A 55,982-nucleotide genomic window follows, 5' to 3' on the forward strand; every position below is an offset into this window, starting at 1 on the left:
GTCGGCGTAGGGCACCATCACGTACTCCGCCTGGCCGCCGACCCAGCCACCCATGTCCACGTAGCCGTACGCCGACCCCGGCCGGTCCGGGTTGACGTTCAGGCAGATGCCGGTCTTGCCCTCCTTGCAGTTCCGGCACCGCCCGCAGGCGATGTTGAACGGCACCGAAACCAGGTCGCCCTCCTTGATGAACTCCACGTCCCGGCCCGTCTCGACCACCTCCCCGGTGATCTCGTGCCCCAGCACGAGCCCTTCCGGTGCGGTGGTGCGGCCGCGGACCATGTGCTGGTCGCTGCCGCAGATGTTCGTCGCGACACTCTTCAGGATGACGCCGTGGTTGACCTCGCGTCCCACGTTGGCCTGGTGCACGCCCGGGCCGTCCTTGAGCGAGAAGGTCGGGTAGTCGATCGTCTCGACCTCGACCTTGCCCGGCCCCATGTAGGTGACCGCCTTGTTGCCCGCCATGACTTCTGCCGCCTCGATTCCTCGTTCGCCGTTGAACGTCTGGACCCGATGCTAGGAACCCCCGCACGGGCGGGCCTAGGGCCGGAAGACCATTTCGGAGCGGGATTTCCGGACGCGGGCCGGGTGACCGGGACGAATGCGGCACCGGTGAGCGGGGAACAGCCCGCCGGCTGCTGTGCGAGGCGGTCAGGGCAGCAGCACGACCTGCAGGGCGGTGAGCACGCCCGCGGCCGCGACGGCGATCGAGGCCGCGGCGAGAACGCGCCGGGAACTGCCGGTCCGGGGTGGGCGCCGCACGGCGACGAACCACAGCACCACGACGACGGCTGCGCACCCGGCGGCGGCGAAGTCGAGTGGAGCGCCCCGGGTGAGCCCGCTGCGCAGCAGCAGCACGGCCGCCACGGCGGCGGCGAGCGCGGTGCGCTGCCAGGCCAGCTCGGTGCGCTCCGGCTGGAGCCCCGGATCGCTCATCGCACGCTGGCCAGCACGACCACGAGGACGACGGCCCCGGTGGCCGCCGCCGCCCATCCGACGATGAACGGCAGCCACGTCATCGGCAGGGGCCGCTTGTGCCGCATCGCCCGCTGCACCCGCGCCCAGCGGCGGTAGCCGAACCCGGCGAGGAGGGTGCCCGTGACGGCGAGCAGCGCGGCGAGGGCGGCCCGCAGCCCGGCGACGGAGAACTGCGGTACGAACTGCATGAGCGCCACGGACCCGGCGACGAGCGCGAGCGCGGTCCGCAACCAGGCGAGGAACGTGCGCTCGTTGGCCAGCGTGAACCGGTAGTCGGGCTCCTCCCCCTCTTCGTACCACCGTGGGCTCATGCGGCTCACGTTACTGTTCGGCCAGGTCGGGGCCGCCGGTGGTGTCCCGGCGCCCTGCGGCCGGGAGCATCTCGACGGCCGGCGCCGGGAGAGCGGGTCAGCGGGCGCGGGGCAGCTGGACCGGGTCGTCGTGGAGGGTGGCGAACAGGTCGCCCAGTTCCGCGGTGCGGTCCAGGACGTCGTCGCTGCGGAACGTGAGCTGGGCGGGCCGGCGACAGGCCTCGACCTCGTCCCAGGTGAGCGGTGTCGAGACCGTCGGCTCCGCGCGGCCGCGCAGCGAGTACGGCGCGACCGTCGTCTTGTGCGGGTTGTTCTGGCTCCAGTCGATGAACACCTTTCCCGGTCGCAGGCTCCTCGTCATCGCGGCGGTGACCGTGTCCGGGGTCTCGGCGGCGAGTTTCCTCGCCGCTTCCCTCGCGTAGGCCGACGTGTCCTCCGGCGTCGCGGTGCGCACCGCCGCGTACAGCTGCATGCCCTTCGACCCGCTGGTCTTCGGGTACAGCCGCAACCCGTCGGCGGCCAGCAGGTCACGCAGCCGCTCGGCGACCCGGCAGCACTCGACGATCGTCGCCGGCTCCCCCGGGTCGAGATCGAACACCAGCAGGTCCGGGTTGCGGCGCGCGCCCCGCGGGCCCACCGTCCACTGCGGCACGTGCAGCTCCAGCGCGGCGAGGTTCGCCGCCCAGATCAACGTCGGCACATCATTGACGAGGGGGTAGGCGTTGACGTCCGAACTCTGCCCGCGGCCGCCGCCGGCGATCTTCGCGGTGCGCACCCAGCTGGGCGCGTGCCGTCCGGCGTCCTTTTCGTAGAACGGGTTCGCCTGGACACCGTTGGGCCAGCGGCGGAAGGTCAGCGCGCGGTCCCGCAGGTGCGGCAGGATCACCGGAGCGATCCGCGCGTAGTAGTCGATCACCTGACCCTTCGTGAAACCGGCCTCCGGATAGAGGACCTTGTCCAGATTGGACAACGCCAGCCGGCGCCCGTCGACCTGCACCGTCACCCTGTCCTCGGCCATGCCCCCAGCGTGCCCCAGCACCACCCGCCGTGCACGGCGGCTCGGAGCGGCAGCCGGCGTCCCCCGGACACGCGCCGCCCGGCGGCTCAGGGCACCAGGACCAGGCGGATCGGGTTGCCCTCCTTCCGTTCCAGGTGTTCCACCGCCGTCACGGCCTCGGCGAGCGGGAACGTGCCACTGATCGAGCGGCTCCATTCGACGCGGTGGTAGCGGGCCAGCTCGATGAGCTGCTCCACCGCGCCGGGCGGCGACCCGTAGTGGCCGAGCAGGCGCTGCCCGCGGTAGCTGAACCCGATGCCGTCGGTGACGGTCAGCGGTTTCGGGGTCAGCCCGACGAGCACGAGACGCCCGCCGAGACCCAGGCAGCTCACCGCCTGCTCGCGCACGGACGGCACCCCGGCCATGTCGAAGGCCACGTCCAGCCCGGCTCCCCCGGTGACGGCGAGGATCTGCTCACGCAGGGTCGGCTCCTCCGGATCCAGGACCAGGTCGGCACCGAACTCCAGCGCCCGCTTCCGCGCCGCCTCCAGCGGATCGACCGCCACGATCGGCGCCGCGCCGACCAGCCGGAGCAGCTGAACCGCGTGCGCACCGAGGCCGCCCGCGCCCCAGACGCCCGCCGGCCGCGCGGGCTGGGCCTGCCCGGTGCCGGTGATCGCGCCCCACGGCGTGGACACCGCGTCCGGCACGATCGCCGCCTGCACGAACGGCAGGTCGTCCGGGATCGGGATCAGGGTGTGCTGGCTCGCCAGGGCGTATTCGGCCCACCCGCCGTCGTAGTCCACGCCCCGTGTCCGCACCTGGAGGCAGGGGTCGCGGAACCGGACGCAGTTCGGGCACTGGCCGCACCGCTCACCCGCCTCGAGCGCCACGCGCTGCCCCTCCTGCCACCGGCCCGGCACGTCCGGCCCGATCGCGTCGATCTCGCCCGCCACCTCGTGGCCGAGGGTCACCGCGGGAGCGTCGAGGAAGAGCGGGGTGAGGCTGCCGTCGATCAGGTGCACGTCCGACAGGCACACCCCGGCCGCACGGACCTTGATCCGCACCTGTCCGGGGCCGGGTTCGGGTACCGGCACCTCCGTCACGCCGAACGTGCGCGAACCGATCTCCAGCCGGCCGGCCAGCATGGTGGCCATCGGTGTCCTCCCGTCGTCGCGGCCCGTGTCCTCCACATGGTGACCCGGCCGCGCGGACTTCACACGTGAGCGGGGGGACCACGATCGATGACGGATGCCCGCTCTCGACACCGGCCGACCGTCGTCGGGTTCGCCCGATCGGGGAAGAACAGGACAGCGCTGGCCGGCGCTCGCCAATCCCGCGGTGACGAGGACAGGGCCGGCTACCTGTGGTGGAGGCGCGGACCGCTCAGCGGTTGCGGCACGGGCGGGACGTCGCCGCGGCGGGCGGTGACCTCGCCGTCGATCCGTGGCGCGTCCCGGTCCGCGACGTCGAAGCTGCCCGACATCCGCGGTGACCCCTGGCGGCGGTGGTTGTGGTTGAGGCTGCTCACGACGAGGGCGACGAGCAGGAGGACTGTCAGCAGTGCGATCATGGCAGAAATTATTCGCTCCTGGAAAAACTGCCAGAAGTGGCAGAACCGACCATGTTCGTCAAAATCCCGCCAGTTGTCAGCTATGCTGAGGCATGCTCCGCACCGTGGCCAGTGTGCTGGTGGACCGCTCCGCCGTGTTCGAGTTCGGCGTCGTCTGCGAGGTGTTCGGCCTCGACCGGACCGAGGACGGCGTCCCGCCCATCGAGTTCCGCGTGTGCGGCGAACGCGCCGGTGAGCCGATCCAGGCCAGCGTCGGCGTTCAGCTGGTCCCCGAACACGGCCTGGACGCGCTCGACGGCGCCGACCTGGTCACGATCCCGGCGGCCACCGTCCGCGACGAGTACCCGGAGGCGGTGCTCGACGCGATCCGGAAGGCGCACGCGAACGGCGCCACCATCCTGACCGTGTGCAGCGGCGCGTTCCTGCTCGGCGCCACCGGCCTGCTCAACGGCCGGCCGTGCACGACGCACTGGAAACACATCGACGACTTCAAGCAACGCTTCCCCGAGGCCTACCTCGACCCGGACGTGCTGTTCGTCGACGACGGCGACATCATCACCAGCGCCGGCACCGCCGCGGGCATCGACGCCTGCCTGCACCTCGTCCGCCGGGAACTGGGCTCCGCGCCCGCCACGGCGATCGCCCGCCGCATGGTGGTGCCGCCGCAGCGCGACGGCGGCCAGCGCCAGTTCATCGACCTGCCGATCCCGGAGTCCACAGCGGACAACCTGGAACCGGTGCTGTCGTGGATGGTCGAGCACCTCGCCGACGAGCACACCGTCCCGGAGCTGGCCCGGCGCGCGCAGATGTCCGAGCGCACCTTCGCGCGCCGGTTCGCGGCGGCGACCGGCACCACACCGGTCAAATGGCTGACCACGCAGCGCGTCCTGCACGCCCGCACCCTGCTGGAAACCAGCCGGCTGGGCATCGAGGAGATCGCCCGCGAGTGCGGGTTCGGCACGGGAGCCCTGCTGCGGCACCACTTCCGCCGGGTGGTCGGGGTGTCCCCGCACGATTACCGCCGCACCTTCGCCGCTTCGTGAGGCATGCTGGGCCACGTGACCTACGACGTGACCACCGTCCGCGCACACTTCCCCGCGCTCGCCGAGGGCGCCGCGCACTTCGACGGTCCGGGCGGATCCCAGGTGCCCGATGTGGTCGGCGAAGCGGTCGCGGCGACCCTGTGCGCGGCGATCGCCAACCGCGGCTCGGTCACCGCCGCCGAACGCCGCGCCGACCGCATCGTCGCCGACGCGCGCCAGGCCGCCGCCGACCTGCTCGGCGCCCAGCCGGGCGGCATCGTGTTCGGGCGCAGCATGACGCAGCTGACCTACGACTTCTCCCGCACGCTGGCGAAGACGTGGCAGGCCGGCGACGAGGTGGTGGTGACCCGCCTCGACCACGACGCGAACATCCGGCCGTGGGTCCAGGCCGCCCAGAGCCGTGGGGTGACCGTGCGGTGGGCGGACTTCGACCCGGCGTCCGGTGAACTCGCCGTCGAGGCGGTCCGCGGCCTGCTGTCGGACCGCACGCGGCTGGTCGCGGTCACCGCCGCGTCGAACCTGCTCGGTACCCGCCCGGACATCCCGGCGATCGCCGCCGCGGTGCACGAGGCGGACGCGCTGCTCTACGTCGACGGTGTGCACCTGACCCCGCACGCGCCGGTGGACGTCACCGCCCTCGGCGCGGACTTCTACGGCTGCTCCCCGTACAAGTTTTGCGGCCCGCACCTCGGCCTGGTCGCCGCCGCGCCCGAGCTGCTGGCGACCCTGCACCCGGACAAGCTGGCGCCGTCGACGAACGCGGTGCCCGAGCGGTTCGAGCTGGGCACCCTGCCCTATGAACTGCTCGCCGGAACCACCGCCGCGATCGAGTTCCTGGCGAACCTCGTCCCGGGCGAAGGCACCCGCCGGGAGCGGCTGCTGCGGTCGCTGACCGAGCTGGAGAAGCACGAACAGGCCCTGCTCGACCGGCTCGACACCGGGCTCGCGCAGATCCCGGGCGTGACCCGGTACGGCTCTCCCAGCAGGCACCGCACCCCGACCGTGCTGTTCTCGGTCGCGGGCGTGCCCTCGCAGGTGGTGTACGAGCGGCTCGCCGCGCGCGGGGTGAACGCGCCCGCGAGCAGCTTCTACGCCCTGGAATGCTCCCGCCACCTGGGGCTGGGTGACGCGGGTGCGGTGCGCGCCGGAATCGCGCCGTACACCACGGCCGGCGAGGTCGACCGACTTCTGGACGCGGTCCGCGAGCTCTGACCGGCCGAGGTGCACAGGCGAGCGGGCGAACCTGTGCACCTCGCACAGTGACCGGGGCGTTGGCGCTGTTTACGGTGCTGTGAACCGCATCTTCTCCGGATAAAGGAGGTCGCATGGCCTCGTCAGTCGGTGTCGACGACTACGCCCTGACCAGAGTCCCGGACAGCGCCCGCTACGCCTGGTGGTCGGTCGCGGTCCAACGGTTCGGTCAGGTCTCCGCGCTGTCCCAGTTCCTGCTCGGCGCCACCATCGGCTTCGGCATGGGGTTCTGGCAGGCGTTCCTCGCGTTCACGCTGGGCGCGGTCATCCTCGAACTGATCACGATCCTGGTCGGCGTGATCGGCATGCGCGAGGGCCTGTCCACGTCGATGATCGCCCGCTGGACCGGTTTCGGCCGCGGCGGCTCGGCGCTGATCGGGCTCGCGATCGGGATCAGCCTCATCGGCTGGTTCGGCATCCAGTCCGCCGTGTCGGCGCAGGGTCTCGTCTCGCTCATCGGCGGCCTGCCGGAATGGGGCTGGGCGCTGGTGTTCGGCCTGGCCGTGACCGCGATCGTGGTGCGCGGCTTCCACTCGATGACGTGGACGGCCTACCTCACCGTGCCGGCGTTCCTCATCCTGGTCGGCTGGTCGATCATCTCCGAGCTGTCCAGGCACGACATCGGCGCACTGGTGGCGTCGGCACCGCCCGGGCCGCAGCTGAGCCTGCTGCAGGGCACCACCCTGGTCGCCGGCGGGTTCATCGTGGGCGCGGTGATCACGCCGGACATGACCCGGTTCAACCGCACCACCGGTGACGTGGTCAAGCAGACCCTCGTCGGCGTCACGCTCGGCGAGTACGTCATCGGCATGGCCGGTGTCCTGCTGGCCCACGCGGTGTCCTCCGCCGAGATCACCACGATCGTCACGTCGTCGGTCGGCTGGGTCGGGCTGCTCATCGTGATCGCCGGCACCATCAAGATCAACGACTGGAACCTGTACTCGTCCGGGCTCGGGGTCGTGAACTTCATCGGCACCGTCTCCGGGCGCAAGGCCCACCGCGGCCTGGCCACCGCACTCCTCGGCCTGGCCGGCAGCGTGCTCGCGGCGGCCGGGATCCTGAGCAAGTTCACCGACTTCCTCACCGTGCTCGGCGTCGCGTTCCCGCCGATCGCCGGGATCATGGTCGCCGAGTACTTCGTGGTCAAGAAGTGGCGCGGCGACCTGGAAGCGGCGCGCGCCAACGGCACCGTGCCCGAGGACGCACCGCTGTGGGTGCCCGCCACGATCGTGGTCTGGGTCGCCGCCGCGCTCATCGGCGAGTTCGTCGACTGGGGCCTGCCCAGCATCAACTCGCTGGTCGTGGCGTTCGTGCTGTACGTGGTCGCCGGCAAGCTCGGGCTGATCCGCGGTGTCGGCCGCAGCCGCACCGCCGACGCCGACCCCATCCCCGCTCACTGACACATCCAGGAAAGGAAATCTCGTGCGCATCGGCATCGACGTCGGCGGCACCAACACCGACGCGGTCCTGCTCGACGGGCGCAAGGTGCTCGCCTCGATCAAGACCAGCACCACCGAGGACGTCACCTCCGGCATCGTCGCCGCGATCAACGGCCTGCAGCAGCAGCGGGCGTTCGATCCGGCCGCGGTGCAGGCCGTGATGATCGGCACCACGCACTTCATCAACGCGCTGGTGGAGGCGCACCGCCTGGCGCCGACCGCCGCGGTGCGGCTCAGCCTGCCCGCCGGGGCGTCGCTGCCGCCGATGGTGGACTGGCCGCAGCGGCTGGTCGGCGCGGTGTCCGGGCGCAGCTACCTGGTGCACGGCGGGCACGAGTTCGACGGCCGCCACATCGCCGAGCTCGACGAGGGCGAGCTGCGCAAGGCGGCCGAGGACATGGGGCAGGCCGGGGTGCGCAGCGTGGCGATCACCTCGGTCTTCTCCCCGGTCAACGCCGAGTTCGAGGCCCGCGCGGCGGAGATCATCGCGGCCGAGCTGCCGGACGTGGCCATCTCGCTGTCCCACGAGATCGGGCGGATCGGTCTGCTGGAGCGGGAGAACGCGACGGTCATCAACGCGGCGCTGCGTGAGCTGGCCGCGCACATCGTGGACGGCCTCGCGGCGTCGGTGTCCGGCGCCGGCATCACCGCTCCGCTGTATCTGAGCCAGAACGACGGCACGCTGATGGACGTCGACTTCGCCCGCCGCTACCCGGTGGCGACCTTCGCCTCCGGTCCGACCAACTCGATGCGCGGCGCCGCCGTGTTGTCCGGTTTGGACACGTGCGCGGTGGTCGACGTCGGCGGCACCACCAGCGACGTCGGCGTGCTGCGGCAGGGCTTCCCCCGCGAGGCGACCACGGACGTCAGTGTCGCCGGGATCCGCACCAACTTCCGCATGCCGGACGTGCTGTCCATCGGCATCGGCGGTGGCAGCCGGGTACGCGGCGGCGCGGGTGACGTCACGGTCGGCCCGGACTCGGTCGGCTACGAGCTGACCTCGAAGGCACTGGTCTTCGGCGGTGACACGCTCACCGCGACCGACATCGCGGTGGCCGCGGGCCGCGCCGGGATCGGGGACCCGAGCCTGGTCGCCCACCTCGATCGTGACCTGGTGCGCGCCGCGCTGGACAAGATCGCCGCGGACGTGGCCGACGTGGTCGAGCGGATGCGCACCTCGGCCGAGCCGCTGCCGGTGGTGGCGGTGGGCGGTGGTTCGGTGTTGCTGCCGGACGAGCTGGCAGACGCCGGGACGGTGCACCGGCCGGAGAACTACGCGGTGGCCAACGCGATCGGCGCCGCCATCGCGCAGATCGGCGGCGAGGTCGACCGGGTGTACGCGATCGAGCCGGGGCGCCGCGAAGCGGTGGTCGAGGAGGCCAAGCAGGAGGCCGTGGACCGCGCGGTCGCCGCCGGGGCCAGCCCGGCCTCGGTCGGGATCGTGGACTTCGACGAGGTGCCCATCCCCTACCTGCCCGGCAACGCCACCCGCATCCGGGTCAAGGCCGTCGGCGACCTGCAGCTGGGAGCGTGACGATGCACGAGATCACGATCGACCACCTGGACGACATCGCGCGCGGCGCGGCCATCCTCGGCACCGGCGGCGGGGGCGACCCCTACATCGGCCGGCTGCTGGCCTCCGCCGCGGTGCGCGACCACGGCCCGGTGCCGCTGGTGCCGCTGGACGAGATCGGCGACGACGCGGTGGTCCTGCCCGTCGCGATGATGGGCGCGCCCACCGTGATGGTGGAGAAGCTGCCCTCGGCCGAGCAGGTCGGGCTCGCCGCCCGGACCCTGGCCACCTACCTGGGCAAGGAACTGACGCACATCGCGTGCGCCGAGGCCGGCGGGGTCAACTCGCTCATCCCGGTGGTCGCGGCGGCGCAGCTGGGCCTGCCCCTGGTGGACGCCGACGGGATGGGCCGCGCGTTCCCCGAGCTGCAGATGGTGCTGCCCACGCTGTACGGCGTCCGCGCGACCCCGATGTCCATCGCCGACGAGAAGGGCAACCGCGGCGTCCTGGACACCGTGGACAACCACTGGGCCGAGCGGCTCGCCCGCTCCGCGACGGTCGACATGGGCTGCTCGGCGATGATCAGCAACTACGCGATGTCCGGCGCGCAAGCCCGCGAGTCGCTGGTGCCGGGCACCCTGACCCTGTGCGCCGAGCTGGGCGCGCGGGTTCGGCAGGCGCGGGCCGAGCACGCCGACCCGGTCGCCAGCGTGGTCGAGCGGCTGGGCGGCCGGACGCTGTTCAGCGGCAAGGTCGTCGACGTCGCCCGGCGCACGGTGACCGGGTTCGCCCGCGGCGAGGCGAAGCTGTCCGGAATGGACGGTGACATGGGCAGCGAAATGGTGCTGAAGTTCCAGAACGAGCACCTGGTGGCCGAACGCGACGGCGTCCCGGAGGCGTCGGTGCCGGACCTGATCTGCTGCCTGGACCACGAATCCGGGGAGGCCGTCACCACCGAGGGCCTGCGCTACGGCCAGCGCGTCACCGTGATCGCCGCGCCCGCCGACCCGCGCTGGCACACGCCGGGCGGGATCGAACTGGCCGGGCCGCGCTACTTCGGCTACGACATCGACCCCGTCGGGGTGTTCGCGTGAGCTGGACGCTGACCGAGGAACACCTCGAAGACCTCGCGCGCGGTGCGGCCGTGCTCGGCACCGGAGGCGGCGGCGACCCGTACGTCGGGCGGCTGCTGGTGCGGCAGGCGATCCGCGAGCACGGGCCGGTCACCGTCCTCGACCCGTCCGAGGTCGGCGACGAGGACCTGGTGGTGCCGACCGCGCAGATGGGCGCGCCGACCGTGGTGCACGAGAAGCTGCCCAGCGGCGCGGAACCGGTGCTGGCGCTGCGCACGCTGGAGAAGCACCTCGGCAGGCGGGCGAGCGCGACCATGCCGATCGAGTGCGGCGGGATCAACTCGATGATCCCGCTGGTCGTCGGCGCGCGGCTGGGCCTGCCGGTGGTCGACGCGGACGGGATGGGCCGCGCGTTCCCGGAACTCCAGATGGAGACGTTCGGCGTCTACGGCGTGCCCGGGTCGCCGATGGCCATCGGCGGGGAGCGCGGTGAGACCACGGTGATCGACACCGGGACCGACAACCGGCGGATGGAGTGGCTGGCCCGCGGCATCACGATCCGGCTCGGCGGGGTGGCGCACATCGCCGAGTACGCGATGAGCGGCGCCGAGGTCAAGCGCACCGCGGTGCCGCGCACGTTGTCGCTGGCGCTGACCGTGGGACGCACGATCCGGGAGGCGCGGGAACGCAACCTCGACCCGGTGGCGGAACTGGGCACGGCGCTGGGCGAGACGCTGTACGGCCACCTGCGCGTCCTCTTCCGCGGCAAGGTGTCCGATGTGGAACGCCGGACCGAGGCGGGCTTCGCGCGCGGCCGCGCGCAGGCGACGTCGTTCGACGGTGACCACAAGCTGGAGCTGCTGTTCCAGAACGAGAACCTGCTGGCACTGGTCGACGGCGAGGTGCGCTGCCTGGTACCGGACCTGATCTGCGTGCTGGAGTCGGAGTCGGGCGAGCCGATCACCACGGAGACGCTGCGCTACGGCCAGCGGATCGTGGTGGCCGGGATTTCCACCCCGCAGCTGATGCGCACCCCCGAGGCGCTGGCCACCTTCGGACCGGCCGCGTTCGGCCTGCCCTACGAATTCACCCCCGTGGAGGAACTGCAATGAATCTGACCGAGCGCACCGTGGTGATCATCGGCGGCGGATCGGGGATCGGGTTCGAGGTGGCGCGCCGCGCGGCGGACGCCGGCGCCCACGTGTTCCTCGGGGGCCGAACCGAGTCGACCCTGGCGGCCGCGGCCGAGAAGATCGGTGCGCAGTGGCACGTCGTCGACAACACCGACCAGGACTCGCTGGCCGAGTTCTTCGGCGCCGTGCCGCGCGTGGACCACCTGTTCACCCCCGGCGCTTCCTACCGCACCGGGCCGATGCGCGAGCTGTCCGACGAGGACGCGGCGAGCCCGTTCGTCACGAAGTTCTGGGGCCAGTACCACGCCGTGAAGCACGCCGCCCCGAAGCTGTCCCCGGACGGGTCGGTGGTGCTGATGTCCGGTGCGGCGAGCGTCCGGCCGCCCGGGCCGGCACCCGCGTACATCGCGTGCAACGCGGCGATCGAAGGGCTCGGCCGCGGGCTCGCGGTGGAGCTGGCACCGGTGCGCGTCAACGTCGTCGCGCCCGGCACGATCGACGGGAACCTGTGGTCGCAGCGGCCCGCCGAGGTGCGTGAGGCGAGCTTCGCGCAGTACCGGTCGGACACCGTGCTGCACCGCGTCGGCCTGGAGTCCGAAGTGGCCGACGCGGTGCTCTACCTGTTCGGCGCCACCTTCACCACGGGTTCGACGCTCTACCCGGACGGCGGCTACTCGTTCCGCTGAACCGGCACGCGGTACTCGCTGTCGGCGCGGTCGGTGATGAACATGTGGCCGGGCGAGTGGGTGATCGCGAACGGTGGTTTCGACGCCATCAGCGCCGCCTGCGGCGTGACCCCGCACGCCCAGAACACCGGTACGTCACCGGGGTCCGCCTCGACCGGTTCACCGAAGTCGGGGCGGCCCAGGTCGGCGATCCCGAGCTCCCCGGGGTCGCCGACGTGCACCGGTGCGCCGTGCACCGCCGGCATCGCCCCGCTGATCGCGACGGCCTCGCCGACCAGGCCGGCCGGGATCGGGCGCATCGACACGACCAGCGGGCCGTGCAGCCGCCCGGCCGGGCGGCACCGCCGGTTCGTCACGTACATCGGCACGTTGCGGCCCTGCTCCAGGTGCCGCAGCGGGACGCCGGCGGCACGCAGTCCGGCCTCGAACGTGAAGCTGCATCCGATCGAGAACGCGACCAGGTTCTCCTGCCACAGGCCGCTCACGTCCTCGACCTCCTCGGCCAGCTCGCCGTGCCGCCACACCCGGTACCGGGGCAGGTCCCGGCTCAGGTCGGCGCCCGGCGCGAGCACCGTCGAGGTGTCACCCGGGTCGGTCACGTCGAGCACCGGGCACGGCCGTGGGTTGCGCTGGCAGAACAGCAGCACGTCGTAGGCCCAGTCGCGCGGGACGGCGATCAGGTTGGTCTGCGTGAAGCCGGGAGCCCATCCCGACGTCGGCGCCACGGTCCCGGCGCGGAACGCCGCGCGCGCCTGCTCCGGTGAGGTGGTCGCCGGATCGTCTACCCTGGTCATGCCCTCCAGCTCAGCACACGAAGGCCGGCATGCGCATCACCGCGGCGGACGTTCCCGCACTCGAACGGGGTGTCGCGCTGCTCGGCTCCGGCGGGGGCGGTGACACGATGACGGCGGCGGCGCTGCTGCGCCAGCACGTGATCCACGGGCGCGAACCCGAGGTTCCCGCCGCACTGGACCCGGCGACCCCGGTCATGCCGGTCGGCATCGCCGGCTCGACCGCGGCCTTCACCGAAAAACTGCCGAGCGGGTCGGAGTTCGCGACCGCGGTGTCCGCCCTCGAACGCTGGACCGGCGCCCGCGCCGGCGCCCTGATGTCGATCGAGATCGGCGGCCTCAACGGGCTGGTGCCGCTGGTGGCCGCCGTCGAGCTGGGCCTGCCGTGCGCCGACGCCGACCTGTCCGGACGCGGCCTGCCGCGGCTGGACCAGCTCGCCATCGCCGCGGCCGGCCGCGGTCTCGCCCCGGCCGCGCTCGCCGAGCCCGGCGGGCAGGTGCTGCTGCTGGCGGCCGGACCGGACGAGGCGATCGAACGCAGCGCCCGCACGTTCGTGGCCGGTTCCGGTGGCTGGGCGGCGATGGCGTTCGCCCCGGTGCCCGCCGGTGAACTGCCCGGGTGCGCCGTCATGGGCAGTGTGCGCGCGGCGCTGGAGCTCGGTAGGCGCGTGCTCGCGGCCGGGGAGAGCCCGGACCCGGACCGGCTCGCCGCGGCCTCCGGCGGGCAGGTGCTGGCGATGGGCCGGGTGCTGGAGGTGTCCAGGCACGTCGGCCCCGGGCGGCACGGCAGCGCCGGGTTCGGCCGCGGCAGCGCCACCCTGACCGACCACCGCACCGGCGCGCTGCTGCGGCTGGAGATGGAGAACGAGTACCTCCTCGCGCTGCGCGACGGGCAGCCGGTGGCCTCCACGCCGGACGTGCTCGCCGTCGTCGACCACCGCACCGGGGTCCCGGTGTCCTGCGACACGATCCGCGCCGGGATCGAGGTCGACGTGCTGCGCCTCGCCGCGGCGCCGTTCTGGACCGATCCGCGGCGGCTGCCGGTGCTGGAGCCGCGCGCCTACGGCATCGACTGCGATCCGGTGCTCGCACCATGATCCTGCGCCGACTGCTGGCCCTGCCGTCGTGGGCCGCCGACGTCCGGGTCGTCGCCGGGCGGTCCGGGCTGGACGGTCCACTCAAGACGGTCCGGGCGACCCTGGACGCCGCGGACAGCCCGGGCCCCGGCGAGCTGCTGGTGCTGGCCCGCGAACTGCGCGGCACGGACTGGCAGATCGACGCCCTGCTGCGGCGCGGCGCCGACAGCGGCGCGGCCGGCCTGCTCCTGCCGGAGGTCGACCCGCAGACCGCGACCCGGCTGCTGGCCGACCGGCTGGCGATGCCGCTGCTGGTGACCTCCGCCCGGCCACTGGACCTGCTGGTGGACGCCCGGCTCATGCTCGCCGCGCCGGACCTGGACCGGGCGAACCTGGTGCTGGCGACGCACCGCGCGCTCGGCGAGCGGCCCCGGTCGCCGGAGGAGGTCGTGGCGGCGCTGCGCGGGCTGCTGCGGTCGCCGGTGGCGCTGCTGGACGACCGGGGCGAGCCGGTGGCCGGGGAGCTGCCGTCGGCCGGACGACTCCGGGTGGCCGAGCCGGTGCCGCAGCGCGTCGAGCTCGACGACGGTGTCCTGCTCGCGCATCCCGCGCTGCTGGCCGGTCCGGTGCTGTGGGTGGCGGCCGAGCTGACCGGGGTGCACGCGGCGCGCGCGGACGTCGTGCCGCCCGCGCTGGCGGTCGCCGCCGGCGCGGTGCAGCGGTGGCTGCTGGCGAACCGGCTGGAGCTGGAGCGGGACGCGCGGTCGCGGACGGCGCTGCTCGGTGATCTGCTCCGGCTGGACGCCGAGCCCGGCGCGGACCTGCGGCGGCGCGCGGCCGACGCCGGGTGGCGGCTGGGCGGCTGGCACGTGGGACTGCGCATCGGCGTACCGTCCGGTGTGGACACCGTGGCGCGGACGACCGAGGTGGTGCGCGCGCTGCGGGCGGAACAGATCGAGGCCGTGGTCGTCGAGCACGGCGACGGGTGGACCGGGTGGGTGACGTTCGACCAGGAGCCGACGGCCCAGCGCGTGCGCACGCTGGCGACCCGGCTGCGCGCGGCGCACAAGGCGTTGCGCCGCACCCTCGGCTCACACCTCGGGGTCGGCCGGCCGCACCCGCAGCCGGACGGCCTCGCGGCGACGGTCGCCGAGGCCACCGACGCCGCCCGGCTGGCCGCGACCCGACCCGAGTCGGGGCACTTCCTGCACGTGGACCAGCTCGGGATGGCGCAGCTGCTGCTGGAGTGGACGCGCACCGACACGTTCGAGCCGGCGGCACGGGCACTGGTCGCACCGTTGCGCGGTGCGCCCGGTGACCTGGTGCGCACCCTGGCCACCTACCTGGACGCGGAATCGTCGATCGCCGAGACCGCCGCCGTGCTCGGCGTGCACCGCAACACGGTCGCGGCGCGGATCGCCCGCATCGAACAGCTCCTCGGGGTGGACCTCTCCCGCCCGGACGACCGTCTCGCCCTGCACCTCGCCTCCCGCGCCATCACCCTCGGCGACTGAGCCCGGGGGCGCCGCCGCCCGGCCCGGCCAACACGCCGAACACCGGCGTGTTCGCCACTCCCGCGCACGTACCCGGGTTGGCCGCTTCCGACGCTTCGTGAGCAGCCAACACGGCACCCCGAGCGGCGAACACGCCGCGGCGGCCGGCCAACACGCTGCGAGGTCATCCGCCGGGCGGCGCGCTGCGTCGGCCCGACCGCCCCTCAGCCCTTGAGCTGGGGCAGCACCTTCGACGACCAGGCGTCGAAGAACTTGTCCTGCTCCGGCCCGATCTGCGACACGTACACCTCGTCGAACCCGGCGTCGGCGAACTGGCGCACCGCCTGCGCGTGCGCGTCGGCGTCCGGGCCGCACGGGATCTGGCCCGCGACCTGCTCCTCGGTGACCACCGGCACGGCCTGCTCGAAGTCGCGCGGGGTCGGCAGGATCCGGCCGAGGCTGCCGGGCAGCAGGTCGCTCGCCCACAGCCGGTGCGCCGTCTCGCGGGCCTGGTCGGCCGAGTCGGCCCAGCACACCTTGAACCCGCCCTGGACCGGCCCGCGGCCACCGGCCTCCCGGTAGGAGTGCACCAGCTCACCGTCGGGCATCACCGTGGCGAAGCCGTCCGCGATCTTCGCGATCCGGCGCGCGATCCTGGGCCCGAACGCGGACACGTAGATCGGCACCGGCTGCTCCGGCAGGGTGTAGATGCGGGCCTGCTCCACCGTGTAGTGCTTGCCGTAGTGGGTGATCTCCTCGCCGGTGTGCAGCTTGCGGATCACCTCCACGGCCTCCTCCAGCATCTCCAGCCGCCGCGACCCGGGCGGCCACCGGTCGCCGAGGATGTGCTCGTTGAGCGCCTCCCCGGAACCGACACCGAGGACGAACCGGCCCTCGCACTGCACGGCCGCCGTCGCCGCGGCCTGCGCGATGATCGCCGGGTGGATCCGCACCGTCGGGCACGTGACCGCTGTCGTGATGGGCAGCGACACGGCCTGGGACAGAGCACCGATCACCGACCAGACGAACGGGCTGTTGCCCTGCTCGCCGGTCCACGGGTGGAAGTGGTCGGAGATCCACAACCGCTCGAACCCGGCCTGCTCCGCCTTCTTCGCCTGTTCCACCAGCTCACGGGGCCCGTGCTCCTCGCTGGACAGGAAATAGCCGACACTCACCATGTGCCGGGACTACCCACACCGCTCACCGCTCACGCACCGTCGCCAACGGCTCGAAGCCGGACATCATCAGGACCCGGCGCACGGGTGAGGCGGGTGCCACGATCAGGTCCAGACCCATCTGCAGCACCTTCAGCCTCCCGGCGAGCGTGAACAGCACCCGCAGACCGGAACTGTCCAGATAGGTCACGTCGGTGAGGTCGATCGAGACGTGTGACGCGTCGTTGCCGATGGCGGAGAAAACCTGTTCCTGGACGAGGTCGGCGTTGGCCAGGTCGATCTCGCCGCTGACCGTCAGCACCACGTGCCCGCCGTCGTGCTCCGCGTCGATGGTCGCCGTGGTCATTGCGCTTGCCCGTCCACGATCGTCCGGCGAATCATGACCTCCGTCCCCTGGGGCCGATGGTCGATGCGGACCTCGTCCCCACAGCGGTGCATCAACAGTGTCCCGCGGCCGCGGTTCTCGCCGCGCGGGGGACGCCAGCGGCCCTCGTCGCACACCCTGGCGATTACGTCGGACCCGTGCCGGTCAAGCTGGACGCGGACCACGCCGCCGGCCGGCCCGTAGGCGTGCTCGACCGCGTTCGAGGTGGCCTCACCGACCGCGACCAGCAGGTCGGACGTGGCGTCCGGGCTCGCCCCGACGAGGTTCAGCCACCGCCGCATCGCGGAGCGGACCTCCTTCAGCGACTCGGGCACCGCGGGCACGGCGAGGTCCAGCGGGCCGACCTCGCTGCCGTCCTGGCGGCGCACGGCGAGCAGCGCGACGTCGTCGTCCGGGTTGTCCTCGCCGATCATCGCGCCCATCACGTCGGCGCAGACATCGGTGACCGGCACCGGGCGCACGGCCGCGCACAGGCGGTCCAGCCCCTCGTCGAGCGGGACACCGCGTCGTTCGACGAGGCCGTCGGTGTAGAAACAGACGACCGAGCCGGGCGGGATGTCCACCACGCTCACCCGGCGCCGCACGTCCCGCAGCGCCCCGATCGGCGGGTCGACGGCGACGTCCAGCAGCCGGGCCGGTTCCCCGACGCGGCCCTGGACCGGCACCAGGTGGCCGGCCGAGGACACGTGCAGCCGCTCGAAGTTCGGCTCCACCACCGCGTAGAGCACGGTCGCCATCATGCCCGGCTCGAAGTGCTGCATCTTGCGGTCGAGGTTGACGAGCACCTCGGCCGGGTCGCCGCCCTCCAGAGCGAACGCCCGCAGGGCACTGCGCATCCGGCCCATGACGATCGCGGCCGGCAGGCCGTGCCCGACGACGTCACCGATCACCACGCCGAGCCAGTTGTTCGGCAACAGGAACACGTCGTACCAGTCGCCGGCGATCGCACCCTGGTCCCCGGGGACGTAGCGGGCGGCGAGCTCGAGCCCCGGGACGACCGGCAGCTTGCTCGGCAGCAGGCTGCGCTGCAGCTCGGCCGCCGCGGCCCGCTCGGCCTGCGACCGCTGGGCGTGCGCGGCCAGCGCGATCCGGTCGGCGGCCAGCTGGAGCAGCTCGACGTCCTCCGGGGTGAACTCGCGCTTGCTCAGCGTGCCGACGTGCAGCACACCCAGCGGTTCACCACCGACCAGCAGCGGAACCCCCAGCAGGGTCTGGATGCCCTTCTCCCACAGCAACCGGTTGACCACCGTCGTGGAGTCGACCCGCTGCAGCTGCACCGGTTCACGGCGCGCGACCACCTGCCCCGCGAAACCCTTGCCGACCGGGACCCGCACGCCCTGCGCCACCTCGGTTTCGATGCCGCGCGCGGCGACGGCGAGGAGCTCGCGGCCGCCCGGTTCGAGCAACAGCACGGCCGCGGTGTCGGTGTGCAGGACCTGGCGCACCCGGTCCAGCAGCTCGGTCAGCAGGTCCTCGGCGGCCAGGTGGGCCAGCGCGCTGTCGCTCACGAGACCGATGCGCTGCAACTTCTGCTCGGCTTGCAGGCGCGTGCTGGCCGATGTGGACATGATGCGAGACTAGCCCCTGCCCCGGGCGGAGAAACCTGTGGTTTCCAGCTGGTCGGAGCGGTTCCGCCACGGTTGTGCACCGGTAGGCCGCACGAGCGGTACGACAACCCCGCAGGCCAGGCCGTTCCGGCCGGGATGTGCACCACGATCCGCGCCGGGACCACGGCGTCCGCCACGCGGACCGAGATGACCTTCCCGGGTGATCATCGGCCGCCGCTCAGCCACGCTCGATGAGGTGCCCGACGACCTCCGGACCCGGATGCGGCGCACCGGACGCGTCGCGGCGGATGGTCGGTTCCGGCAGCTCCACCGGGTCGCCGTTCTTCGCGGCACCAGCGGGCCGCGGGCCCACCCAGCCGACCGTCAGCCGCGCCTCGCCCTTCAGGAACCGGTGCGCGCGCACCCCGCCCGTCGCCCGGCCCTTCGCCGGGTACTCCGCGAACGGCGTCGTCTTCACGCTCTGCCCGGTGGCCGTCACCACCATCGGCTCGCCGTGCGCGGCGTCGTCGGTGCGGACGGCGCCGAAGAACACCACCTCGGCATCCCCGGCCAGCTTGATGCCCGCCATGCCGCCGCCCTTGAGACCCTGCGGCCGCACCAGCGACGCCGGGAACCGCAACAGCGACGCATCCGAGGACAGGAACGCCAGCGTCTCCTCGCCGCCGGTGAGCCACGCCGCGCCGACCACCTCGTCACCGTCCTTGAGGCCGATGACGTCGAACTCGTCGGAGCGCACCGGCCAGTCCGGTGCCACCACCTTCACCACCCCCTGCCGGGTGCCGAGCGCGAGTCCCGGCGACCCGGCGGCCTGCTCGCCCAGCGGCGCGATGCCGACGACCTTCTCGCCCTTGTCCAGCGGCACCAGCTCGCGCGCCGCCATCCCGCCGCGCAGCGACACCGTGCCGGCCCGCTCGGGCAGCACCGGCAGGGGCAGCACATCCGTTTTGAACGCGCGTCCGCGGCTGGTGAGGAGCAGGATCTGCCCACGCGCGGTGGAGTGCACCATCGCCGCGACGGTGTCGTGCTTCACGCGCCCGTTGCGGCGGCGGCCCTCCGGCGCCTCCTCCGACTCCGCCGCGGTGCGCGCGACCAGGCCGGTGGCCGACAGGATCACCTGGCACGGGTCGTCGGCGACCTCCAGCGGCCCGGCCGGCTTGGACGCGGCCAGCACCTCCTTGAGGTCACCGTCGATGAGCGCGGTGCGCCGCTCGGTCGGGAAGTCCTTCGCGATCTTCGCCAGCTCGGCGGAGACGACCTTCTTCAGTTCCCGGTCGTCGTCGAGGATCTTGGTCAGCTCGGCGATCTCGGCACGCAGCCGCTCCTGCTCGTCCTCGAGCTCGAGCTTGTCGTACCTGGTGAGCCGCCGCAACGGCGTGTCGAGGATGTAGGTCGCCTGGATCTCGGACAGCTTGAACCGCTTCATCAGGCCGTCCTTGGCCTCCGCGGCGTTGTCGCTGTTGCGGATCAGCCGGATCACCTTGTCGATGTCCAGCAGCGCGACGAGCAGGCCCTCGACCAGGTGCAGCCGTTCCTCGCGCTTGCGGCGCCGGTACCGGGTGCGCCGCGTCACCACCTCGTAGCGGTGGTTCAGGAACACCTCGAGCAGCTGCTTGAGCCCGAGCGTCTGCGGCTGCCCGTCGACCAGCACGAGGTTGTTGATGCCGAACGACTGCTCCAGCGGCGTGAGCCGGTAGAGGTCGGCCAGCAGCGGCTGCGGGTTGACGCCGACCTTGCACTCGATGACCAGGCGGGTGCCGTTCTCCCGGTCGGTGAGGTCCTTGACGTCGGCGATCCCGGTCAGCCGCTTGGACTTGTTGACCTCCTCGGTGATCTTCTCGATCACCTTCTCCGGCCCGACGCCGTAGGGCAGCTCGGTGACGGTGATGGCCTGGCGGCCGCGGCTGCCGGGCAGCGGGCCGATCTCGACCTTGGCCCGCATGCGGACCACGCCTCGGCCGGTCTCGTACGCCTTGCGCACCTCGTCCAGGCCGAGCAGCATGCCGCCGGTCGGCAGGTCGGGGCCCGGGACGAACTCCATCAGCTTGTCCAGCGTGGCGCCCGGGTGGTTGATCAGCCACCGGGCGGCCGCGATGACCTCGCCCATGTTGTGCGGGATCATGTTGGTGGCCATACCGACCGCGATGCCCGAGGTGCCGTTGACCAGCAGGTTCGGGTAGGCGGCCGGCAGCACCGACGGCTCCAGCAGGGAGCCGTCGTAGTTGGGCCGGAACTCGACCGTCTCCTCGCCCAGCTCGCCCACGAGCAGCATCGCCTCGGGCGACATGCGTGCCTCGGTGTACCGGCTCGCCGCCGGGCCGTCGTCCGGGCTGCCGAAGTTGCCGTGCCCGTCGATGAGCGGCGCGTTCATCGAGAAGTCCTGCGCGAGGCGCACCATCGCGTCGTAGATCGCCGTGTCGCCGTGCGGGTGGTAGCGGCCCATCACGTCGCCGACCACGCGCGAGGACTTCACGTACGCGTGGCTGGGCCGGTAGCCCGCCTCGTTCATCGAGAACAGGATCCGGCGGTGCACCGGCTTGAGACCGTCGCGCGCGTCGGGCAGGGCGCGGGAGTGGATGACCGAGTAGGCGTACTCCAGGTAGGAGTCCTCGATCTCGGTCTTGACCGGGTTCTCGAAGACCTGCGCGCCCGCCTGGTCGAACGCGGCCGGATCGACGCGGGTGACGGTGGTCTTGGATCGGCGTGCCATTGCTGTTGTCTCCTAGGAAAGCTCAGACGTCGATCGCTTCGCGGTCCACCCGGGCGGCGGATTCGACGAGCCAGTTGCGCCGGGGTTCGACCTTCTCCCCCATCAGCAGCTCCAGCGCGGCTTCGGCCGCCTCGGCGTCGTCCAGGGTGATGCGGCGGACCGACCGGGTGGCCGGGTTCATCGTGGTCTCCCACAGCTCGTCGGCGTCCATCTCGCCCAGGCCCTTGAACCGCGGGACCGGCTTGACGATCTGCTTGCCGGCGGCCTCCAGCTCGGCGACCTTCTGCTCCATCTCGCGCTGGGTGAAGGTGAAGATCGTCTCCGGGTTGCGGCCCTTCGTCACGATCTTGTGCAGCGGCGGCATCGCGGCGAACAGCCGGCCGTCCTCGATCACCGGCCGCATGTACTTGGCGAACAGCGTGATCAGCAGCGTCCGGATGTGCGACCCGTCCACGTCCGCGTCGGCCATCAGGATGACGCGGCCGTACCGCATCGCGGACAGGTCGAACGTGCGCCCGGTCCCCGCGCCGAGCACCTGCACGATCGAGGCGATCTCGGCGTTCTTCAGCGTGTCGCCCAGCGAGGCCTTCTGCACGTTGAGGATCTTGCCGCGCAGCGGCAGCAGCGCCTGGTACTCCGACACCCGCGCCATGCGGGCCGAGCCGAGCGCGCTGTCACCCTCGACGAGGAACAGCTCGCTGCGCGAGATGCCGGTGGTGCGGCAGTCGACGAGCTTCGGTGGCATCGCCGCGCCCTCCAGCGCGGTCTTGCGGCGCGCGGCGTCCTTCTGCTGCTTCTGCGTCAGCCGCACGCGCGCGGCGTCGACGACCTTCTGCAGCACGACCTTGGCCTCGGCCTTGGTCCGGCGGTGCTCCGTCCACTCCTTGAGCTGCCGCTCGACGACGCCCTGCACCACGCGGGTGATGCCGGTGGTGGACAGCTCGTCCTTGGTCTGCGAGGTGAACTGCGGCTCCGGGATGCGCACGTGGATGACCGCCGTCATGCCCTCCAGCACGTCGTCGAGCGTGGGCAGGTCCTCCTTGGCCTTGAGCAGGCCGCGGGTGCGGGAAATCGCTTCCTGCACCGCCTTGGTGACCCCCCGGTCGAAGCCGCGGCGGTGCGTGCCGCCGTGCACGTTGCGGATCGTGTTGGTGAAGGACTCGACGGTGCGCTCGTAGCCGGTGCCCCAGCGCAGCGCGATCTCCACCTCGGCCTGACGCTCCACATTGGACCGCATGACCCCGTTGGCGTCGGCCGCGTTCTCCTTGTACGTGCCCTCCCCGCGGATGATCAGCGTGCCGGACACCGGCTTCTCGTCCGACGGCGCGAGGTACTCCACCATGTCGGACAGGCCGTGCGGGAAGTGGAACGTCTCCTCGCTGATCGACCCCTCGGTGGCGGTGCGCAGCACGTACTCCACGCCGGGCACGAGGAACGCGGTGTTGCGCAGCTTGGTGCGCACCTGCTCGACGTCGAGCTCCGCGCCCTTTTCGAAGTAGCGCGCGTCGTGCCAGTAGCGGATCGAGGTGCCGGTGCGCTCGCCGCGCTTCATCTTCCCGGCGACGCGCAGACCCGGCTGCGGCGTGAACTTCGCCCTCGGGCCGGGGCCGTCGAACACGCCGGGCGTGCCGTGCGCGAACGACATCTCGTGCACCTTGCCGCCCTGCTTGACCGTGACGTCGAACCGGTGGGACAACGCGTTCACCGCCGAGGCGCCCACACCGTGCAGGCCACCGGAGGTCTTGTAACCGGACCCACCGAACTTGCCACCCGCGTGCAGCCGGGTCAGCACCAGCTCGACACCGGACAGACCGGACTTGGCGTGCACGCCGGTCGGGATGCCGCGCCCGTCGTCGTCGACCTGGACGCTGCCGTCCGCGTGCAGGGTCACCACGACCCGGGTCGCGTGACCACCCACACCCTCGTCCGTCGAGTTGTCGACGATCTCGCTGAACAGGTGGTTGACGCCACGGCTGTCGGTCGACCCGATGTACATGCCGGGGCGCTTGCGGACCGCTTCCAGGCCTTCCAGGTGGGTAAGGTCGTCGGCCCCGTAGAGAGGCTCAGCAGAAGCAGTCACAGGTTCTTCTCTCCCAGTAGTGATTGGGGTGATGTGGCGCCCGTGGCCCCACGAGAGTGCAGGGTAACCGAGGGCACCGACAACCCCGGTGATCGCGGCCCGCCGCCTCGCTGTGCGGCCCGGCCGGCCACCAGGGGCGGAGGGAGCACCTCCAGTGTAGGCGCCCCCGTCCCCGGCCGTCCGGCTCCGGTCTGAGCTGCGCGGACGTGACGGCTACAGTGCTCGTCGATGAGACGCAAGCCGCCCCCGTCCCCGTTGCCGCCACGCGACGGGGTGAACGCGGCGCGCATCCGGACCCCGCCCGAGGGCCCGTGGGCCACGATCCGCGACTACCTGGTGCGGAAGCTGACCCGGCTGCCGCCGGAGACGATCGACGCCATGCTCGCCCAGGGCGCCGTCGTCGGGCTGGACGGGCCGGTCGGCATCGACACCCCGTTCACGCCCGGCACGTTCCTGTGGTTCCACCGCGACCGGCGGGACGAGGTGCCGGTGCCGTTCGAGCTCACCGTCCTGCACGAGGACGACGCGCTGCTGGTGGCCGACAAGCCGCACTTCCTGGCGACCACGCCGCGTGGCGGGCACGTGCGGGAGACCGCGCTGGTGCGGTTGCGGCACGCGCGTGACCTGCCCGGCCTCTCCCCGGCGCACCGGCTCGACCGGCTCACCGCGGGCGTGCTGATGTTCGTCAAGACCGCGGAGCACCGCAGCACCTACCAGAACCTGTTCCGGGATCGGCTGGTGCACAAGGAATACGAGGCGATCGCACCGTACGCGCCGGAGCTGGCGCTGCCGCGGACGGTGACCAGTCGCATCGTGAAGAAGCGCGGGGTGCTGACGGCGCGTGAGCTTCCCGGGCCGGCGAACGCGTCGACGTACGTGGAGCTGCTGGAACACCGCGACGGGCTGGGGCGCTACCGGCTGGTGCCGGAAACCGGCCGCACGCACCAGCTGCGCGTGCACCTGAACTCGCTGGGCGTCCCGATCCTCGGCGATCCGCTGTACCCGGCGATCCGCGAGGTGCCGCCCGGTGACTTCTCCCGGCCGCTCCAGCTGCTGGCGAAGGTGCTCGCGTTCACCGATCCGCGGACGGGCCGCGAGCTGCGCTTCGAAAGCCGGCTCCGGCTGGGCGCGTGGGACTCCTACACGGACTGGGCCGGCGAGTAGGACCGTCCACTCCGGAGTCACGACCCGCCGGCCGGCGGTGCCAGCGCGATCTGCCGGTCCAGCGTCGTGCGGAAGACGTCCCGCGCGGTCTCCGCCGGGCCGGTCGTTTCGACGACCACCACCCGGTCGTAGAGCACGTACGCGGTGCCGAACCGGGCCGGTGCGGTACCCATCGGGGTCCGGTGGACGGTCACGCCCCGCATCGACAGCTCCCGGTCGGTGGTCAGGCCCTGGTCCGCCATCCCCTGGCCGTAGGCGGCGACGACGACCGCCGGATCGGTGGTGACCAGGGCGAACAGCGTGGTCGTCGCATCCGCCCGCAGACCGGTGCGGCGCACCGCGTCGCGCAGTCCGGCCGTGGTGAGCACGTCGACCACCGACTGCGGCAGGGACACGGTGCTGCGCAACGCGGCGAGCTGGAACGGCCCGCCCGGGCCGGGTGCGCCGGGCGGTTCGACGAGCGCTGCCGCGCTGTCCGCGGGCGGCGGCTTGGCGTCCGGCGGGTCGGGCAGGCCGGCGTTGCTCGTGCGGAGGTAACCGGCCGCGGACACGGCGAGTCCCAGTGCCAGAACCACGACGATCGCGATCCCGAGGTTGAGCTCCCGGCGCTGCCGGCGGGCGAAAGTGGACACCGTCGGTTATTCCCTCCCCGCCGGAGATTACCGGGCATCGGTCACCGGACCGCCCGCGGTACCGGTAGCCTTCCGGCCCATGGGTTCCCCGGGGAGCGTGTCCGGCGAGGTCCGGGTGATCTACGAGCAGTACCACCGCTACGCCCTCGCCGCCCGCTACGCGTTCGGGCGCCGCGTGCTCGACCTCACCGGCGGTGCCGGGCAGGGCAGCGTGTTGCTGGCGGCCAGCGCCGCCGAGCTGGTGCGGCCAGGCGACCCGGGCACCGGGGAGTTCGGTACCGGGCAGTTCGGCGTGATCACCTGTTTCGACCTGCCCGAGCGGGCCGCGGAGCCGGACGAGCTGATGAGCGTGGTGCGCGAGCGGCTCGCGCCCGGCGGCCTCTTCTTCGCCGCCACCCCCGACGCACTGGCCGGCGCGCGCTCCGGCGGGTTCACCGAGCCCGCGTTCCGCGCGCTGCTCGCCGGCTCGTTCCGGCACGTGACGGTCCTGCGGCAGAACATCGCGGTCGGCTCGGTGCTGACCGGCGATCGCGAGCACGGACCGGTGCTGTCGCAGCAGCTGCGCCGCGCGGGCACCTGGTCGGCCGGTCCGGGCGTGCCGCACACCCACCTGGTCGGGATCGCCTCCGACGAGCCGGTGGAGCCGCCGGCGGCGGCCACGCTGCTCGACCCGGACGAAACGCTGCTCACGGCCGTCGCCGACGGCGCCGCGGAGCCGCTGCGCACCGAGATCGAGCGGCTGGCCTCCGGCCACGACGACGTGCGGCCGGTGCGGCGGCTGATCGGGCGGTACCGGCCGCACCGCCGCGCCACCGAAGACCCGGTCGCGGTGAGCACGAGCGACGAACCGCTGGTCACCATCGTGATCCCGGTGCACGGTCGGTGGAGCTACACGCGCCGCTGCCTCCGGTCGATCGAGGACAGCGGTGCGCGGGTGCCGTTCGAGGTGGTGGTGGTCGACGACGCCTCGCCCGACGACTCGGCCGCGCAGCTCGCGGCGTGCCCGGGCGTGCGGCTGGTGCGCACCCCGGAGAACACCGGGTTCGGCGGGGCCGTCAACCTCGGCGCCGCGCACGCCCGCGGCGAGCTGCTGGTGCTGCTCAACAACGACACCGAGGTCCGGCCCGGCTGGCTGGACGCGCTCACCGGCGTCGTCCGCGGCGACGAGTCGGTCGGCCTCGCCGGGGCGAAGCTGGTGTACCCGGACGGCCGGCTGCAGGAGTGCGGCGGCATCGTCTTCGCCGACGGCAGCGCGGCGAACTACGGGCACGGCGACGACCCGGACGACCCGCGCTACCAGGGCGTGCGTGACGTCGACTACTGCTCCGGCGCGGCCATCCTGGTGCGGCGCGACCTGTGGGAGCGGCTCGGCGGGTTCGACGAGCGCTACTCCCCCGCCTACTACGAGGACACCGACCTCGCGTTCGCGGTCCGTGACGCGGGCTACCGCGTCGTGGTGGTTCCGGACGCGGTCGTCGTCCACCACGAGGGTGTTTCGCACGGAACCGACATCACCCAGGGCATCAAGCGGTTCCAGGAGGTCAACCGCGCGGTGTTCGCGGAGAAGTGGGCGGCCGCCCTCGCCGAACAGACCGACCCGGGCACCACGCTGTGGGTGGCGCGGCAGCGGACGCCGGGCCGTGCGCCGCGGGAGGCCGAGTTCGTCCTCGTCGCCGATGTCGTGGTGCCGGCGCCGGACCGCGACTCGGGCTCGGTGCGGATGCGCGCCCTGCTGGACGAACTGGTCGCGCTCGGGCACCGGGTGGTGTTCTGCCCGATGCACGACGCGCCCCGGCAGCCCTACCTCGACCAGCTGCGGCGCGCGGGCGTCACCGTCCTGCCCGATCCGGCCACCCGGGAACAGTTCCTGCACGAGGCGGGCGGCCGGATCCGGCTGGCGCTGCTGTCCCGGCCCACCGTGGCGTGGCACCTGGCGGACCGGCTGCGGATCTGCGCACCCCGGGCGCGGATCGTGTTCGACACCGTCGACCTGCACTTCGTGCGGCTGGCGCGGGAGGCCGAGCTGGTGGAACGGCTCGGCGGCGCGCCGGAGACCTCCGCGATGCTGCACCACCGCGCCCGGCTGTACCGCGAGCTGGAGCTCGGGCTGGTGCGGGCCTGCGACCGCACGCTCGTGGTGTCGGAGGCGGAACGGGACCTGCTGGCCGAGCTGGCGCCCGGCGCGCCGGTCGATGTGCTGTCCAATGTGCACAGTCCAGGGCCACCGGCGAGCCCGGCGGGGCGGCCGGGTGTGCTGTTCGTCGGCAGCTTCGAGCACGCGCCCAACCGGGACGGGGCCCACTGGCTGGCCGGGGAGATCTGGCCGCTGGTGCGCCGCGAACGGCCGGACGCGGTCCTGGACCTCGTCGGGCACGATCCGACGGACCAGCTGCGCGCGCTCGACGGGCACGGCGTCCGGTTCCGCGGATGGGTGCCCGATCTCGCCGCGCTGTACGGGACCGCGCGGTTGTCGGTGGCGCCGCTGCGGTTCGGCGCCGGTGTGAAGGGCAAGGTCGGCGAGAGCCTCGCCGCCGGGGTGCCGGTGGTCGGCACGACGCTGGCGTTCGAGGGCATGCGGTTGCGGCACGGGGCCGAGGTGCTGGTGGGCGACAAGGCCGAGGAGATCGCCGCGGGAATCCTGTCGCTGCTCACCGATGACGGGTTGTGGCTGCGGTTGTCCCGCGCCGGGCAGGACGCGGTGGCCGCGCAGTTCGGCCCCGAAGCCGCCCGTGCCACGCTGACCGGGCTGCTGGGCTGAGCCGTGGTCGCGGTCGGCAACGCGGCGGAGCGCACCCAGGAGATCCGGCCCGCCCGCTACGCCGGGGCGGAGACCGGGTTCGCCTGGCTGCGGCTCATCGGGGCGAGCATGGTGGTGATCGAGCACTCGTTCCCGCTGGTGAACCCGGAGCGGCTGTGGATGCTGCCGCAGAGCTGGCAGATCTCGCCCGGCTACTTCGCGCTCATGGGCTTCTTCGCGATGAGCGGGTTCCAGATCACCGACAGCTGGACGCGGGACGCGTCGTGGTGGCGCTACACCGTCAAGCGGGTGCTGCGCATCTGGCCGCCGCTGCTGGTGGTCGTCATGGTCACCGCGTTCGTGATCGGCCCGCTGGTCACGGTGGTGGATCAGGCGGAGTACTGGCGGGACCCGGCGACCTGGGGCTACGTGGTGCACAACGCGGCGATGTACCCGTTGCAGCACCTGCTGCCCGGCGTGTTCGCGAACAACCCCTACCCCTGGTCGGCGAACGGCTCACTGTGGACACTGCCGATGGAGACCACCGGGTACGCCCTGGTCCTCGTCGCGGGACTGACCGGACTGCTCGGGCGCGCCCGCGCGGGCCTGTTCGCGGTGCTCGCCGGCATCGTGGTGCTCGACGGTTTCCTCGGCGCCACCTACGCGTTCCAGGGCCGCGGTGGCTCGTTCCTGTCGATGCCGGTCGGCGCGACGGTCGCGTTCGGGGTGGCGTTCGTGACCGGGATGGTGCTGCACCGCTTCGCCGGCACGATCCCGTTGTCCCGCGGCGCCGCGTACGCGGGCGTCGCCCTGTACCTGGTGGTCAACTTCGTGCCGGTGCTGCACCCGTGCGCGCGGACCGTCCTGCCGTTCGCCGCGGGATACGGCGCGGTCGTGTGGGCGCACCACTGGCCGCGGCGGCTGGCGCGGTACGACAAGTGGGTCTACGGCAGCTACGGGATGTACATCTGGGCGATGCCGGTTCAGCAACTGATCGTGTTCGCCGGGGTCGGTGAGACCGGTGACCCCTACCTGCTGATGGCGCTCGCGTTGCCGCTCGCCTACGCGTGCGGGTTGCTGTCCTGGCTGGTGGTCGAGGTGCCGACGCAGCGCTTGCGGGTCTTCCTCCGACCGCGGCCGGCAGCTTCCCGCCCGGCGGTGAGCCGGGCCGGCCGCCCATAGCAGGGGCGGCCGGCCCGGGTGTCACCGCTTCAGGATGCTCCGGATGGCGTCGCGTGCCCGGTCCATGAGCGCGGCGGGCGGGCCGAGCAGCATGTTCTTCGCAGCGCTTTCCGCACCGGGGTGCGGGCGGGTCGGGGCCACGGCCTCGGCGGCCCGCACGGTGTCGGCCATCGCCGCGAGCCGCGAGGCGTCGCAGTACCGGCGCAGCAGCGGGAATTCGGCCCGCTCCTCGTGTTCGGCGTGCGCCAGCACGTCGTCCCGGAGCTGGATGAGCAACGTGTCGAAGCCCTCCGCGTCCGGCCCCATGTCGTCCAACGTGGACAGCAGTTCCTTGGCGCGGTGCTCCTCGCCGAGCCGTGCCTCGACGATCTGCTCACCGCCCTCCTGGCGGCGCACCTCGGGGTGGACCAGTTCTTCCTCGGCCGTTTCGTGCACCGACAGCAGGTGCACCAGCTCGCGGAACGCGTCCCGGCGTTCGTCGCCCTTGGCCCGTTCGACCTCGCCGAACAGTCGGCGGATCTCCTGGTGCTGGTCCTCCAGCAACGCGATGACGTCCTTGTTGTCCGTCGGCACGATGTCCTCCTTCGCTTCGCCGGGGGGCTACCCGGATCGGCGGCGGTTCACTCGCTCAGTGCCGGACGCGGACCACGACCTTGCCCACCTGGGCGTTGGACTCGAGGTGCCGGTGGGCCTCGACGATGTCGGACAGGTCGTCGAACACCCGGTCCACGGCGGGGCGCAGCGTGCCGAGGCGCAGTCCGGCGTTGATGAAGTGCTCCGACCGCCGGCGCCGTGCGGGATCGCGCTGGAGGTAGCTGACATTGCCGTAGCCGAAGACGGTGACCTGGCGGTTCCAGTTCATCGGCAGGGGCGGCCTTCCGGCCACCCAGCCGTACTCGATGAGCAGGCCGCCGACGGCGGTGGCTTCCACCAGGTCCACCACGCCCGGGCCGCCCACGGAGTCGAACGTCAGCCGGGCACCCTCGCCACCGGTGAGCGCGCGCACCTCCTCGACCAGGTCCTGCGAGTCCAGGGTGACGACGTGCGCGGCGCCGGCGGCGAGCAGCTGGTCGCGCTTGGCGCCGGTGCGGGTGACCGCGATCGGCACCGCTCCGAAGTGGTTGGCGATCTGGATCGCGGCCAGGCCGACCCCGCTGGAGGCGGCGGTGAGCAGCACTGGGTCGCCGGGGCGCAGGCCGCCCCGTTCGACCAGCGCTCCGTACGCGGTCTGGTAGGTGAGCCAGACTGCGGCGCCGGTGACCTCGTCGACGGTGCGGCGGACCAGGCTGGACGCCGGTACGACGACGCGGTCGCCGTACACGCTGTAGTCCCGCATGGAGAACGAGGCGATCGTGCTGATCTCGGTGCCCTCGGGGAAGCCCTCGACGGCGGTTTCCACGACGCCGGCCGCCTCGTAGCCCAGACCCGAGCCGGGCAGCACCGGCTGCTCGAAATAGGTGCCGGCGCGGAACATCGCCTCGGCCCGGTTGAGGCCGATCGCGTCCACGCGGATGCGCACCTCCCCCGGTCCCGGTTCGGGGACCGGCCGGTCCTCGACGCGCAGCACCTCGGGTCCGCCCAGCTGGTCGAACACCACCGCTCTCGCCACGACTACTCCTCATCACCGTTCATTTACTACACGGCGTGTAGTGACTACACGGGGAATAGTAGACCAACGCCGTACAGTGTCAAGGTGGGTGAAGCGAGGACGAGCCGCCGGGAACGGCTGCGGACGGAGACGGCGCGCGAGATCAAGGCGATCGCGCTGGAGCTGATGGCCAAGGGCGGGCCGGACGCCATCTCCCTGCGCGCCATCGCGCGGGAGATGGGCATGACCGCCGGCGCGATCTACGGCTACTACCCCACCCGGGACGACCTGGTCACGACGCTGATCTCGGACGTCTACACCTCGCTCCTGGACGCCGTGGAGCGGGCGCGGGACGCGGTGCCCGCCGACGATCCGGGCGGGCGGATCCTGGCCTGGGGCCGGGCGCTGCGGCGGTGGTCACTGGACAACCCGGAGGGGTTCCGCCTCGTCTACGGCGACCCGGTGCCCGGCTACCGCCCGCCGGACGGTGGCGCAGCGGCCGACGCCGGGCTCCGCGCGTGCGCGGGACTGACCGGGCTGGTCGCCGCCGCGTGGCCGTCGATGGGAGCGCCGCCGGACGAGTTCACCTGGGCGGACTTCGGCCCCGAGCTGGTGCGGCACATGCACGAGGAGTTCCCCGGCCTGCCGCCCGCCGTGCTGGCGCTGTCGCTGCGGACGTGGGGCCGGATGCACGGCCTGATCACGCTCGAGGTCTACGGGCACCTCGGTCCGCAGGTCACCGACGCGGAGAAGCTGTACGAGTCCGAGCTGCGGGACCTGGTCCGCTCGCTGGGGTGGTGACCGCGCCACGCCGGTGGTCGTTCACAGCCGCTGGGACACCCCGGCCAGCCACACCCGCACGGGCCGCGCCAGAGCCGTGATGTCCGTCAGCGGATCGCCGTCCACCAGCAGCAAGTCGGCGTCGAAACCGGGCCGGATGCGGCCCTTGTGGCCGCCCAGGCCGGCCACGTCCGCGGCCACCGAGGTCGCCGAGGCAAGGGCCGCCGCGGTGGCGACACCCCCGTCCACCAGCCATTCCACCGAGCTCGCGACCATGCCGTGTGGTTTGGCCGGGGAGATGCCCGAATCGGCGCCGGACACGATCCGCACCCCGGCGCCGGCCAGCCGGGCCACCTGGCCGATCCGGTCGCGGATCGTCGAGCCCGTGCGAACCAGGAAGTCCCGCAGCGCCGGTGGCGGCGTCATCTCGCCGATCGCCCCGAGCGTGGGGCACACCGTGACGTCCTGTCCGGCGATCGTGGCGGCCAGCTCGTCGCTCATCCGGATGCCGTCCGGCGTGAAGCAGCTGCAGTGCTCGATCCCGTCCACCCGGGCCGCCACCGCCTGCTCGACCGCCGGCGTGCCGTGCGCGTGCGCGGTCACCGGCAGACCGGCGGCGTGGGCCTCCTCGACGATCAGCCGCAGCTCGGCGAGCGTGAACTGGCAGGCCAGGATGTCGCTGCCGGGTGTCATGCCGCCGCCGCTGGCCATCACCTTCACGACGTCCACGCCGCGCTCGGCCCGCTCCGCCACGGCCGCGCGCAGCGCGTCCGGGCCGCCGGCCTCGCCGCCCATGTTCCAGCAATGGCCGCCGACGCTGGTGATCGGCGGACCGGCGGCGAGGATCGTCGGTACTCCGGGCCGGCCGCGCCAGCGGAGGGTCGCGTAGCGGCGGTCGCCCAGGTCCCGCACCGTGGTGACTCCGGCGGCGAGCTGGGTCCGCAGCGCACGCTCGATCACCTGGTCCAGCTCGTCCGCGGAGTACCCGGCGAGCCGGTCCAGCGCGCCGGGCCCCCCGTCCCCGCACAGGTGGGTGTGCATGTCGAACAACCCGGGCAGCAGCGTGCCGGGCGAGCCGGTCACCGGCAGCCCGGCCGGCACCGGGCCGCCGACCGCGTCGATCCGGCCGTCCCGCACGACGACCGGCAGGTCGTCGTGCACCCGCTCGCCGTCGAACACGCGGGCGGCGCGGATCGCGAAGCCGTCCATCGCCGATTGGTGCACTTGCCCCCGCCGCTAGGCGCCGAGGGTGTCGATCTCGGTGGAGAGGATCGCGGCCTGCTCGTCGAGTTCGTGCTCGCCGGGCTGGTCCCCGGCCCGCTGCCGCAGCGCGTCACGCTCGATGACGGTCAGCGCGCCGCCCGGCGCCTCACCGGCCGGCAGCACCTCGAGCCGGCCCTCCTGCAGCACGAGCCGTGCTCCGTCGCCGGCCTCCAGCAGCGCCTGCAGATCCGCCGCGGTCACCTTCATCGGGTCTCCCTTCGCCGCGCGCCGGTTACCCGCTCGGTGCGGCGGTCAAGCGTGCAGGGCGTGCACCCGGAGCGCGAGCTGGATCTCCAGCGCCCGGCCGGGCTGCTGCCAGTCGTCGCCGAGGAGGGACGCGACGCGGTCCAGCCGCTGCACCACCGTGTTGACGTGGACGTGCAGCGCCTCCTTCGCGCGCGTGGAGTTGCCGCCCGCCGCGAAGTACGCCTGCAAGGTGCCGATCAGATCGGTGCCGCGCCGCTCGTCGTAGTCCAGCACCGGGCCGAGCGTGCGCCGCACGAACCCGGTCAGGTCCCCGCGATCGCCGAGCAGCACGCCGAGGAACCCCAGCCCGGCAGCCGAGGCACCGTCACCGGAACGGCCCAGCGCCAGCAGCGCCCGCAGGCACCGGACGGCTTCCGCGTGGGCACCGGCGATCGCCACCGGACCACGGGCCGGGCCGGCCGCGCCCACCGTCACCGGCGTGTCCACGGCGGCCGTCAGCGCTTCGGCCGTGCGTGCCGCCACCGCGTCCGGATCGTCGCCGCGCACCAGCAGCACCACCTCCTCGGCGTGGATACCGGCCAGCGTCGCGTGCCGCGCGGCGGCCACCGCGAGCCGGGCCCGGGACACCGACTCGGCGTGCGCGAGCAGCACCGCGTGCGCTTCGGTCAGGTCGACGCCCAGTCGTCCGGCCCGGGCGAGCAGGGCGCCCGGGTTGCGGTCCGGCGCGGTCAGCAGGTCGGTGAGCAGCTCGCCGCGGACCTCCTCCTCGGCCTTCGCCACCGACCGGCGGAGCAGGAGCAGCAACGCGGTGACGACGGCGGCCCGCTCGAACAGCCGCCGGTCGGCGTCGAGCAGCGCGTCCCGCCCGGCCAGCACCATGCTGCCGAGCAGTTCGGGGCCGGCCTGCACCGCGCACACCAGCGAGTCGTCCCCGGCCACCGAGCGCCCGGTGCTCCGCGACGCCGCGACCACCTCCGGATCGGGCGCGGGCGGGGCGGTTCCCGCGTGCGCCAGTTCCTCGCCCGCCGCGTCGAACAACCCGATCGAGCCGTGCAGGACCCCGGCCAGCGCGGCGGCCACCTCGGGCACGTCCCCGCCGCGCAGCACCAGGTCCATCAGCCGGTCGTGCGCCTCCTCCGCGCGGTGCATCGCCGCCGAGTGCGAGCTGATCTCGTCCAGCAGGCGGGCGTTGTCGAGCGCGATGACGGCGTGGTCGGCCAGCGACGACAGCAACGCGACCTCGTCCGGCGTGAAGTCGCGCGGTGTCCGGTCGGACGCGTACAGCACACCGATCACCGACCCGCCCAGCGACAGCGGAACGCCCAGGATCGCGGCCAGCCCCTCGTCACGCACCGCCTCGTCGATCGGGCTGGTGTGCCGGAACCGCTCGTCCCGGAAGTAGTCCGGGGTCGCGTAGGGCCGCGCGCTCTGCGCCACCAGGCCGCCGAGCCCCTCGCCCATGCCCAGGATGACCTCCTTGAACAGCGGCGACACGCACCCGTCGGTGACGCGCATGTAGGTGCGCCCGGCGGTTTCGTCGTTGAGGCTGAGGTAGGAGACGTCGGCGCCGAGCAGCGTGCGGGCCCGCCGCACGATCGAGCGGAGCACGGCGTCCGGGTCGCGCAGGCGGGCCAGGTCGCTGGCCGTGTCGAACAACGCGGTCAGCTCGGCTTCGCGCCGGCGGTGCGCGGTCAGCGTGGCGTGGATGCGCAGCGCCAGCTCGGTGGCCTTGGGGTCGGCGGCGCCGGCGTGCGCCAGCTGCTCGCTGCTCGCCCCGCCGGCGAGCAGGTCGAGCAGCCGGCGCACGTCGTGGTCCACGCCGGTCATCGTCTCACCGGACGACGGGTTCCGCGGTGCTCCCGGTGGTCGCGGGGGCCTCGTCGTGCAGCGAGGTCCGCGCGGTCTCCTGGGCGCTGGCCACCGCGATCAGGGTGAGCACGCACATCGCCACCACGTACAGCGAGACCGCCGCCGTGCCGCCGAACTCCTTGAACAGCGCGACCGCGAGGATCGGGGCCAGCGCGCCCGCGGCGATCGAGGACAGCTGGCCGCCGATGGACAGGCCGGTGTAGCGGACGCGGGTCGGGAACTGCTCGGCGAAGAACGCCGCCTGCGGCCCGTACATGGCGCCGTGCAGCACCAGGCCGACGGTCGCGGCGAGCACGATCATCGCGGGCGAGCGGGTGTCCATCAGCGCGAAGAACGCGAACGCCCAGCCCGCCATCGCGACCGTGCCGAACAGGTACACCGGGCGGCGGCCGATCCGGTCGGACAGCGCACCCCACAGCGGGATCGTCACGAAGTGGATCGCCGAGCCGATGAGCACCGCGTTGAGCCCGGTGGACTTGCTCAGCCCGAGCGGACCGGTGACGTAGACCAGGATGAACGCGGTGAGAACGTAGTAGGACACGTTCTCCGCCATCCGGGCGCCGATGGTGATGAGCACCCGCCGCCAGGCGGTGCGGAAGACCTCCACCGCCGGGGCGCCGTGCTGTTCGCCGCGCTGCCGCGCCTTCTCCTGCGCGGCCAGGAAGACCGGCGATTCGGTGACGGTGAGCCGGATCCACAGGCCGATCATCACCAGCACGCCGGAGAGCAGGAACGGGACCCGCCAGCCCCAGGAGACGAACGCGGCGTCGGTCTGCACCGCGGCCAGCACGGCGAGCACCGCGGTGGCCAGCAGGTTGCCGCCCGGGGCGCCGCACTGCGGCCAGGAGGCCCAGAACCCGCGGCGGCGGTCGTCGCCGTGTTCGGACACGATCAGCACCGCGCCGCCCCACTCGCCGCCCAGCGCGAAGCCCTGGATCAGCCGCAACGCGGTGAGCAGCAGCGGAGCGGCCACGCCCACCGCGGCGTAGGTCGGCAGCAGGCCCATCGCGCAGGTGGACCCGCCCATCAGCAGCAGGCTGAACACCAGCAGCTTCTTGCGGCCCACCCGGTCACCGAAGTGGCCGAACACCAGCCCGCCCAGCGGCCGGGCCAGGAAGCCGATCGCGTAGGTCGCGAAGGACAGCAGGGTGCCGGTCAGCGGGTCGCTGCCGGGGAAGAACAGCTTGTTGAAGACCAGGGCCGCGGCCGATCCGTAGAGGAAGAAGTCGTACCACTCGATCGTCGTGCCGACGAGGCTCGCGCCGACGACTTTCGCGATCGCGCGCTTCTCGGTGCGGGGCATGGGCAACACTCCTTTGTGCCGTGGCGGAAACGTCAGGCGGCGGTCCAGCCGCCGTCGAGAGGGAGGGACACCCCGGTGATGTGGCCGGCGGACGGACCGCACAGCCAGCGCACCGCGTCGGCGACCTCGGCCGGGTCGACGAGCCGCTTGATCGCGGCACGCCGCAGCAGGACCTCGCCGACGATCTCGTCCTCGGGACGGCCGTGCGCGGCGGCCTGGTCGGCGAGCTGGCCGCGGACCAGGGGCGTGTCGACGTATCCCGGGCTGACGCAGTTGCTGGTCACCCCGTGCGGCGCGCCTTCCAGAGCGGCCACTTTGGACAGTCCTTCGAGCGCGTGCTTCGCGGAGACGTACGCGGACTTGAAGGCGCTCGCCCGCAGGCCGTGCACGCTGGAGACGTTCACGATGCGGCCCCAGCTCTGCGCGTACATGTGCGGCAGCACGTGGCGGATCAGCAGGAACGGCGCGGTGACCATGACCGCGTGCATGCGGGTGAACACCTCGGGCGGGAACTCGGTCAACGGCGCGACGTGCTGGAAGCCGGCGTTGTTGACGAGGATGTCGACGTCGGCGGGCAGCCCCGCGGCGGCCGCCGGGTCGGCCAGGTCGGCGGTGTGCGCCCAGCCGCCGGTCTCGGCGGCGACCCGCTCGGCGGCGGCGGAGTCGATGTCCACCGCGTGCACCTTCGCCCCGGCCGCGGCCAGCGCGACCGCACACGCCCGCCCGATCCCGCTGCCGGCGCCGGTGACCAGCGCGACCCGCCCGTCCCAGTACTCGCTCATGGCGACCGAAGGTAAGCGCGCGGCCGCGGTAAGCCTATGTGCGCACCCACCACAACTTCGTGGACAACCATGGGTCTGCCCACTAGCGTCGGCGGCATGCACCTGCGCATCGCCGAGGAGGGCGACCACCCGGCCCACGACTACGAGGGGCCGGGCGAGGACCGGGTCTGCTTCGCGAAGGCGCTGCCGGAATAGGCCGCGGACCGGGCTTGTTGCGTCCGGGGAGGGGTATCCAGAGGAGGTTCACGCATGGCGACGGTCACCCTGACCAAGGACAACTTCGAAGAGGTCGTCAACTCCGACGGCATGGTGCTCGTCGACTTCTGGGCGGACTGGTGCGGGCCCTGCAAGATGTTCGCGCCCGTGTTCGAGGGAGCGGCCGGCCGGCACGACGACATCGTGTTCGGCAAGGTCGACACGGAGGACCAGACCGAGCTGGCCCAGGCGTTCGGCATCCAGTCGATCCCGACGCTGATGGCCGTGCGGGACGGGGTCGTGCTCTACGCGCAGCCCGGTGCGCTGCCCGAGGCGAGCCTGGAGGAGCTGATCGGCAAGCTGCGCGAGGTCGACATGGACCAGGTGCGCGCGGAGATCGCGAAGCAGCAGGCCGAGTGAGCGTTTGCCGCTGATCGCCGGCGGGCCGATGATGGTGCCATGACCTCCTGGGGCGGGCGCCGATGAAGTTCGAGACGGTCGCCGACGAGCTGTACGCCCTGCCCCGGGACGAGTTCACCGCGGCCCGCACGGAACGGGCCAAGGCGGCCAGGGCCCGGCAGCCGGACCTCGCGAAGCGCATCACCGGCCTGCGCAAGCCGACGGTCGCCGCCTGGCTGGTCAACCAGGTGGTGCGGCAGCACCCGCGGGAGATCGAGCAGCTGGACGACCTGGGGTCGCGGTTGCGGGCCGCGCACCGGAAACTCGCGGGCGACGAGCTGCGCACGCTGTCCCGGCAGCGCAACGAGCTGATCCGCCGGTTGAGCGGCCTGGCGAGCGCCATCGCCGACACCGTGGGCGTGGCCTACCACGACACCGCCGAGCGGCAGGTCGAGGACACGTTCGAGGCGGCGGTGTCCAATCCGGACTCAGCGGCGGAAGTGCGGGCGGGACGGTTGTCCACCGCGTTGACACCGTCCACTTCGGAGGACTGGCTCGCCGCCGCGCTCGCCGCGTCGCCGGCGCGCAAGGCCGCGCCGCAACCCCCTGCCCGGGCCCGGGCGAAGCAGCAGCGATCACGCGACCCCGAGGCCGAACGCCGGGAGGCGGCACTGGCCGAAGCACGCGCGAACGCCGCCGCCGCGGCCGCCGCACGCGACGAGGCTCAGCAGAACCTCGACGAAACCACCGCCCGCGCGGCGGAAGCGGCCGAAACGGTGGCCGGCCTGCGCACCCGTTTGGACGAAGCCGTCCGGGCCGAACGCGCGGTGCGCAAGGAAGTGACGGCCGCGCGCAGGGCAGTCACGGCGGCGGAGAAGGCGGCCGGGGAAGCCGAACGACGGGTCACCGAAATGACGTCGTTCGGCCGACGCTCCCGGCGGTGACCTTGTGCCACACTGGCGGGAACCCGCGACCGGAAGGTGGTGATCACCGATGACCCCGAAGGCACCGCGCGAACGCACCACCGCGACGGCCGCCGGCGTCTACGACTGGTACCTCAACGGGCGGCACCACCTGCCCTGCGACGCGGAAGCGGCGATCGCCGCGCAGCAGGCGTTCCCCCTCGCCGGGCAGACCGCCCGGTACAACCGCGACTTCCTGCAACGGGTCGTCCGGTGGATGACCGAGCACGGGATCCGCCAGTTCCTCGACATCGGCTCGGGTTACCCGACGGCCGGCAACGTGCACGAGATCGCGCAGCGGTACGCGCCGGGTTCGCGGGTGGTCTACGCCGACCTCGACCCGGACACCGTCGAGGTCAGCAACCGGCTGCTGGAGGGCACCCCGGACGCGACCTGCCTGCGGGGCGACGTGCGCGAACCGGAGGACATCCTGGGCCGGGCGGAGCTGCTGGACCTCACGCGGCCGGTGGGGCTGCTCCTGGTGTCGGTGCTGCCGTTCGTGCCCGGGGACGTGGCCGCGCTGGTGCGCCGCTTCCTCGTCCGGCTGGCGCCGGGAAGCTACCTGGCGCTCACGCACGTCACGACGGCCGAGGACGAGCGGATCCGCCGGCGGCAGGCGGACGTGGAACAGACGTACAACGCGAACGTGCAACAGAACGTGCACCTGCGCGACCCGGAGGAGATCGCGGACCTGTTCGCCGGCACCGAGCTCGTGCCGCCCGGCCTCGTGCTCGCCACGCACTGGCACCCGCCGCGGGGTTACCGGCCCGGCCCGGACGACCAGGCGAGCGCCGTCCTGCTCGGTGGCGTGGGGCGGATTCCCTAGCGCGACCGGTCAGACCACCGGCTCCGCGCGGGCGGCCCACCGGCCCTCGGTACGCGTGATGCGGACCGGGTGGTCGAAGCACTTGCTGATGTGGTCCGTCGTCACCACCTCACCGGCGGGACCGGAGGCCAGGCACTGGCCCTCGCGCAGCAACAGCGCGTGGGTGGTGCTCGCCGGCAGCTCCTCGAGGTGGTGCGTCACCAGGACCGTCGCCAGTTCCGGGTGTTCCCGGCGCAGCGCGTCCACACTGGACAACAGCTGCTCGCGTGCCGCGACGTCCAGGCCGGTGGCCGGCTCGTCGAGCAGCAGCAGGCGCGGCGCGGGCATCAGCGCGCGGGCGATCAGCGCCCGGCCCCGCTCGCCCTGGGACAGGGTGGGCCAGCGGGCGTCGCGCTGGGCCGTCAGGCCGAGCATGCGGATGAGGTCCTCGGCGCGGTCCCGCTCCGCCGCCGCCGGCTGCCGGCGCGGCACCAGCTCGGTCGTGTTCGTCAGCCCGGTCAGCACGACCTCGAACACGGTCAGCGGCGAGCGCAGCGGGTGACGCGGGTTGATGTGGCCGAGGAACGACCGCAGCTTGCGCATATCCACCCGGCCCAGCCGGTGCCCCAGCACGTCGACCGTCCCGCGGGTCGGGTGCGTGACCGCCCCGAGCAGGCCGAGCAGCGTGCTCTTGCCGGCCCCGTTCGCCCCGAGCAACGCCCAGTGCTCACCCTCGCGCACGGTGAGCGAGATCGACCGGAGCAGCTACCTGCCGTCCCGCACGAGATCGACATCGTTCACCTGCAGCACCGGCGTCATGGCGGTACCGTATCAAGTCCTCAGACGTCCGATGAGAGAGCACATCCGATAACGTCGGGGAATGGATCGGGTCGAGACACGCGAACTCGCCTACTTCGTGGCCGTCGCGGAGGCGCTGCACTTCGGCCGCGCCGCGGAAGGACTGGGGCTGGCCCAGCCGGCGCTGTCGAAAGCCGTGCGTTCCCTGGAACGGCGGCTGGACGTCACCCTGTTCGACCGCACCAGCAGGCGGGTCGAGCTCACCCCGGCCGGAGAAGTGCTGCTCGGCGAGGCCCGGAAAGCACTCGCCGCGGTCGCCGCGGCGGCCCGGCGCGCCCAGCGGGCCGGACGCGGCGTGCCCTACCTCGCCCTCGCCGCCAAGCCCGGCGGCGACGCCGGCCTGCTGCCGCGCATCCTGCGCCGCTACGAAACCGATCCGGCCGCGGTGCCCGTCGAACTGGTGCCCGCCCACGAGGACCGGGTGCCGATGCTGCACGACGGCCGGGCGGACGTGGCGCTGCTGCACACGCCCTTCGACGACGCGGCGGGACTCGCGACGGAGGAACTGCGCGCCGAACCGCGGTCTGCCCTGCTGTCACCACAGCACCACCTCGCACAGCGGGCGATCCTGCAGCTGGCCGACCTGCACGGCGAACCGGTGGGGCGCTGGGGCGGCTATCCGGACGACGGCGGCGTGGAGGTCACCGACCTGGCGAAGCTGCTGCGGGTGACGGCACGCGGCCGGGCCGTCGCGGTGCTGCCGAACTCGGTGCTGGACACGCTGGACCACGACCTGGTCACCGTCCCGGTCGTGGACGCCGCGCCGGCCCGGCTGCTGCTCGCCTGGCCGCAGGGAACCCGCTCCCCCGCGGTCGCGGCGCTGGTGCGGGCGGCGCGAGAGGTCGCCGCCGGTTACGGCTCGACGAACACCTCGGACAGATCCTTGCGACCGGTGGGGATGGCGGACCGCCCGCGCGGCCGCTGACCCGGCCAGCCCAGCGCGAGCGCGTGGTGCGCGCGCCACGGGTGCGCGTGGCCGACGAGCGCGGCCGCCTCGACAGCATTGGCCTCGGGGTACAACGACACCGGGCAGCTGCCGAGCCCGGCGAAGTGCGCGGCGACCACGAGCGTCTGGCACACCCGGCCCAGGTCGAACTCGGTGTCGTGGCCGGCCTCGGCGTCGGAGAGCAGGACCAGCGCGACCGGCGCGACCGCCAGCGGCAGCGCGTACCGGCCGAGCCCGGCGAGCGCGCGGCGCAGGTCCGGGTCGGTCACCGGGACGAACCGCCACGGCTGCCGGTTGCGCGCCGACCCGGTCCAGCGCGCGGTGTCGGCGAGCGCGGCGACGAGGTCCCGCGGCACCGGCCGGTCGGCGAACACGCGCGTCGCCCGGATCGTGGTGAGCACATGCAGGGCATCGGGGAGCACGCCCCGATCCTGACACGCCGGAGCGGACCTCCGGCCCGCGGCCGCACCGTCCCGGCCGGGCGGGGCGGCGGCGATCGCTAGCGTGATGGGGTGGCCATCGGAGATCCCGCCGCTGAGGGTGCCCACGTCGGGAAACGGGTTCATCCAGCGTGTCCGGGTGGCTCCGAACGCCGGCACCGGGCGCTATCCCTTCACGCTGCCCGCGGTGAAACACCTGGTTCGCTCGGGCGGCTTGCGGCTCAACCCCGGCGTGACGTTCCTGGTCGGCGAGAACGGCACGGGCAAGTCCACCCTCGTCGAGGCGCTCGCGGTCGCAGCCGGGTTCAACCCGGAAGGCGGCAGCCAGAATTTCCGATTCGCCACCCGCGCCACCGAGTCCTCCCTCGGAGACCAGCTGATCCTGACGTGGGGCGTGAGGAAGCCGCGCACCGGGTTCTTCCTGCGTGCCGAGTCGTACTACAACGTCGCCTCGGAGATCGAGCGCCTGGCCCGCGAGCCGGGACCGCCACTCCTATCAGCCTACGGCGGCGTGTCCCCGCACGAGCGGTCCCACGGGGAATCCTTCGTGGACCTCATGACCCATCGGTTCGGACCACGAGGTCTGTACATCCTGGACGAACCGGAAGCAGCGCTCTCGGTGCGCGGCTGCATGGCCGTCCTGGCGCGCCTCGCCGAACTCGCGAAGCAACACAGCCAGATCGTCGTGGCCACCCACTCCCCGGTGTTGCTCGCGCTGCCCGGCGCCACGATCTATGAGATCGCCGAGGCGGGCGACATCGTCCCCGTGCCCTACGAGCAAGCGCTGCCGGTGCGACTGACGCGTGACTTCCTCACCGCACCGGAACGCTACCTCCGGCACCTTCTCGCCGACGATTGAAAGGCGACCTGGCTCAGGTAACCACTGCTACTCGCCACGCCCGAGGGCGTCCTCACCCTGCGCGCTGAGCGGCCGCCCCCACGGGCGAGGACCACGGCCCCGGGTAGATGCGGGGGCGTCAGGGGATGACCGCCTCGGCGGCACCGGCCGCCAGCCGCGCCGCGCGGTTGGTCTCGGCGAGGTCCTCGGCCGTCACCCGCGGTGGAACACCGTCGGCCAGCCACGCGGACAGCAGCAGCGCCACCTTGGACCGCATCTCGGTCCGCAGCCGGTGGAACGAGTCGACCGGGTCGGCGCCCACCTGGCCCAGCAGCAGCCACCACGCCCACGCCGCGGCTCCGGCGTTCGCCACGAAGTCCGGGATCACCGGCACTCCCCTGGCGACCAGCATCGCCTCCGCCTCGGGGGTCGTCGCCGCGTTCGCCGCCTCCACGACCACCTTCGCGGCCACGTCGGCGACGTTGCCCGGCGTCAGCGCGTACGAGATCGCGGCCGGCACGAAGATGTCCGCCGCCACCCCGAGCACCGCCTCCCGCGGCAGCCGCCGGACCCCCGCGGGCAGCCGTGACCGGTCCACCTCGCCGTAGCCGTCCCGCAGCTCCAGCAGCGCCGGCACGTCCAGGCCCGCCGGGTCGTACAACGTCCCGGCCGCGTCGGCGACCGCGACCACCCGCAGGCCCGCCTCGTGCAAGTACCACGCCGCACCGCCGCCCATGGTGCCGATGCCCTGGATCGCCACCGTCGTCGCGGCCGGCTCCCAGCCCCACGCACTCGCCACGCCCAGGCACGCCTGCGCCACGCCGTACCCGCCGACCACGTCGCCCAGCAGCAACCCGCCCGGCACCGGAGCGTTCAGCCCGGCCTGCACCCGCCGCAGCGTCCGCGCAGGATCGGGCGACCGGCGGATCGCCGCGTGGTAGGACTGCTCCAGCCCGAGCCGCGCGAAGACGTCGTCGATCAGGTGCTGCGGCACCCCGAGATCCTCCGCGGTCACCCAGTGCGCGTCCAGCCACGGGCGCATCGCCTGGCAGAACCGCTCCAGCACCCCGACGGCCCCCGGGTCCTTCGGATCGAGGTCGATGCCGCCCTTCGCCCCGCCCACCGGCAGGTCGAACGCCGCGGTCTTGGCCGCCATCCCGCGGGCCAGGTCCGCCACCTCGGACAACGTGCAGCCGGCGCGCATCCGGGTGCCGCCGGTGGCCAGACCGGACACCAGCGTGTGCACCACGAGGTAGCCGTGCGTGCCGGTGACCGGGTCCGTCCAGGTCAGCCGCAGCATCGGCTCCTGCGTGCGTGGCCGGGTCCGCTCGCCGGTGGCCCCGCGCGGGTCGTGCATCGTGGTCAACTGTCCCCTCCAAGCCTGGGTCCGGGCACAGCACGGCCCGCCTCCGCCACGGGACGTGGCTTCGGTGACCGGTTGTGTGGATTCGGAAGATCCGCTCCCGCTGCCACCAGGGTGCGGCAGGGCCGCCGGGAACGTCCAGTTAGGGATCATGCACGGTTCCGTTCACGTTCCCTGCACAGCGGAAGATCCTTATCTACCCTGACCTCATGGAGCTTTCGCTGCACCGCTTGCGGATGCTCCGGGAGCTGTACCGCCGGGGCACCGTCACCGCGGCCGCGGCTGCCCTGCACTACACGGCCTCGGCCGTCTCGCAGCAGCTCGCGCAACTGGAACGGGACGTCGGGGGCAAGCTGTTCGAACGGCTCGGCAGGCGGGTGCAGCTCACCGAGCTGGGCGTGGTGCTGGCCGAGCACGCCGAGGAGATCCTGAAGTCGGTCGAACGGGCGACGGCGGCCGTGGCGGAGGCGCAGGACGGGGTCACCGCGCGGCTGACCGCGGGCGTGTGGGCTTCGGTGGCGTCCGGGCTGCTGCCGTTCGCGCTGTCCGCACTGGCGAAGGAGCATCCCGGGATCGAGGTGCGCACGAAGGAGCTGGCGCCGGAGGAGACCGCGGGCGCGGTGCGGGACGGCGCGCTCGACTTCTCGTTCGTGATCGACTACTCCGACTACCCGATGCCGTGGGACCCCGCGCTGACCCGCGTGGTGATCGCGGTGGAACGGCTGCACGCGGCGGTGCCGCGCGGCGCTGTCCCGGCCAGCACCGTGGGCCTGCCCGACCTGGCCGAGCACCCGTGGATCCTGGCCGGGCCGCGCTCGCACTTCGGCCGCGCGGTGCGGCTGGCGTGCCAGCGGCACGGGTTCGAGCCCAAGATCAACCACGAGGTCGGTGAGCAGGCGACGGCGCTCGCGATGGTGGCCGCCGGGCTGGGCGTCACCCTGGTGTCGGACCTGGGGCTGTCGCTGCGGCCGCCCGGCCTCGACGTCGTGGCGCTGACCGAACCACCGATGCGCACGGTGTCCATCGCGCACCGCAGGGCCTCGACGCGACCGTCCCTGCAACTGGTGATCGACGCGGTGCGGGCCGCCGCCGCGGAGCGGGGCCTGGGCGCGGCGGCGCCACTGCCCTGACGCCGGGACCGCGGCTACCATCCGCGGCGCGGAGCCGGTCACATCGGCGGGAGAGGATCCGTCAGAGCGGTATGACCGAGAACGAGTGGCTGGCCGGGCAGTTCGAAGCGCACCGGGGGCACCTGCGCGCGGTAGCGTACCGGATGCTGGGTTCGCTGGCCGAGGCCGAGGACGCGGTGCAGGAGACGTGGCTGAAGCTGAGCCGCGCCGGCACCGGTGAGGTCCGGAACCTGGGCGGCTGGCTGACGACCGTGGTGGGCCGGGTGTGCCTGGACATGCTGCGGTCGCGGACTTCGCGGCGGGAGGACTACCCCGGGCGCCTGCCCGACCCGGTCGTCGACCGTGAGGACGGCACGCACCCCGAGCAGCAGGCGCTGATCGCGGACTCGGTCGGGCTGGCGCTGCTCGTGGTGCTGGACACGCTCGACCCGGCGGAGCGGCTGGCGTTCGTGCTGCACGACCTGTTCGGCCTGCCGTTCGACGAGATCGCGCCCATCGTCGACCGCACGCCGGCGGCGGCCCGTCAGCTGGCGAGCCGGGCGCGGCGGCGGGTGCGGGGCACGCCGACCGCGCCGAACGCGGACCTGGGCCGTCAGCGTGCCGTGGTGGACGCGTTCTTCGCCGCCACGCGGGACGGTGATTTCGCCGCACTGGTGCGCGTGCTGGATCCGGACGTGGTGCTGCGGGCGGAGTCCCGCGCGTTGCCGGCCGGCGCGGCGCGCCTGGTGCGCGGGGCGGAGGCGGTGGCCGGCCAGGCACTGACCTTCCGGCGGGCCGGCGCGGGCGGCCACGCGGTCCCGACGCTCGTCAACGGCGCCGCGGGAACCCTCATCCTGCGCGACGGCCGTCCGCAGACGCTGTTCGCGTTCACGGTGGTGGACGACCTCATCGCGGCGATCGACATCATCGCCGACCCGGACCGCCTCGCCGAACTCCTCGGCTAGCGGCCCCTGCGGCTCACGTGGTGGAGGTCCCCTGCTCGAGCGGCTCCAGCAACTCGGTCACCTCACTGACCGACCAGTGCCCCGCTGCGCCGCGCAGCCCGCACAGGTACCGGGCCACCCGTGGCACCGGCCACCCGTGGGCCTCCCGCAACCCCTCGCCCAGCATCCGCAGGTACACCGCGGACGGCGGGTTCCACGCCACCTCACCGGCCGACCAGGGAGCCGTGAACGTCAGGACCGGGAAACCCTCCCGGTCCCCCACGTACAGCAACGTCTCGTACCGGCCCGGCCCCAGCACTTCCCGCCCGGCCGACAGCACCGTCGTCAGGTCGAGGTCCCGGTCGGGCGCGCGGTACATCTCCTGCGCCGCCAGGTCGGCGAACTGCCCGCGGGTCAGCAGGTACGCCCGTGCGGCGGCCCGCCCCGGCAGCGACGCGTCGTAGAACGCTCGCCCGCCGCCCCAAGTCGCCGATTCCGTCGCGAAGTACACCCCGCCGGGCAGGAAGTGCGGCTCGGTCTTCAACGGCGGGCTGGAGTCACGGCAGCCGGGGCACGACCGCTGCCCGCCCGGCGGGGTACCGCCTTCCAGGTAGTACCGCAGCCGCCCGGCGTGCAGGTTGGACCCGTACCCGACATACCAGACCGGCCCCGCCACGATCCGATTCTGCCGGGCTTTTTCCCGCCCCGCAGGGTGTTGTCGCAGGCAGAGGGGTCTGCGACGATGGATGGTCCGCGGTGGAGGGAGACCGGAAATGGCTTCGCGGCTCAACCCCTACATCACCTTCGACGGCGATGCCCGGCAGGCGATGGAGTTCTACCAGCAGGTGTTCGGCGGCGACCTGAACATCAACACGTTCGGCGACCTCGGCGGGATGGGGGGCGAGAACGCCGACAAGATCATGCACGCGATGCTGGAGACCGAGCGCGGCTTCACCCTGATGGCGTCGGACACCGCGCCCGGCATGGAACGCACGCCGGGCAACAACATCGCCATCAGCCTCAGCGGCGACGACGCGGGCGAGCTGCGCGGCTACTGGGAGAAGCTGTCCAGCGGCGGCACCGTCACCGTGCCGCTGGAGAAGCAGATGTGGGGTGACGAGTTCGGCGCCTGCCTGGACCGCTTCGGCATCTCGTGGATGGTCAACATCGGCCAGAGCTGAAGATCGAAAAAGAGCGTGCCGCCGGGTTACCGTGCGGTATGACCTCTCTCGACCACCGGACGCCGGTCCTCGTCGGCGTCGGCCAGGCATCGGAGCGCATCGACGATCCCGGGTACCGCGGGCTGTCCGCGGTCGAGCTCGCGGCCGCGGCGGCCCGGTCGGCCCTCGCCGACACCGGCGCCGACGTGTCGGCGATCGCGTCCGCCCTGGACACCGTCGCCGGGGTGCGTCAGTTCGAGATCTCCACGCCCGTCTCGCAGTCCCCGCTGGGCCGGTCGGACAACTTCCCCCGTTCGGTCGCCGGCCGCCTGGGCGCGACACCCGCGCGTGCCGTCCTGGACGTCACCGGCGGCCAGTCGCCGCAGCACCTGGTCACCGAGCTCGCCGGGACGATCGCCGCCGGCGGCGCCGAGGTCGCGCTCGTCGTCGGCGCGGAAGCGATCTCCACGGCCCGTCACCTGCAACAAGCCGCGGACAAGCCGGATTTCACCGAGCACGTCGGCGGCGACCTGGAGGACCGCGGGTTCGGGCTGGCCGGCCTGGCCAGCCGGCAGATGCTCGCGCACGGCCTGATCGAACCGGTGAGCCAGTACGCCCTGTTCGACAACGCCCGCCGCGCCCGGCTCGGTCTGTCGCGCGCGGACTACGCGATCGCGATGGGCGAGCTGTTCGCCCCGTTCACGGAGGTCGCCGCCGCGAACCCGCACGCCGCCGCCCCGTTGGTGCGCAGCGCGCCGGAACTGGTGACCCCGACCGAGCGCAACCGGCCCATCGCCGATCCGTACCCGCGGTTCCTCGTTGCCCGCGAACAGGTCAACCAGGGCGCCGCGGTGCTGATGATGTCGGTGGGCGCCGCGCGCCGGCTGGGTGTGCCCGAGGAGAAGTGGGTCTTCCTGCACGGTCACGCCGACCTGGAGGAACAACCGCTGCTGGAGCGCGAGGACCTCAGCGCCGCGCCCGCCGCGGTGTTCGCGGTGCGGCACGCGCTGGAGCTGGCCGGAATCGGCATCGGCGACCTGGCCACCCTCGACCTCTACAGCTGCTTCCCGATCGCGGTGTTCGCGGTGTGCGACGGGCTCGGGCTGGCGCCGGACGACCCGCGCGGCCTCACCGTCACCGGCGGCCTGCCCTTCTTCGGCGGCCCCGGCAACAACTACTCGACGCACGCGATCGCCGAGACCGTCGTGCGCCTGCGCGACCAGCCGGGCGCCTTCGGACTGGTCGGCGCGAACGGCGGCATGCTCAGCAAGTACTCCGCCGGCGTCTACTCGACCACGCCCGCGCCGTGGCGGCCGGACCGCAGCGCCGAACTCCAGGCCGCGCTGGACGCCCGCCCGCGCGTGCCGACCGCGATCCACCCGGACGGCTGGGCCACGGTGGAGACCTACACGGTCCAGCACGCGGCCCGCACCGCGGTGGTGATCGGACGGCTCGACGACGGCCGCCGGTTCATCGCCTCCAGTGACGACGCGGACATGCTCGGCCGGCTGCTCGAGGGCGAGCCGATCGGCAGCAGGGTCCACGTGCGCTCGTTCGGGTTCGGCAACCGCGTCGCGGCGACCCCCGAGCGGATGGACGAGCTGTTCCCGCCCCGCGCGCCGGGGTTCCGGGACCACTACGAGCACGTGCTCGTGCGGCGGGACGGGCGCCTGCTGGAGGTCACGATCAACCGGCCGGACTCCCGCAACAGCCTGCACCCGCCCGCGAACGAGGAGCTGGCGGAGGTGTTCGACGCCTACTTCGCCGATCCGGACCTGTGGGTCGCGATCATCACCGGTGCCGGGGACAAGGCGTTCTCCGCGGGCAACGACCTGGTCTACGCCGCGAGCGGCCGGCCGATGTGGGTGCCCAAGTCGGGGCTGGCCGGGCTGACCGGCCGCGAGTCGCTGCCGAAACCGGTGATCGCGGCGGTCAACGGGTTCGCGCTGGGCGGCGGCTGCGAGATCGCCCTCGCCTGCCACCTCGTGGTCGCCGACGAGACCGCGCGGTTCGGGCTGCCGGAGGTGCGGGTCGGGCTGGTCGCCGCCGCGGGCGGGCTGGTTCGGCTGCCGCGCACGGTGCCGCCGAAGGTGGCGGCCGACGTGATCCTCACCGGCCGGCGGTTGTCCGCGGCGGAGGCCGAGTCGTACGGCCTGGTGAGCCGGGTCGCCCCGGCGGGGCAGGCGCTCGCGGTCGCGCGGGAGGTGGCGGCGGCGATCCTGGCGGGCTCCCCGACGTCGGTGCGCACGTCGCTGCGGATGATGGCGGAGGCGGATGCGATCGCGGACACCACCGCGGCCGTCCGGCACCCGTCGCCAGCCCTCGACGAGCTGCTCGTCACCCAGGACGCGTTCGAAGGGCCCGCCGCGTTCGCGCAGAAGCGGAAACCGGTGTGGCGCAACCGGTGAGCCCCTCGGTCAGGTGTCGTTCGACCCGGGGAACCCCCCTTCCGGAAACGGCACGCCGGGCACAGACTGAACGACGAAATTCCGCCTGGCGGAAACTGGTTCCGGACTCCCTCCCGGAGGGCCACATGCCTGAGCCCGCGCTGGTGCGGGTGGCCGGTCTGCCCGCGGCGCTGGCCGCCGCCCTGGGCACCCCGGACCTGACCGAACGGATGCGTCACCTGATCCGGGCCGAGACGGCGTACCGCGTGTGCGCGGCGGAGGTGGCCGGCCGGATGGGCGACGAGCTGATCCCGGTCCTGCCGCGGACCCTGCGGTGGCAGGCCCTCGGCGTGCGGCGGCGGCTGCACCGCGGCGAGGTGGTCCGGCCGGGCGAGCTGGACTTCCCGCCGCTGTCCCGGATCGCGGCGTGGGGTGCCACGCTGACCGCCGAGACCGCCGCGCTGCGCGAGGCCGTGGCGGACGCCGAACGGACGCGGCACGACCGGATGTGGGCGGCGATCAGCCGTGATCCCGAGGCCGTGCGGGTGCTCGACGCGGCCGCGCCGGAGGTTCTCGCCGATGTCCGCGCCCGCCTGGCCGCGGGTGAGCCGTGGACGAGCAGGCACCTGCGCAAGCGCGGTGACCACCTGCTGCGGCTGGTGTTCCGCGCCACCTTCGGCACCGGCCCGCGGGGCCGGCTCGCACCCGCCGCCCCCGTCGGCGGCGAGGCGGTCCACCGGCCCGGCACCGGCCACGACGACCGCCCGCCGGACACCGTCGGCGCGTGGCCCGACGGGTGGCTGAGCCTGACCCCGCTGCGATGGGCCGAGGACGACCGGCTCTGCTGGGAGCCCACCCACCGCGGCCACCTGGGCACGCCGCGCCGGGGCGAGATCCAGCGCACCGCGGAGGTGGACGCGCTGTGCCGGGTGCTGGGCTCCCGGCCGATGCGCACCCGCGAGGTGGTCGACCTGCTCGCACCGGACGCGCGGCACAAGCCGGTGGTGCGCGAGTCGTTGCGGCACCTGGCTCAGGCGGGGCTCGTGCAGGTGTCGTCCGGGCCGCCCAGGCAGCGTCGACGGGTCACCGCCGAGCCCGGCACGGTCGCGGTGCCGGCGCGGCTGCCCGAGCTGGTGGAGCACGCGGGACGGCTGGCCGCGGTGCTGACCGGCCGCCGGATGCCGCCGGAGCTCGGCCTGATCGGCCCGGAACCACGGCCGGTCATGGAGATCGTCGCGCGGACCGTGGACGCCGCGGAACCGCTGCCCGGACCGCGGTGGCCGGAGCCGCGGCCCGGCACGCCGTACCAGCGGCTGTGCGAGTGGCTGGCGCGGCACGCCGACGACGGCGAGATCGACCTGGGTCCGGCGGTGCTCGATTACCTGGGCGCGCCGCCGGCGAAGCCGTCGCGGTGGCCGGTGGACTGCCTGCTGCGCCCGCTGCCGGAGGGCCGGGCCGTCCTGGAGTCCGTGACGCCGGCCGGGACGATGGACGCCTGGTTCGCGGCGGCGCTGGAGCCTCGGCACGGCGAGCTTCCCCCGGTGACCGCCTACCGCGCGTTCCTCGTCGAAACCGCGGCCCGGTGCGGCGCGGAGCTCGTCGAGATCCTCCCGCCACCGGCCGGTCGCGACGCCACCACGGTCCGCCGCCCGCGCTACACGCGGACCTGGACCGGCGCCGCCGACCCGGCATCCGCTGTGGACGATCCCGCGGGCATGCACCACTACCTGCCGCTGACGGAGATCACCCTGCGCCGCGATGCGCGCCGGGTGATCGCCGAGGACCGGTCCGGCCGCGAGCTGTGGCCCCTCTACCACGCCACCCGGCGCCCACCGCCGCCGTGGGACCTGGTGGTTTCGCTGCTCACCGCGGCGTCCCCGGCCCGGCGGCTCAGCACGCCGTGCGCGTTCGGCGATCCCCGGGCCGCGTTCCCGGGCCGGACCCGCACGCCGCGCCTGCTGCTCGACCGGGACCTGGTGATCGCCCCGGCGACCGTGTTCGCCGGGCGGGGCCTGTTGCCGGAGCCGGGCGGGGACCTGTTCGCCCGGGTTCGGGCGCTGGCGAACCTGCGGCTGGCAACGGGCGTGCCGCGCTGGGTGATCGCCCGGCGGGGGCGCGAGTCCCGGCCGGTGGACCTGGACAACATCGCGACGCTGCGGATCGTCGACCGGATGCTCGCCGATCCGGCCGTGCCGGGGCTGGTCCTGGAGGAGATGCTGCCCGCGCCGGACGACCTGACCGTGTCCGATGTGGACGGCGGCCGCCGGGCGGCGCGGGCCCTGGTGCGGCTGCCGTCCGGCACCACGGCGGCCGAACTGGCGGAGCGGGCCACGCAGGCGTGGCAGCAGATCACGCGCCGCACCAGTGGCGGCGCACCAGTGCTCGCGGCACCGCGGTCACCTTCGGCGTCGCCGGCGTCCGCCGGGCCTCGCGGGCGCTAGCCGGCCCGGAGCCGCCGCAGGGTGAAACCGTGCCCGCCGGGATCCAGCTCGCGAGTCGCCTGCACTGAGAGGAACCCATGACCGTCTCCGACTACGTTGAGTCGCTGCTCGAGCACGCGCGCGAGATCGCCGACCGGCTGGTTACTCTGATCGAGAGCACGGGCGCGATGTGGCACGGCCACCCGGTGCGGAGTTCACGGCCTGGCTCCAGCGGCCGGGGAACTGGAAACGGAGCCGGGGTGGACGGGAGTTCGATCCGGCGCCCCGGCACCAGCCACTGTGGACGGTGGCCGGCACTGCTGCTCCCGGCACCGGCGGGCCACCCGGTTCTTCCGATGACGGGACGTGTTTGTCCCCGCCGGCCGGCGGGAAGGCATCGGATGAGCCCGAGCCGCGGGTGCGTCGTGCAAGGAGGAACCCCGTGCGTCCCAAGGTCTTCGTCCGCGAGTTCCCGACGATCCACCTCACCATCGGCGTGACCGGGAACATCATCTTCTTCGTGGGCAGCGTGTTGTTCCTCTGGCACGCGGCCGAGCGCATCGCGATCTGGCTGTTCATCGTCGGCTCGTTCGGGATGATGCTGGGTGCCATCGGCCACGCGGTCTACATCCACGAACGGCACCGCCTCAACGGCGCCCCCGGCCACCCGGTGCCCCGGGAAGGCGCGCGGACCCGCCCCTGACGCCCGGCCCGCCGGGGCCGGATCACCGCCTCGACGGCGAGCCCCGCCGCGATCGTCACCGAGCCGGAGCGGTGCGCCTGCCGGTGGCGAGGCCGAGGGCGATCATGCCGACGGCGAGGCCGAGGTGGAGCCAGTTGTCCGCGGTGTTGACGGGGACGAAGTTGCCCGCGGAGTCGTGGTCGACGACCAGCCCGTAGATCCAGAGGACCAGGTAGATCGCGCCGCCGGCGATGAGGAACGTGCGTGCGCCGGAGGCGGTGCGGGCCAGCGCCAGGCCGGCGACGCCGAAGGCCAGGTGGACCAGGTTGTGCAGGATCGACACGGCGAACACGCCGAGCAGCATCGCGCCGGAGTGGTGCCCGGCGAAGCTGAGCATGTCGTAGTGGGTGGTCAGGCCGGGGATGAAACCGGCTATGCCGACGAGCAGGAACACGACGCCCACCACGGCGGCGACGACCTGCGCCGGGGTGCGCGACTGGGTGCTGGTGACGGAACGGGACATGCGTTCACTCCTTCGCGGAATTGGTGATGCCGGGAGCGATACCCGGCCGGGCCGGGTCTCAACGCTCAAACTGCATCGATTTTGCGTCGTTTCGCGGTTCACTCGTCCGGGTAGCTGGGATGAATGCGGCCCCGCCTCGGGGCCGCCGCCGAAGGGAATGACAACCAATGACGCAAACCAACCAGCACTTCGCCCAGTGGAGCGGACGCACCCTGTACGACAGCAGCGGCGCCAAGGTCGGCCAGATCGGCCAGTTGTGGACCGACGACGCGGACGGACACCCGACCTGGCTGACGACGCGGACCGGCCTGTTCGGCACCCGCGAGTCGTTCGTCCCGGTGCAGGGCGTGCAGGAACGCGACGACGGCGATCTGGAGACCCGCTACCCCAAGGAGCTGATCAAGGACGCCCCACAGGTCGAGCCGGCTCCCACCGAGCACGGGCAGCACCTCGGCGTGACCGAGGAACAGCAGCTCTACCGCCACTACCAGCTCGCCGGCGAGCGCGGTGCGCAGGCGGGGCACGGTGGTAAGGCCGGGCACGAGGGCGGCCGGCCCGAGGGCGCGGAAGGACACGACGTCTCGGGGCCCACGACCGACGAGGCGATGACGCGCTCGGAGGAGCGGTTGCGCGTGGGCACCGAACGGCGCGAGCGCGGGCGTGCCCGGCTGCGCAAGTACGTCGTCACCGAGACCGAGCAGGTCGAGGTGCCGGTCACCCGGGAGGAAGTGCGGGTCGAGCGGGAACCGATCACCGACGCCAACCGCGAGCAGGCGATGTCGGGGCCGGGGATCTCCGAAGAGGAACACGAGGTGACCCTGCACGAGGAACGGCCCGTGGTGGGCACCGAAGCCGTGCCCGTGGAACGGGTCCGGCTGGCCAAGGACCAGGTGCAGGACACCGAAACCGTCCGCGGTGAGGTCCGCAAGGAACACATCGACACCGACACCGGTACCGAGCGCGGCCGCCGCGAGTGAGCCCCGGCTCACGCCACGGCGACCGCCTGGTGCCCCGGCCATCCGCGCCCGGCCGGGGCACCCCGTCGCCGGTGGCGTTGCCGGCTCGCTCGCCCACCCGGCCGGATCGTGGGCGGGCGGGCACGTCAGGGGTGCCCGCCACCGCGCCCGCGGCCGGGCTCCGCGCCCGTTCCGGGTGATGAACTCCCCTGCCTCAGCTGCTCAGGCCCGGCCGATCGGTCAGGGTCAGCGAGGCACTCACGTCCCGCCCGTCGGGTCCGTGGAAGGTCAGCGTGATCACCTGGCCCGGCTCCCGCCGTCGCAGCTGGACCAGGAAGTCCTCGGGTGTGGCGACGACGGCGTCGTCGACGCGGGTGATCACATCGCCCGGACGCAGCCCGGCGGTGGCCGCGGGACCGCCCGGGACGATCGCGGCCGCGATCACGCCGTCGGACCGGGGCAGCCGCAGCTGCGCGGCGATCTGCGGGGTCAGCTGGGCGGGTTCGAGCCCGGCGAAGGCGTGCCGGGCGCGGCCGGTGGTCCGCAGCTGCTCGGCGACGTCGACCGCGGTGGCGGCCGGAATGGCGAATCCGAGCGACACCGCCCCCGCCTGGGGCGGGATGTAGGCCTCGCTGATGCCGACGATCTCGCCGCCGGCGTTGAACACGCCGCCGCCACTGCTGCCGGGGCTGATCGGCGCGTCGGTCTGGATGAGGTCGACCAGCGCCTGGGTCTCGGCCGCGCTGCCCGGGATCTCCCGGTGCAGGCCCGAAACCACTCCGGCGGTGACGCTGTTTTCGAACCCGAGCGGGCTGCCAATGACGATGAGGAGTTCACCGGTCTGCGGCAACGCGGCCTGGAACCGGGCCGGGGGCAGCCCGGTGCGGGGAACCGCGACGAGGGCCAGATCGGTCACCGCGTCGGCGGCGCGGACGGTTCCCCCGAGCCGCTGACCGTCGGCGAAGGCGACCTGCACGGCGGACGCTCCGCGCACCACGTGCTCGTTGGTGAGAATGAGACCGTCGGCGGTGTAGACGACCCCGCTGCCGTTGCCGCCCGGCGTGAGGATCTTGACCACGCTCGGCTGGGCCTGGCTCGCCACCCCGACCACACCGGCCGTGACCTGGGGCGACGGTGGCTGTGGCGCCGATGTGGGTGATGTGCAGGAGGCGAGGAGGAGGAGCACCGCGGCCCCGGCCGCGGCGGGCACGCGAACCCGCCGCGGGGTCATGTGCGGGAGCCGCCGCGCACGGCTGTGGTGCGCGGGCGATCGGGGCCGGCGGTCCACCGGGTCATCCCAGCCATGCTAGTGGCGGGCAATGCCTTCTGCTGCCCACGAACGGGCGTTCCCACCCCACGTCGAGAAGGTCACGCCGACGAGGCCTGCAGCAGGGTGGCGACCGGCATCACCAGGACGAACAGGTCGGCGACGGCAACGAGCACGAGCACCCGCCCGCTCATCGTCCGAAAGCTCGGTGGTGCGCCCTGCGGGTGAACCACCGGGGCTGCGGCGACGACGAAGACGACCAGGTGGACCGACAGGGCGAGCAGGGTCCGCAGGACTCCGAACCGCCACAGCCCGGCAGTGGCCGCGGCGAGTCCGGCCAGCATGAGGACGCAGGCCACGGCGGTGGCTTTGCGGGCACCGTGGCGCACGGAGGGGGTGGCCGCCCCGGCCTTCCGGTCGCCGCTGACGTCCGGCACCGACCACCACACCGTGCGCCCCGTGGACAGCGCGGTGAGTCCGAGGGCGAGCCACCACGCCCAGCCCGGCAGGCGCGGCACCACCGCGCCGGCCGAGACCAGGAACGGCAGCGCGCCGACCGCCGCGCCGAACACGAATGCGCCGGGAAACCCGCGATGCTTGGCGCGGACCGGGTTCAGGTTGTACGCGGAGTGAGCGAGAGCGGTCGCCGCGCCGGCCAGGGTGGGCAGCAGGTGACCGGTCAGCGCCGTCACCGCGACCGCCGCGGCGAGCCCCGCGCCGATCTCTCCCACGCTCCACCACGCGGCATGTCCGAACCGCCGCGCCGCTGCCGTCAAACCACCCTTGTCGGCATGCCGCGCATCGGTGTCCAGGTCGGCGACCGTGTTGAGCAGCAGGCCGCCGAGGAACAGCAGCCCGTTCGCGACCACCGCGAGCAGCACCGGCGGTGACACCAACTGCGCGGCGTCAGCAGCGGTGAAGGACGCCCCCCACCACCCGTAACAGACAA

Annotated in this window: 53 protein-coding genes (2 of these 53 cut by a window edge); 26 read left to right on the plus strand and 27 right to left on the minus strand. The window is 73.1% G+C overall.

Annotated elements, in window-relative coordinates:
* The 6 genes from fdhA to FHX45_RS10065 form a co-directional block, all read right to left on the minus strand.
* Positions 1-465, minus strand: partial view of a formaldehyde dehydrogenase, glutathione-independent gene (gene fdhA, locus FHX45_RS10040; protein ID WP_167099154.1) — the 5' end (the start) only. It extends 756 nt beyond the left edge of the window; the window shows 465 of its 1,221 coding nt (coding positions 1-465); it begins with the start codon at positions 463-465; its stop codon lies off the left edge, out of view.
* Between the two features lie 186 nt (positions 466-651).
* Positions 652-936, minus strand: coding sequence for a DUF202 domain-containing protein (locus FHX45_RS10045; protein WP_167099157.1), 285 nt, complete (start codon positions 934-936; stop codon positions 652-654).
* Positions 933-1,289 carry a YidH family protein gene (locus FHX45_RS10050; RefSeq protein WP_167099160.1) on the minus strand — a complete coding sequence of 119 codons (357 nt, stop codon included), beginning with the start codon at positions 1,287-1,289 and terminating at the stop codon, positions 933-935. The genes FHX45_RS10045 and FHX45_RS10050 overlap by 4 nt, the downstream gene beginning before the upstream one ends.
* Before the next feature lie 97 nt (positions 1,290-1,386).
* On the minus strand, positions 1,387-2,307 hold the full coding sequence (gene ligD, locus FHX45_RS10055; protein ID WP_167099163.1) for a non-homologous end-joining DNA ligase: 921 nt from the start codon (positions 2,305-2,307) through the stop codon (positions 1,387-1,389).
* An 86-nt stretch (positions 2,308-2,393) separates the two neighbouring features.
* Positions 2,394-3,443 carry a zinc-binding dehydrogenase gene (locus FHX45_RS10060; RefSeq protein ID WP_167099166.1) on the minus strand — a complete coding sequence of 350 codons (1,050 nt, stop codon included), beginning with the start codon at positions 3,441-3,443 and terminating at the stop codon, positions 2,394-2,396.
* 203 nt (positions 3,444-3,646) lie between these two features.
* Positions 3,647-3,859 carry a hypothetical protein gene (locus tag FHX45_RS10065; protein WP_167099169.1) on the minus strand — a complete coding sequence of 71 codons (213 nt, stop codon included), beginning with the start codon at positions 3,857-3,859 and terminating at the stop codon, positions 3,647-3,649.
* Between the two features lie 92 nt (positions 3,860-3,951).
* On the opposite strand from FHX45_RS10065, the gene FHX45_RS10070 reads away from it, so the two are divergent.
* The 7 genes from FHX45_RS10070 (at position 3,952) to FHX45_RS10100 (ending at position 11,997) form a co-directional block, all read left to right on the plus strand.
* The gene (locus FHX45_RS10070; protein ID WP_167099172.1) at positions 3,952-4,902 is read left to right on the plus strand and encodes a helix-turn-helix domain-containing protein; all 951 of its coding nucleotides are present in this window, start codon (positions 3,952-3,954) and stop codon (positions 4,900-4,902) included.
* A 15-nt stretch (positions 4,903-4,917) separates the two neighbouring features.
* Positions 4,918-6,114, plus strand: a complete 1,197-nt coding sequence (locus FHX45_RS10075; RefSeq protein ID WP_167099175.1) for a cysteine desulfurase-like protein — start codon at positions 4,918-4,920, stop codon at positions 6,112-6,114.
* Between the two features lie 113 nt (positions 6,115-6,227).
* Entirely contained in the window at positions 6,228-7,553 is a 1,326-nt protein-coding gene (locus tag FHX45_RS10080) for a purine-cytosine permease family protein (RefSeq protein WP_167099178.1), read from the plus strand.
* 22 nt (positions 7,554-7,575) lie between these two features.
* Positions 7,576-9,126 carry a hydantoinase/oxoprolinase N-terminal domain-containing protein gene (locus tag FHX45_RS28590; protein ID WP_167099181.1) on the plus strand — a complete coding sequence of 517 codons (1,551 nt, stop codon included), beginning with the start codon at positions 7,576-7,578 and terminating at the stop codon, positions 9,124-9,126.
* The gene (locus FHX45_RS10090) at positions 9,123-10,199 is read left to right on the plus strand and encodes a DUF917 domain-containing protein (RefSeq protein WP_167099184.1); all 1,077 of its coding nucleotides are present in this window, start codon (positions 9,123-9,125) and stop codon (positions 10,197-10,199) included. Before FHX45_RS28590 ends, FHX45_RS10090 begins: the two co-directional genes overlap by 4 nt.
* Positions 10,196-11,290: an S-methyl thiohydantoin desulfurase domain-containing protein gene (locus FHX45_RS10095; RefSeq protein ID WP_167099187.1), complete on the plus strand. Its 1,095-nt coding sequence runs from the start codon at positions 10,196-10,198 to the stop codon at positions 11,288-11,290. The genes FHX45_RS10090 and FHX45_RS10095 overlap by 4 nt, the downstream gene beginning before the upstream one ends.
* A complete protein-coding gene (locus FHX45_RS10100) occupies positions 11,287-11,997 on the plus strand; it encodes an SDR family oxidoreductase (RefSeq protein WP_167099190.1) in 711 nt (236 codons plus the stop codon). Before FHX45_RS10095 ends, FHX45_RS10100 begins: the two co-directional genes overlap by 4 nt.
* On the opposite strand, the gene FHX45_RS10105 is transcribed toward FHX45_RS10100, so the two are convergent.
* Positions 11,982-12,791, minus strand: coding sequence for a putative hydro-lyase (locus FHX45_RS10105; RefSeq protein WP_167099193.1), 810 nt, complete (start codon positions 12,789-12,791; stop codon positions 11,982-11,984). The two genes, FHX45_RS10100 and FHX45_RS10105, sit on opposite strands and share 16 nt — an antisense overlap.
* Before the next feature lie 29 nt (positions 12,792-12,820).
* On the opposite strand from FHX45_RS10105, the gene FHX45_RS10110 reads away from it, so the two are divergent.
* Together FHX45_RS10110 and FHX45_RS10115 are read left to right on the plus strand one after the other, a co-directional pair.
* Positions 12,821-13,885: a DUF917 domain-containing protein gene (locus FHX45_RS10110; RefSeq protein WP_167099197.1), complete on the plus strand. Its 1,065-nt coding sequence runs from the start codon at positions 12,821-12,823 to the stop codon at positions 13,883-13,885.
* Positions 13,882-15,378: a helix-turn-helix domain-containing protein gene (locus tag FHX45_RS10115; protein ID WP_167099200.1), complete on the plus strand. Its 1,497-nt coding sequence runs from the start codon at positions 13,882-13,884 to the stop codon at positions 15,376-15,378. The genes FHX45_RS10110 and FHX45_RS10115 overlap by 4 nt, the downstream gene beginning before the upstream one ends.
* A 203-nt stretch (positions 15,379-15,581) precedes the next feature.
* Here FHX45_RS10115 and FHX45_RS10120 read toward each other — a convergent pair whose 3' ends face one another.
* The 5 genes from FHX45_RS10120 to FHX45_RS10140 form a co-directional block, all read right to left on the minus strand.
* On the minus strand, positions 15,582-16,535 hold the full coding sequence (locus tag FHX45_RS10120) for a TIGR03557 family F420-dependent LLM class oxidoreductase (RefSeq protein WP_167099203.1): 954 nt from the start codon (positions 16,533-16,535) through the stop codon (positions 15,582-15,584).
* A gap of 22 nt (positions 16,536-16,557) precedes the next feature.
* On the minus strand, positions 16,558-16,878 hold the full coding sequence (locus FHX45_RS10125) for an STAS domain-containing protein (RefSeq protein WP_167099206.1): 321 nt from the start codon (positions 16,876-16,878) through the stop codon (positions 16,558-16,560).
* Complete coding sequence (locus FHX45_RS10130) at positions 16,875-18,485, minus strand: ATP-binding SpoIIE family protein phosphatase (protein ID WP_167099209.1); 1,611 nt, start codon at positions 18,483-18,485, stop codon at positions 16,875-16,877. Before FHX45_RS10130 ends, FHX45_RS10125 begins: the two co-directional genes overlap by 4 nt.
* A gap of 217 nt (positions 18,486-18,702) precedes the next feature.
* Positions 18,703-21,192 carry a DNA gyrase/topoisomerase IV subunit A gene (locus FHX45_RS10135; protein ID WP_167099212.1) on the minus strand — a complete coding sequence of 830 codons (2,490 nt, stop codon included), beginning with the start codon at positions 21,190-21,192 and terminating at the stop codon, positions 18,703-18,705.
* Between the two features lie 22 nt (positions 21,193-21,214).
* Positions 21,215-23,272, minus strand: a complete 2,058-nt coding sequence (locus tag FHX45_RS10140) for a toprim domain-containing protein (RefSeq protein WP_167099215.1) — start codon at positions 23,270-23,272, stop codon at positions 21,215-21,217.
* A gap of 228 nt (positions 23,273-23,500) precedes the next feature.
* Between FHX45_RS10140 and FHX45_RS10145 the strand changes: the two genes are divergently transcribed.
* Positions 23,501-24,436: a pseudouridine synthase gene (locus tag FHX45_RS10145; RefSeq protein ID WP_167099218.1), complete on the plus strand. Its 936-nt coding sequence runs from the start codon at positions 23,501-23,503 to the stop codon at positions 24,434-24,436.
* Positions 24,437-24,453: 17 nt separating this feature from the next.
* Here FHX45_RS10145 and FHX45_RS10150 read toward each other — a convergent pair whose 3' ends face one another.
* Positions 24,454-25,068, minus strand: coding sequence for a hypothetical protein (locus FHX45_RS10150; protein ID WP_167099221.1), 615 nt, complete (start codon positions 25,066-25,068; stop codon positions 24,454-24,456).
* A gap of 79 nt (positions 25,069-25,147) precedes the next feature.
* Here FHX45_RS10150 and FHX45_RS10155 point away from each other — a divergent pair, with 79 nt between their 5' ends.
* Positions 25,148-27,826 (plus strand): glycosyltransferase, encoded by a 2,679-nt coding sequence (locus FHX45_RS10155; RefSeq protein WP_167099224.1) that lies wholly within the window; start codon positions 25,148-25,150, stop codon positions 27,824-27,826.
* Positions 27,827-27,829: 3 nt separating this feature from the next.
* Positions 27,830-28,987, plus strand: a complete 1,158-nt coding sequence (locus FHX45_RS10160) for an acyltransferase (protein WP_167099227.1) — start codon at positions 27,830-27,832, stop codon at positions 28,985-28,987.
* 21 nt (positions 28,988-29,008) lie between these two features.
* Here the strand turns inward: FHX45_RS10160 and FHX45_RS10165 are convergent, their stop codons facing one another.
* Together FHX45_RS10165 and FHX45_RS10170 are read right to left on the minus strand one after the other, a co-directional pair.
* Entirely contained in the window at positions 29,009-29,560 is a 552-nt protein-coding gene (locus FHX45_RS10165) for a hemerythrin domain-containing protein (RefSeq protein WP_167099230.1), read from the minus strand.
* Positions 29,561-29,615: 55 nt separating this feature from the next.
* Positions 29,616-30,596, minus strand: coding sequence for a zinc-binding dehydrogenase (locus FHX45_RS10170; protein ID WP_167099233.1), 981 nt, complete (start codon positions 30,594-30,596; stop codon positions 29,616-29,618).
* 84 nt (positions 30,597-30,680) lie between these two features.
* Here FHX45_RS10170 and FHX45_RS10175 point away from each other — a divergent pair, with 84 nt between their 5' ends.
* Entirely contained in the window at positions 30,681-31,376 is a 696-nt protein-coding gene (locus FHX45_RS10175) for a WHG domain-containing protein (RefSeq protein ID WP_167099236.1), read from the plus strand.
* 21 nt (positions 31,377-31,397) lie between these two features.
* Here the strand turns inward: FHX45_RS10175 and FHX45_RS10180 are convergent, their stop codons facing one another.
* From FHX45_RS10180 to FHX45_RS10200, 5 genes are read right to left on the minus strand one after another with little or no spacing between them, the layout of a single operon-like run.
* Positions 31,398-32,564, minus strand: a complete 1,167-nt coding sequence (locus tag FHX45_RS10180; protein WP_167099239.1) for an amidohydrolase family protein — start codon at positions 32,562-32,564, stop codon at positions 31,398-31,400.
* A 27-nt stretch (positions 32,565-32,591) separates the two neighbouring features.
* Positions 32,592-32,825, minus strand: coding sequence for a hypothetical protein (locus FHX45_RS10185; RefSeq protein WP_167099242.1), 234 nt, complete (start codon positions 32,823-32,825; stop codon positions 32,592-32,594).
* Positions 32,826-32,870: 45 nt separating this feature from the next.
* The gene (locus FHX45_RS10190) at positions 32,871-34,652 is read right to left on the minus strand and encodes a helix-turn-helix domain-containing protein (protein ID WP_167099245.1); all 1,782 of its coding nucleotides are present in this window, start codon (positions 34,650-34,652) and stop codon (positions 32,871-32,873) included.
* Positions 34,653-34,656: 4 nt separating this feature from the next.
* Positions 34,657-35,997 (minus strand): MFS transporter, encoded by a 1,341-nt coding sequence (locus tag FHX45_RS10195; RefSeq protein ID WP_167099248.1) that lies wholly within the window; start codon positions 35,995-35,997, stop codon positions 34,657-34,659.
* A gap of 32 nt (positions 35,998-36,029) precedes the next feature.
* Positions 36,030-36,779: a 3-hydroxybutyrate dehydrogenase gene (locus FHX45_RS10200; RefSeq protein ID WP_167099251.1), complete on the minus strand. Its 750-nt coding sequence runs from the start codon at positions 36,777-36,779 to the stop codon at positions 36,030-36,032.
* A gap of 69 nt (positions 36,780-36,848) precedes the next feature.
* Between FHX45_RS10200 and FHX45_RS28375 the strand changes: the two genes are divergently transcribed.
* The 4 genes from FHX45_RS28375 (at position 36,849) to FHX45_RS10215 (ending at position 39,161) form a co-directional block, all read left to right on the plus strand.
* The gene (locus tag FHX45_RS28375; protein ID WP_279588857.1) at positions 36,849-36,974 is read left to right on the plus strand and encodes a hypothetical protein; all 126 of its coding nucleotides are present in this window, start codon (positions 36,849-36,851) and stop codon (positions 36,972-36,974) included.
* 54 nt (positions 36,975-37,028) lie between these two features.
* On the plus strand, positions 37,029-37,394 hold the full coding sequence (trxA, locus tag FHX45_RS10205) for a thioredoxin (RefSeq protein WP_167099254.1): 366 nt from the start codon (positions 37,029-37,031) through the stop codon (positions 37,392-37,394).
* A 62-nt stretch (positions 37,395-37,456) separates the two neighbouring features.
* Positions 37,457-38,317 (plus strand): hypothetical protein, encoded by an 861-nt coding sequence (locus tag FHX45_RS10210; protein WP_167099257.1) that lies wholly within the window; start codon positions 37,457-37,459, stop codon positions 38,315-38,317.
* 49 nt (positions 38,318-38,366) lie between these two features.
* Positions 38,367-39,161, plus strand: coding sequence for an SAM-dependent methyltransferase (locus FHX45_RS10215; protein ID WP_167099260.1), 795 nt, complete (start codon positions 38,367-38,369; stop codon positions 39,159-39,161).
* A gap of 9 nt (positions 39,162-39,170) precedes the next feature.
* Here FHX45_RS10215 and FHX45_RS10220 read toward each other — a convergent pair whose 3' ends face one another.
* Complete coding sequence (locus tag FHX45_RS10220) at positions 39,171-39,905, minus strand: ABC transporter ATP-binding protein (protein WP_279588950.1); 735 nt, start codon at positions 39,903-39,905, stop codon at positions 39,171-39,173.
* A 115-nt stretch (positions 39,906-40,020) separates the two neighbouring features.
* On the opposite strand from FHX45_RS10220, the gene FHX45_RS10225 reads away from it, so the two are divergent.
* Positions 40,021-40,923: a LysR family transcriptional regulator gene (locus FHX45_RS10225; protein ID WP_167099264.1), complete on the plus strand. Its 903-nt coding sequence runs from the start codon at positions 40,021-40,023 to the stop codon at positions 40,921-40,923.
* Here FHX45_RS10225 and FHX45_RS10230 read toward each other — a convergent pair.
* On the minus strand, positions 40,851-41,366 hold the full coding sequence (locus FHX45_RS10230; RefSeq protein WP_341771417.1) for a nitroreductase family protein: 516 nt from the start codon (positions 41,364-41,366) through the stop codon (positions 40,851-40,853). The two genes, FHX45_RS10225 and FHX45_RS10230, sit on opposite strands and share 73 nt — an antisense overlap.
* Before the next feature lie 157 nt (positions 41,367-41,523).
* On the opposite strand from FHX45_RS10230, the gene FHX45_RS10235 reads away from it, so the two are divergent.
* A complete protein-coding gene (locus tag FHX45_RS10235; RefSeq protein ID WP_341771418.1) occupies positions 41,524-42,243 on the plus strand; it encodes an AAA family ATPase in 720 nt (239 codons plus the stop codon).
* Positions 42,244-42,361: 118 nt separating this feature from the next.
* Here FHX45_RS10235 and FHX45_RS10240 read toward each other — a convergent pair whose 3' ends face one another.
* A complete protein-coding gene (locus tag FHX45_RS10240; protein WP_167108702.1) occupies positions 42,362-43,579 on the minus strand; it encodes a Glu/Leu/Phe/Val dehydrogenase dimerization domain-containing protein in 1,218 nt (405 codons plus the stop codon).
* Between the two features lie 215 nt (positions 43,580-43,794).
* On the opposite strand from FHX45_RS10240, the gene FHX45_RS10245 reads away from it, so the two are divergent.
* Both FHX45_RS10245 and sigJ read left to right on the plus strand, forming a co-directional pair.
* The gene (locus tag FHX45_RS10245; RefSeq protein ID WP_167099273.1) at positions 43,795-44,715 is read left to right on the plus strand and encodes a LysR family transcriptional regulator; all 921 of its coding nucleotides are present in this window, start codon (positions 43,795-43,797) and stop codon (positions 44,713-44,715) included.
* A 71-nt stretch (positions 44,716-44,786) separates the two neighbouring features.
* Positions 44,787-45,659, plus strand: a complete 873-nt coding sequence (gene sigJ / locus FHX45_RS10250) for an RNA polymerase sigma factor SigJ (RefSeq protein WP_167099276.1) — start codon at positions 44,787-44,789, stop codon at positions 45,657-45,659.
* Positions 45,660-45,672: 13 nt separating this feature from the next.
* On the opposite strand, the gene FHX45_RS10255 is transcribed toward sigJ, so the two are convergent.
* Complete coding sequence (locus tag FHX45_RS10255; protein ID WP_341771419.1) at positions 45,673-46,314, minus strand: histone deacetylase; 642 nt, start codon at positions 46,312-46,314, stop codon at positions 45,673-45,675.
* Between the two features lie 97 nt (positions 46,315-46,411).
* Here FHX45_RS10255 and FHX45_RS10260 point away from each other — a divergent pair, with 97 nt between their 5' ends.
* The 4 genes from FHX45_RS10260 to FHX45_RS10275 all read left to right on the plus strand — a co-directional run bounded on the left by FHX45_RS10260 (position 46,412) and on the right by FHX45_RS10275 (position 52,308).
* Positions 46,412-46,819, plus strand: coding sequence for a VOC family protein (locus FHX45_RS10260; RefSeq protein ID WP_167099279.1), 408 nt, complete (start codon positions 46,412-46,414; stop codon positions 46,817-46,819).
* A 38-nt stretch (positions 46,820-46,857) separates the two neighbouring features.
* Positions 46,858-49,206 carry an acetyl-CoA acetyltransferase gene (locus FHX45_RS10265; RefSeq protein ID WP_167099282.1) on the plus strand — a complete coding sequence of 783 codons (2,349 nt, stop codon included), beginning with the start codon at positions 46,858-46,860 and terminating at the stop codon, positions 49,204-49,206.
* A 125-nt stretch (positions 49,207-49,331) separates the two neighbouring features.
* On the plus strand, positions 49,332-51,626 hold the full coding sequence (locus tag FHX45_RS10270; RefSeq protein ID WP_167099285.1) for a hypothetical protein: 2,295 nt from the start codon (positions 49,332-49,334) through the stop codon (positions 51,624-51,626).
* A gap of 421 nt (positions 51,627-52,047) precedes the next feature.
* The gene (locus tag FHX45_RS10275) at positions 52,048-52,308 is read left to right on the plus strand and encodes a YrhK family protein (RefSeq protein WP_167099288.1); all 261 of its coding nucleotides are present in this window, start codon (positions 52,048-52,050) and stop codon (positions 52,306-52,308) included.
* 55 nt (positions 52,309-52,363) lie between these two features.
* Here the strand turns inward: FHX45_RS10275 and FHX45_RS10280 are convergent, their stop codons facing one another.
* Positions 52,364-52,810 (minus strand): DUF4383 domain-containing protein, encoded by a 447-nt coding sequence (locus FHX45_RS10280; protein ID WP_167099291.1) that lies wholly within the window; start codon positions 52,808-52,810, stop codon positions 52,364-52,366.
* A gap of 167 nt (positions 52,811-52,977) precedes the next feature.
* Between FHX45_RS10280 and FHX45_RS10285 the strand changes: the two genes are divergently transcribed.
* A complete protein-coding gene (locus FHX45_RS10285; protein ID WP_167099294.1) occupies positions 52,978-53,787 on the plus strand; it encodes a DUF2382 domain-containing protein in 810 nt (269 codons plus the stop codon).
* A 193-nt stretch (positions 53,788-53,980) separates the two neighbouring features.
* Here the strand turns inward: FHX45_RS10285 and FHX45_RS10290 are convergent, their stop codons facing one another.
* Positions 53,981-54,868: a S1C family serine protease gene (locus tag FHX45_RS10290; RefSeq protein ID WP_341771420.1), complete on the minus strand. Its 888-nt coding sequence runs from the start codon at positions 54,866-54,868 to the stop codon at positions 53,981-53,983.
* Positions 54,869-55,134: 266 nt separating this feature from the next.
* Positions 55,135-55,982: the 3' portion of a UbiA family prenyltransferase gene (locus tag FHX45_RS10295; RefSeq protein ID WP_167099301.1), read on the minus strand. 73 nt of this gene lie beyond the right edge of the window; only the last 848 of its 921 coding nucleotides appear in the window; its start codon lies beyond the right edge, outside the window; it ends in the stop codon at positions 55,135-55,137.

Source organism: Amycolatopsis granulosa, assembly GCF_011758745.1.
GTDB classification, from domain to species: Bacteria; Actinomycetota; Actinomycetes; order Mycobacteriales; family Pseudonocardiaceae; genus Amycolatopsis_E; species Amycolatopsis_E granulosa.

Excerpts from the sequence above, each read along its gene's own strand:
- FHX45_RS10045 (WP_167099157.1), bottom strand. The coding sequence starts at position 936 with ATGAGCGATCCGGGGCTCCAGCCGGAGCGCACCGAGCTGGCCTGGCAG.
- FHX45_RS10050 (WP_167099160.1), bottom strand. The coding sequence starts at position 1,289 with ATGAGCCCACGGTGGTACGAAGAGGGGGAGGAGCCCGACTACCGGTTC.
- ligD (WP_167099163.1), bottom strand. The coding sequence starts at position 2,307 with ATGGCCGAGGACAGGGTGACGGTGCAGGTCGACGGGCGCCGGCTGGCG.
- FHX45_RS10060 (WP_167099166.1), bottom strand. The coding sequence starts at position 3,443 with ATGGCCACCATGCTGGCCGGCCGGCTGGAGATCGGTTCGCGCACGTTC.
- FHX45_RS10065 (WP_167099169.1), bottom strand. The coding sequence starts at position 3,859 with ATGATCGCACTGCTGACAGTCCTCCTGCTCGTCGCCCTCGTCGTGAGC.
- FHX45_RS10070 (WP_167099172.1), top strand. The coding sequence starts at position 3,952 with ATGCTCCGCACCGTGGCCAGTGTGCTGGTGGACCGCTCCGCCGTGTTC.
- FHX45_RS10080 (WP_167099178.1), top strand. The coding sequence starts at position 6,228 with ATGGCCTCGTCAGTCGGTGTCGACGACTACGCCCTGACCAGAGTCCCG.
- FHX45_RS10100 (WP_167099190.1), top strand. The coding sequence starts at position 11,287 with ATGAATCTGACCGAGCGCACCGTGGTGATCATCGGCGGCGGATCGGGG.
- FHX45_RS10105 (WP_167099193.1), bottom strand. The coding sequence starts at position 12,791 with ATGACCAGGGTAGACGATCCGGCGACCACCTCACCGGAGCAGGCGCGC.
- FHX45_RS10110 (WP_167099197.1), top strand. The coding sequence starts at position 12,821 with ATGCGCATCACCGCGGCGGACGTTCCCGCACTCGAACGGGGTGTCGCG.
- FHX45_RS10115 (WP_167099200.1), top strand. The coding sequence starts at position 13,882 with ATGATCCTGCGCCGACTGCTGGCCCTGCCGTCGTGGGCCGCCGACGTC.
- FHX45_RS10120 (WP_167099203.1), bottom strand. The coding sequence starts at position 16,535 with ATGGTGAGTGTCGGCTATTTCCTGTCCAGCGAGGAGCACGGGCCCCGT.
- FHX45_RS10125 (WP_167099206.1), bottom strand. The coding sequence starts at position 16,878 with ATGACCACGGCGACCATCGACGCGGAGCACGACGGCGGGCACGTGGTG.
- FHX45_RS10130 (WP_167099209.1), bottom strand. The coding sequence starts at position 18,485 with ATGTCCACATCGGCCAGCACGCGCCTGCAAGCCGAGCAGAAGTTGCAG.
- FHX45_RS10135 (WP_167099212.1), bottom strand. The coding sequence starts at position 21,192 with ATGGCACGCCGATCCAAGACCACCGTCACCCGCGTCGATCCGGCCGCG.
- FHX45_RS10145 (WP_167099218.1), top strand. The coding sequence starts at position 23,501 with ATGAGACGCAAGCCGCCCCCGTCCCCGTTGCCGCCACGCGACGGGGTG.
- FHX45_RS10155 (WP_167099224.1), top strand. The coding sequence starts at position 25,148 with ATGGGTTCCCCGGGGAGCGTGTCCGGCGAGGTCCGGGTGATCTACGAG.
- FHX45_RS10180 (WP_167099239.1), bottom strand. The coding sequence starts at position 32,564 with ATGGACGGCTTCGCGATCCGCGCCGCCCGCGTGTTCGACGGCGAGCGG.
- FHX45_RS10185 (WP_167099242.1), bottom strand. The coding sequence starts at position 32,825 with ATGAAGGTGACCGCGGCGGATCTGCAGGCGCTGCTGGAGGCCGGCGAC.
- FHX45_RS10190 (WP_167099245.1), bottom strand. The coding sequence starts at position 34,652 with ATGACCGGCGTGGACCACGACGTGCGCCGGCTGCTCGACCTGCTCGCC.
- FHX45_RS10195 (WP_167099248.1), bottom strand. The coding sequence starts at position 35,997 with ATGCCCCGCACCGAGAAGCGCGCGATCGCGAAAGTCGTCGGCGCGAGC.
- FHX45_RS10200 (WP_167099251.1), bottom strand. The coding sequence starts at position 36,779 with ATGAGCGAGTACTGGGACGGGCGGGTCGCGCTGGTCACCGGCGCCGGC.
- FHX45_RS28375 (WP_279588857.1), top strand. The coding sequence starts at position 36,849 with ATGGGTCTGCCCACTAGCGTCGGCGGCATGCACCTGCGCATCGCCGAG.
- trxA (WP_167099254.1), top strand. The coding sequence starts at position 37,029 with ATGGCGACGGTCACCCTGACCAAGGACAACTTCGAAGAGGTCGTCAAC.
- FHX45_RS10210 (WP_167099257.1), top strand. The coding sequence starts at position 37,457 with ATGAAGTTCGAGACGGTCGCCGACGAGCTGTACGCCCTGCCCCGGGAC.
- FHX45_RS10215 (WP_167099260.1), top strand. The coding sequence starts at position 38,367 with ATGACCCCGAAGGCACCGCGCGAACGCACCACCGCGACGGCCGCCGGC.
- FHX45_RS10225 (WP_167099264.1), top strand. The coding sequence starts at position 40,021 with ATGGATCGGGTCGAGACACGCGAACTCGCCTACTTCGTGGCCGTCGCG.
- FHX45_RS10240 (WP_167108702.1), bottom strand. The coding sequence starts at position 43,579 with ATGCACGACCCGCGCGGGGCCACCGGCGAGCGGACCCGGCCACGCACG.
- FHX45_RS10245 (WP_167099273.1), top strand. The coding sequence starts at position 43,795 with ATGGAGCTTTCGCTGCACCGCTTGCGGATGCTCCGGGAGCTGTACCGC.
- sigJ (WP_167099276.1), top strand. The coding sequence starts at position 44,787 with ATGACCGAGAACGAGTGGCTGGCCGGGCAGTTCGAAGCGCACCGGGGG.
- FHX45_RS10260 (WP_167099279.1), top strand. The coding sequence starts at position 46,412 with ATGGCTTCGCGGCTCAACCCCTACATCACCTTCGACGGCGATGCCCGG.
- FHX45_RS10265 (WP_167099282.1), top strand. The coding sequence starts at position 46,858 with ATGACCTCTCTCGACCACCGGACGCCGGTCCTCGTCGGCGTCGGCCAG.
- FHX45_RS10270 (WP_167099285.1), top strand. The coding sequence starts at position 49,332 with ATGCCTGAGCCCGCGCTGGTGCGGGTGGCCGGTCTGCCCGCGGCGCTG.
- FHX45_RS10280 (WP_167099291.1), bottom strand. The coding sequence starts at position 52,810 with ATGTCCCGTTCCGTCACCAGCACCCAGTCGCGCACCCCGGCGCAGGTC.
- FHX45_RS10285 (WP_167099294.1), top strand. The coding sequence starts at position 52,978 with ATGACGCAAACCAACCAGCACTTCGCCCAGTGGAGCGGACGCACCCTG.